This is a genomic window from Pseudomonas sp. CGJS7, assembly GCF_036961695.1.
The window spans coordinates 1-57,231 of the sequence record NZ_JBAMDI010000054.1 but is presented as its reverse complement, the minus strand read 5'-3'; the positions used below and the strand labels follow the sequence as shown (position 1 = coordinate 57,231).

Genomic DNA, 57,231 nt, shown 5'->3' with positions numbered 1-57,231 from the left:
CCACGCGGACGGCCGCCGTCTCAGCGGCGGCGCGTCCGGCCCCACAACAATAGCGGGCTTGGACTCAGACCAGCTTCGCTTCCAGGGTCATCGGCACCGCGCTGAGCGCTTTGGACACCGGGCAGTTGGCCTTGGCGTCTTCGGCGATGGCCTGGAACTTGGCCGCGTCGATGCCCGGCACGTCGGCGGTCAGCTTGAGCCGGATCTGCGACAGCGTCGGGCCGCCTTCCATCGACAGGTCGACCTCGGCGCGGGTGTCGAGCTTGGCCGGCGGATGCCCGGCTTCGGTCAACTTGGCCGACAAGGCCATGGTGAAACAGCCGGCGTGGGCGGCAGCGATCAGTTCTTCCGGGTTGGTGCCCTTCTCATCGCCGAAACGGCTGTTGAAACCGTAGCGGGTGTTGTCGAGCAGGCCGCTCTGCGGCGTGCTGAGCTGGCCGCGCCCGCTCTTGAGATCGCCTTCCCAGTGTGCGGTGGCGTGACGCGAGATTCCCATGATGCGCTCCGTGTGTGAGGGTGAGGGCGGTAGCGTAGCGGCTGAAACGTTAAAGCAGAGGAGTGAGCGCAGAGGAGTGAGGAGTGAGCAAAGGCCGCTATTGCCCTTGCTCACTCCTCACTCCTCCCCGCTCACTCCTCGCTCCTCCATGCCGCAACGCAACACCAGAACCGCGACCCAGTACACGCTCCGGCGCTCGCACTTGACCCCCACCGCCCGCTGCGGGAGTCTGTGGTCCCGGCGCCCCGCCGGCCCGCCATGACCGCCCGCCGAGCGCCACGCTCGGGCGCGCAGCGCGGACAGCCATGACGGCCTTCCCACCCTTACGCATAGGGAGAAGTCCGCTCATGTCCTACAGCACAGAATCGATCCGCAACGTGGCCTTGGCAGGCCACCCCGGCGCCGGCAAAACCACGCTCTTCGAAGCCCTGCTGCAGGCCGGCGGCGCAGTCCAGACGGCAGGCAGCATCGAACGCGGCACCACGGTGTCCGATTTCGATCCGATCGAGAAACAACGCGGGCATTCGCTGGATTGCGCGATCGCCAGCACCGACCATTCCGGCATCCACGTCAATCTGATCGACACCCCCGGCTATCCCGATTTCCGCGGCCCCACCCTGTCGGCGCTGGCGGCGGTGGAAACCGTGGCGATCGTGGTCGACGCCGACAGCGGCGTGGAATACGGCACCCGCCGGATGATGGAACACGCCAAGGCGCGCGGCCTGTGCCGGGCGATCGTGGTCAACAAGATCGATCACGAAGGCGCCGACGCGGCGCGCGTGCTCGACAGCATCCGCGAGACCTTCGGCCCCGAATGCCTGCCGCTGAACCTGCCCGCCGACCGCGGCGCGCGCGTCGCCGATTGCTTCGCGAGCGCGCAGGGCGACAGCGATCTGGGCGCGGTCGGCGACTGGCATCAGAAGATCATCGACCAGGTGGTGGAGATCAACGAGACGGTGATGGAGCATTACCTGGATCTCGGCGAAGGCGGCCTGTCGGGCGAGGAACTGCACGACGCATTCGAGCAATGCCTGCGCGAGGGCCATCTGGTGCCGGTGCTGTTCTGCTCGGCGCGCAGCGGCGTGGGCATCAAGGAATTGCTCGACGCGGCCGAGCGTTTGTTCCCGCACCCGGGCGAAGCCAACGCGCCGCCGTTCCACAAGGGCGTGGGCGAAGACGCGCAGCCGATCCTGGCGGTGCCCAATGCCGCCGCGCATGTGATCGCCGACGTGTTCAAGATCGTCAACGATCCTTTCGTCGGCAAACTCGGGGTGTTCCGGGTGTATCAGGGCACGGTCAAGAAAGACACCCAATTGTTCGTCGACGACGGCAAGAAGCCGTTCAAGGTCGGGCACTTGTTCAAGCTCAAGGGCAAGGACCATGTCGAGATCGATCAGGCGATTCCCGGCGACATCGCCGCGGTGGCCAAGGTCGAGGATCTGCATTTCGATGCGGTGCTGCACGACAGCCACGACGAGGACCATATCCATCTGGCGCCGCTGAATTTCCCGCGGCCGATGTTCGGTCTGGCGGTGGAAGCGGCGAGCAAGGGCCAGGAGCAGAAACTCTCCACCGCCCTGCACAAGCTGTCGGAAGAAGACCCGTGTTTCCAGGTCGAACACGAGACCGAAACCAACGAAACGGTGATCCGCGGCCTGTCGGATCTGCACCTGCGCATCAACATCGACCGGCTCAAGGACAAGTACGGGGTCGAGGTGAAATCGCGTCCGCCGCGCATCGCCTACCGCGAAACCGTGGCCAGCAAGGCCGAAGGCCATCACCGCCACAAGAAGCAGACCGGCGGCGCGGGCCAGTTCGGCGAAGTGTTTCTGCGGGTGGAACCGTTGCCGCGCGGCGGCGGGTTCGAGTTCGTCGATGAGGTCAAGGGCGGGACGATCCCGGGGCAATTCCTGCCGGCGGTGGAGAAAGGCGTGCGCCAGGTGCTGCACGACGGCGCGGTCGCCGGTTATCCGATCCAGGACGTGCGGGTGATCGTCTACGACGGCAAATACCACAGCGTGGACAGCAAGGAAGTCGCCTTCGTCGCCGCCGGCAAGAAGGCGTTCCTGGATGCGATCGGCAAGGCGCGGCCGCAGGTGCTCGAACCCATCGTCGAGTTGGAGGTCAACGCGCCGGAGCAGCACATGGGCGACATCAGCGGCGGGCTGGCCAGCAAGCGCGCGCGGATCAGCGGTACCGACAGCGTACGCGGCGGCGAGATCGTGGTGCGTGCGCAGGTGCCGCTGTCGGAGTTGGAGGGTTATGCGGCGGAGTTGAAATCGGTGACCGCCGGACGCGGCCGGTATTCGCTGGATTTCAGCCATTACGAACCGGTGCCCGGCAACGTTCAACAGAAACTGGTGGAGGCCTACAAGCCCAGGCATGAGGAAGACTGATACTGTGCAGCGGTTTCCACACAGAGCCGCGGCATGGCGTCTACCGATCCGAACGCGCGCGGGCGCTTGTCCGCCCGCGCCTTGCTGGCCTGGGCCGAGCGTTGTCAACATCGCGGCGACGACGAACAAGCGCTGCGCTGGTATCAACGCAGCAGTCGCGCCGATCCGGGTTGGGCACCGCCTTGGTTCGGCATCGGCCTGATCCACAAACATCGCGGCGAATGGCCGCAGGCGATGCAAGCCAATCGCGCCGCGCTCGACCGTCGCGGTGCGCACGAAGGCGCGGTGTGGAATCTGGGCATCGCCGCGACCGCGCTGCACGATTGGCGCAGCGCGCGCGAAGCGTGGCGGCGCTATGGCCTGGAAGTGGAAGCCGGCGAAGGCGCGCCGCAAATCGACTGCGGCATGGCCCCGATACGGCTGGACCCGCACGGGCGCGGCGAAGTGGTCTGGTGCGACCGGCTCGACCCGGCCCGCGCGCGTATCCGCAACGTGCCCTTGCCTGAGAGCGGCCATCGATACGCCGACATCGTCCTCAACGACGGCTCGCCCAACGGCACCCGCCGCGTCGGCGAACGCGAGTACGCGGTATTCGATCAACTTGAGCTATGGCAGGCCTCGCCTTATGCCACCTTCGAGGCCTGGATCGAAACGCCCGACCCCGCAAGCCTGGATGCGCTGGCCGAACGCGCGCACCTGGACGACGGTCAGGTCGAGGACTGGACCCACAGCGTGCGCCACCTGTGCCAGGCCTGCTCGCTCGGCGATCCCGACGCCGACCACGACCACCCGCCGCTGGAACCGGCCAACGACAACGCCGGCGCGCGCTGGGTCGGGCTGGCCGCGCTCGACCAGGCCGGCGCCCAAGCGATGCTGGACGATTGGCTTCACGCCCACCCCGCGGCGCGTCTGCTCGAATTCCGCCAGGTGCTCGCCGCGGGTGTCGCGCAGTGAACACCCACGAGGGCGATAATCGATCGGGACAGCCGCACCCGCTCGCTTGCCGCGCTCACAACCCGCGCGATCTCGCGTTTTTTGACGATGGACATCGCCCCAGGACGATCACGATGCCGACGCTCGACCGATTCAAACCCGTTGCCACGCCTGCCCGGCCCCGATGGCTGTTCGCCGCGGCGATGCTGCTGACCGCGATTGCGCCAGCGATCGGCGTGGCGGCCACCGATGCTGCGAAGAAAAGCGCCGCGCCGGCCGCTGCGGCCAAGAACGCCATCGAGAACCGCTGCGGTTGGTACGTCAACCCCTCGCCCGCCAACGCCTGGCTGATCGACCGCGACGGCGAATGGACGATCTCGGTGCAGGGCGGCCACCAGGCCAACGGCAACTGGCCGCCGCCGATCGCCGAGAAGCAATGGGTGCGTTACGGCCAGAGCAGCAGCTACGGCCATGGCTGCGCCTGCATGAAGGTGACCACCGATCGCGAATCGATGCAGATCCAGCGCATCGTCTCCTCCTCGGGCAAGCCCTTGAGCCAATGCCGGCGCGACCGCGCCTTGGTCGAACCTCCTCACTGACCCGCGAACCCAACCGACCCGATATGGCCGCTGCCCCCCCCGCCCAGCTCGAACACGACCCCGAACTGTCCGAGATCGTGTCCGATGCCCTGGACGTGGTCGCCAATCCCACCGACCTGATCGTGACGCTGCTGGCGCTGGCCGCGGCGCTCGCGGTCGGCGTGCTGCTGACCCGCAAACTCAAGCTCAAGCTCGGCCACCATCGGCCGAATCTGTCGATCCTGGTCGAGTACCTGTGCACGCCGGTGGCGATGCTGGTGACCCTGGGCGCGCTGAGCCTGTTCGGCGGGCCGCTGGCCAATCCGCTGATCGGATTGACCAGCACCTTGCTGGTCTTCTTCGTGATCATCCGCCTGCTCGGCGCGGTGGTGGAACTGCTGTTCCGGCCGACCATGCTGCTGCGGATCATGCTGCGCGTGGTCACGGTGGTGTCGTGGCTGGCGATCGTGTTCGCGGTGTTCAAGGACCGCAGCAAGCTGATCGCGCAGTTGTACTCGGCCAAGTTCGAGTTCGGCGGCATCGCCCTGTCCAGCGAAGGCGTGCTGCGCGGCCTGGTGATGGGCGTGGTGATCGCGATCATCGCGCTGTGGGGCGACAAGGCGGTGACCAATCTGCTGCGCCGCAGCCGCACCTTGCAGCCCAACTTCGTGCTGGCGCTGTCGCGGATTTTCAGCGTCGGGGTGTGGATCGTCGCCACCGCGACGATCTTCTCGATCAGCGGCATCAACCTCACCGCGCTGGCCGCGTTCAGCGGCGCGCTCGGTATCGGCCTGGGCCTGGGTCTGCAGAAACTGGCCGCCAGCTACATCAGCGGTTTGATCGTGCTGTTCGAACAATCGGTGCGGGTCGGCGACAACATCGTCACCAACTCCATCACCGGCCGGGTCACCCGGATGACCGTGCGCTACACCATGATCCGCACCCGCGACGGCGTGGAAGCGATCGTTCCCAACGACAGCCTGACCAGCAACGTGATCGTCAACCAATCCTGGTCGGACCGGAACCTGCGCCTGGTCTGCGGGATTCTGGTCAAGGGCGACGCCGACCTGGATCTGGCCCGGCGCCTGTTCGTCGAGGCCATGGCCGCGCACCAGCGGGTGTTGCAGCAACCGCCGCCGCATATGTACATCACCGGCGTCAACGACAAGGGCATTCAGCTCGACGGCCATTTCTGGATCAGCGATCCGGAGAACGGCCAGCACAACGTCATTTCCGATGTCTACGACAAGGCGCTGGCGGCGTTCCGCAAGAACGGGGTGCAGTTGGTGGCGCAGTAGCGAGCCGCCCGCGCCCCACCCGGCCGCGGGCGGGAGTACGATGCCCGGGTGAGCGAGACCACCCACCCGCGGTTTTTCTGGCAATTCCCGATGCAGTTGGTGCGCGAGGCGCGGCTGGGCGAATTCCTGCCCGACGACGGCCGCCTGCGGATCCTGTTCCTGTGGGGCAAGGACTGCCCGAACTGCGATATCGCCAAGGGCCAGATGCTGCTGGCGCAAGAGCGCTTCCAGTGGCCGGACGTGGACTGGCTGCACGACAACGTCTACGAAGATCCGGCCATGGCCACTCGCTTCGGCCTGCACGGTATACCCGCGTTTCTGGTGTTCCGCGGCGGCAAGAAACTCGGCCGGATCGGCCAATGGCCGGGCACCGACGCGTTCGTCGCGGCCATCGATAAGCTGCGCACAGATTCGCCCAAGCCCGACTAAGGCTCAGCGACGCCTCGCGTGCATTGGAACGCAATATTCCGCTCGAATCCGCTGCCGCGGCTTGGCGGCGCGGACGCAAACAGCGCAGACTGGCGGTCATTCCATCGATCGCTGCCGCCATGTTCGATTTCGCCACCCTCGCCACCTATCTCGCCGCCGCCGCATTGCTGGTGCTGATTCCCGGCCCGGGCACGGCCTGGATCCTGACCCAGAGCGCCACCGGCGGCACCCTGCGCGGGATCCAGGCCGCGTTCGGTCTGGAGACGGCGACCTTGATCCACGCCCTGGCCGCGGGCCTGGGCCTGTCGGCGTTGTTGGCGACTTCGGCGCTGGCGTTCGAATTGATCAAGTACGCGGGCGCGGCGTATCTGATCTGGCTCGGCATCAAGGCCTGGCGCAGCGCGCCAGCGCCCGAGGCCGCGGAGCAAACGGCCACCAGCGACGCGCCGCCTGCGCGCGTACACAGCAGCGCGCGCGAGGTCTATCTGCGCTCGGTCGTCACCGGCGTGCTTAACCCGAAGGTCGCGTTGTTCTTCCTGGCGTTCCTGCCGCAATTCGTCCATCCCGAACGCGGCATGGTCTGGCTGCAGTTCCTGGTGCTGGGCGCGTTGCTGGCGAGCATCGGCCTGACCCACAGCATGCTGCTGACCTTCGTGGCCGGGCGGATCGGCCGGCGCTTCAAGCAAGGCGGCGGCCGCTGGATGCAGCGCGTCACCGGCAGCGTGTTCATCGCCCTGGGCTTGCGTCTGGCGGTGCAGCAGCGCGGTTGAGCCGGCCGCCGCCGGCTAAACCCGGCCTTTACGCCGTCGCCGCGTCCGCGCCGCACCGCTTGAAGCCGCGCCGCGCGCCCACAGGTGGGTAATTCACGACCCCATTCCATGGAGCGCCGCGCATGAAGACCCAAGGCTTTCTCGACCAGTTGCTGAAAACCGCCCAGAGCACCCTCGGCGGCGGAGGCCTGGACGGCCTGCTCGGCGGCGGCAAACCGCCGGCGCGCTACGAGGAGCGCAAAGAGGAAAAGCGCGGGCTGCTAAACGCCGATTTCGGCAAGGGCGCGCTCACCGGCGGCGCCTTGGGGCTGTTGCTGGGCAACAAGAAGCTGCGCAAGCATGCTGGCAAGATCGCGCTGTACGGCGGCGTCGCCGCGGTCGGCGTGCTGGCGTACAAGGCTTATGGCGACTACAAGCGCCAGCAGGGCGAAGCCGGGGTCGAGCCGCAGACGGTAGACCGTCTGCCGCCGCCGCAGGCCGAGCAACACAGTCAGGCCATTCTCAAGGCGCTGGTCGCCGCAGCCAAGGCCGACGGCCACATCGATTCGCGCGAGCGCGAAGCGATCGAAGGCGAGTTCACCCGCATCGACGGCGATCCCGAGCTGCGCAACTGGCTGCACGTGGAGCTGGAAAAACCGCTGGACCCGGCCGAAGTCGCGCGCGCAGCCACCACTCCGGAAATCGGCGCGGAAATGTATCTGGCCAGCCTGCTGGCGGTCGACGAACAAAGCTACATGGAGCGCGCGTATCTGGACGAACTGGCGCGTCAGCTCAAGATCGACGACGCGCTCAAGAGCAAGCTGGAACAGCAACTGCGCGACGCACAGGCCTGAGCTCACGCATCGGCTTGAGTCTTGAGCGGTAGCGCGTCACGTTTCGCCGTGGCGCTGCCGCGTCCGCCGACCTGGCTGCACCGCCGGTCGGCGCGGGCATTCGCAAGTCCGGCCGCAGCCGCTAGCATCGCCCTGCGGCTGCGGTGGCGCAGCGCCTGACGGAAACGCGCCGATGCGCCTGCTGATTCCCGCCCTGCTCGCCCTGACCTTCGTCGGCTGCTCCTGCCAACGCCAGAGCCAGGACTCGACCGACCGCGATGCGGCCACCGCGCCCGCGCCGCAAGCCGCGGCGCCGGCCGCGCCCAGCGCCGCCGAGTTGCGCGCGCAGGCTCTGGAAAAACAAGCGCTGCAAGCCACCTCGGAAGCCGTCGATACGCTGCATGCGTATCTGCAGAAGGTCGGCTCGGGCAAGACCGAAGAAGCCGGCAAGCATTGGGCTTATCAACGGCAGCCGCGCGGCAGCGAAGAATCCGATCTGCGTTCGCTGAAGAATCTGCGCAGTTTCCGGATCGAGAACGGGCCGCCCAAACCGCTGGATCAGGAAGCGGTGCCCGAGACCCTGGAGATTCCGGTGGATCTGCGCGCGACGCTGGAGAACGGCGAAGGCCGGCGCTACACGGGGTGGTACCGGATGCGGCGTAACTCAGTGGATCGGCATTGGGAGCTGACCGGGACTTCGATTTCGGTGAAGTTGAAGTAGCGGTTGTCGGTGTAGCGGCGCTGCTTGAGGCGATCAGAGCAAGATCAAGATGGGTTCCGGCTTTCGCCGGAATGACGGTGGAGGGGAGATAGCGCGCGGTCGCTGCGCCGATCGATCCCCGCCGGCGCAGTCAGCCGGCGTGCATCTGCCTGAGCGCCGGCCGTCCCGACTTCCGGCATGTCGCCGCGCGCGCGAGGGCGCCTATACACTGGGCCGCACGCGCGTCCGACCGCTGTCGCGCGACCTCGTTCTCATGGACCGTCCCATGCGCCTGTTGTCCCCGTTGCGCCCGCGTTCGCTGGGCTTGCTCGCCGTATCGCTGTTGTCGCTGTGCCTGGCCGCCTGCGGCGGCGGTGACCGCGCCGCGGGCACCGACGTGCAAGGCGATTCCGACTCGACCCTGCCCGCGCCCGACGGCGCCGGCGGCGGCGTCACCGGCATGCCGGACAAGCCCGGCCCGGGCCAGATCGGCGCGCCGGTGGAGCCGGCGGCGGGCGAGCCGTTGCTCGACGAGAACGGCAATCCCCTGCCCGGGACCGGCGAAGCCGTGGCGCCGGTCGATCCGAACGCCGTCGTGCCCGATCCCGCCACCGGCGCCGGCGATCCGGCGACCGCACTCCCCGCCGAGCCCACGCCCGAGGACGCGGTCGCCGTGGTCCGCGATTACTACGCCGCGATCAACGGCCGCCAATACGACCGCGCCTACGCGCTGTGGTCCGACGGCGGCCGCGCCAGCGGCCAGAACCCGCAGCAGTTCGCCGACGGATTCGCCCAGACCGAAGGCGTATCGCTGGAACTCGCCCCGCCCGGCCGCGTCGACGCCGGCGCCGGCCAGCGCCATATCGAAATACCGGTGTCGATCGTCGCCAACCAACGCGACGGCAGTCAGCGCAAGTACGTCGGCGCCTACACCTTGCGCCGCACCGTGGTCGATGGCGCCAGCGCGGAACAGCGCGCCTGGCGCATCGCCAGCGCAGATATCCGCGAACTCAAGCAATGAAACGCGGCGGGTTCGGCGCACGCTGGACGGCGGTCGCGAGCCTGGCGTTCGCACTGACGCTGAGCGCTTGCGATCGTCCGCCAGCGAATGCGCACAACCCGTCGCCAACCGCCACGCCCGCTCCCGCCGCGGCCGCGCCGGCAGTACAGCAAGAGGCCGCCGCGGAAACTCCAACCCAACCGGTGCTCGCACCGGTCGCCGATTACGTGCTCCCCGGCCCGCTCGCGCCCGACACCGGCCCGGAACAACTGCGCCAACTGTTCGGCGCCGACAACGTCGAGATCGGCGAACACCTGCCCGGCGGCGAAGGCACCGAATTGCGCGGAGTGATTCTGTTTCCGCGCGACTCCACCCGGCGCGCCTACCTGTATTTCCAGGACTCGCAACACCTGCGCGGCCTGTCCGCGGCGGCCATCGTCGATCGCGACACGCGCTGGCATCTGGACACCGGCCTGCGCATGGGCTTGTCGCTGGCGGAACTGGCGCGATTGAACGGCAAACCCATCCAGTTCAGCGGCCTGGGCTGGGACTACGGCGGCACCATCGCCGACTGGAACGGCGGCAAACTCGCCGGCGCGGGCGGCGATGCGGTGATTCGCAGGGCGCGCCTGGATTACGTGGGACAGGCCGAACTGGCCCCCGACGCGCTTCCTTCCGGCGACGGCTTTGTTTCCAGCGACGACAAACGCTATCCCCAGCAGGACCGCTTGCTGACGGTGATCGAGTTCAGCGTGTCGTTCCCGGGCGAGGACGATCTTTGACCCGCACCGTCGCATGAGCGCCGACACGCCGCACATCGTCCTGGACAGCAACGTCTGCCTGGACCTGTTCGCTTTCGCCGACCCGACCGTGGCGCCGCTGCTGGCCGCGCTGCGCTCAGGCGCGCTGATCGCGATCACCGACGCGGCTTGCCGCGAAGAATGGCTGCGCATTCTCGACTACCCCAAACTCGCGCTGGACCCGACCACGCGCGCGCGTTGCATCGCCGAATACGACGCCTTGTTCCGGCCGCACCCGCGTACGCCCGAAGACACCGAAGGCGCCGGATTGCCGCGCTGCGCCGATGCCGACGACCAGAAGTTTCTCGAACTCGCCTTCGCCGCGCGGGCGCGCTGGCTGCTCAGCCGCGATCACGCCCTGATCGTGCTCGGCCGCCGCACCGCGCGCGCAGGTCTGTTCGAGATCATGACCCCGCGCACCTGGGTCGCCCTGCAAGCGCTGCATCCCGCCGCCGGCTGAGCGCCTGGGGCGGCGGCCCGCTCACCGGCCGCATGCCATACTCGGCCCATGCAAGGCGTGCCCGCCCAGTTCGACAACGCATTCGATGCCGCGCAGTTCCGGCAGCCCGCGCATCGCCCGGGCGTGGAGCTTTACCGCGCGCACATCGTCCGTCACGCGTTCGAACCGCACACCCACGAAGCCTATGGGCTGGGCGCGATCGAATCGGGTGTGGAGCGCTTCCGTTACCGCGGCAGCGACCACCTCGCGCCGCCGGATTCGCTGGTGCTGATGAACCCCGACGTGCTCCACACCGGCCGCGCCGAAACCGAAGGCGGTTGGCGCTATCGCATGGTCTACGTCGATCCCGACGCGGCCGAGCGCATCACCGGCGAATCGGGCTGGTGGTTCGACCAAGCCGTGCGCCACGACCCGGCCCGTGCGCGCCGCGTCACCGCGCGCCTGGACGCGTTGTGGCGGGCCAGCGATCCGCTCGACTTCGACGGCCAATTGCTGGCCCTGCTCAGCGAATTCCGCGATCACGCGCGCATCCCGCGCCGCGCGCGCGACGAACCGGCGATGCGTTTCGCGCCGGTGGTCGAGTACCTGCATGCGCACCTGGCCGAGCGGATCGCGCTGGAGCAACTGGCCGCGGTTGCCGACCTGAGCCCGTTCCACTTCCTGCGCCGCTTCCGCGCCCAGTACCACGTCACCCCGCAGCAGATGTTGATGGCGCTGCGCCTGCACCGGGCCAAGCGCCTGCTCGCCGCAGGCGTGCCGTGCGCGCAAGTCGCGGCGGATACTGGCCTGACCGACCAAGCGCATCTGACCCGCGCCTTCCAGCGCCGCTACGGCGTCACCCCGGCGCGCTACCAGGCGCAAGTGCGCGGCTGATTCCACCCGACATTCGCGCAAGTTTCGGCCGGCCCCTGTAGGAGCGGCGCGAGCCGCGACCGCGAAACCGAATGAACGGCGCAATCGTGCAAGTCCGCGGTCGCGGCTCGCACCGCTCCTACAGGGATGCTCCAAGCCAAACCGCAATCTGGTACAAGACGCGGCCCGTCGCTCCGGCCATCCTGCGCCCATGTTGCTCGGAACCCTCTACGCCCTGCTCGCCGGCCTGATCTGGGGCCTGGTCTTCGTCGGCCCGCTGCTGTTGCCCGAATACCCGGCGGCGTTGCAGTCGGTCGGGCGCTATCTGGCTTTCGGCCTGATCGCGCTGCCGCTGGCGTGGCTGGACCGCGACGCGCTGCGCCAGCTCGGCCGCGCCGACTGGATCGAAGCGATCAAGCTCTCGGCGATCGGCAACCTGCTGTATTACTTGTTCCTGGCCAGCGCGATCCAGCGCGCCGGTGGGCCGTTGCCGACCATGATCATCGGCACCTTGCCGGTGGTGATCGCGATCAGCGCCAACCTGCTCAACGCGCGCCGCGACGGCCGCCTGCCGTGGCTGCGATTGGCGCCGTCGCTGTTGCTGATCGCCGCCGGCATCGCCTGCGTCAACCAGGTCGAACTGCGCGCGCTGCGCGCCGACGCCGATGCCGACCTCAGCCGTTACGCGCTCGGCGCCCTGCTCGCCTTCGGCGCGGTCGCGTGCTGGACCTGGTATCCGCTGCGCAATGCCGACTGGCTGCGCGCGCATCCCGGCCGCAGTCCGCGCACCTGGGCCACCGCGCAAGGCGTGGCGACGCTGCCGCTGGCGCTGGCCGGCTACATCGTGCTGTGGTCGTTCATGAGCTTGCGCGGCAGCGAATTTCCGATGCCGTTCGGCCCGCGCCCGGGCTTCTTCATCGGCTTGATGGTCGCGATCGGCTTGTTCGCGTCCTGGGTCGGCACCTTGTGCTGGAACGAAGCCAGCCAGCGTTTGCCGACCGCGCTGGCCGGGCAGTTGATCGTGTTCGAAACCTTGTTCGCCTTGAGCTACGCATTTATTTTGCGCGGGCAATTTCCGCAGCCGTTGACCTTGCTCGGCATCGCCTTGCTGATCGCCGGCGTGATCTGGGCGCTGCGGGTCAAGCCGGTGCCGCTGACCGATGCGCAACCGGACGGCGCGCACTGAGCCGATTCGCGCGGCGTATTTCAAACCCATACGGCTAAACCCGAACACGGCGGACAGCTAGCGCCGTGCGGCGTTATGCCGCACCCGGCGCCGCATGCCGCTCACTACCCTGTCGGGCTTCTCACGCACGGAAGCCGCCATGCGCACCGTCACATTTCGTTTCGCGTCGCTGGCGATCGCGCTGTTCTGCGCATCCGCGGCGCACGCGCAAACCGCCGCACAGACCAAGACCCTGAGCACCGTGCGGGTGCACGGCCAGGCCGACGCCGCGCTGACCGTCGACGGCATCGAACAGGCGCGCGCACGGCTGGACCAACGCGCCGGCGCCACCGGATTGGTCGATGGCGAGCGCTACCGCGACCGTCGCGTAAGCACGCTGACCGACGCGCTAGGGTTCGCCACCGGCGTGTTCGTGCAACCGCGCTTCGGCGCCGAGGAAGCGCGTCTGGCGATCCGCGGCTCGGGTCTGCAACGCACCTTCCACGGCCGCGGCCTGGAACTGCTGCAAGACGGCAGCCCGCTCAACCTCGCCGACGGCGGCTTCGACTTCCAGGCGGTGGAACCGCTGTCGGCGCGTTACATCCAGGTCTATCGCGGCGCCAATGCGCTGGAATTCGGCGCGGCCACGCTCGGCGGCGCGATCGACTTCGTCTCGCCGACCGGTTACGACGCCGCGCCGTTGGCCCTGCGCGTGGAAACCGGCGATTTCGGCTATCGCCGCGGTCAAGTCGCGGTGGCCGGCGTGTCCGGACGCACCGACGCTTATCTCAGCCTCAGCGGCCTGCGCCAGGACGGTTATCGCGAACACGCCGAACAGGAAAACTACCGGCTGTTCGCCAACGCCGGCTACCGCTTCAGCGACAGCCTCGACGGCCGGATCTACTTCACCCACGTCGACACCCGCTCGGCCTTGCCCGGCAATCTGACTCTGGACGAATCGCGCCGCGATCCGCGCTTGGCCGCACCGGGCAATCTCGCGTTGAACCAGCGCCGCGATTACCGTCTGGATCGGATCGCCGGCAAGCTCGCCTGGGCGCCGTCGGCTGCCGGTACGTTGACCTTGTCGGCCTATTACGCCGACAAATCGCTGGACCACCCGATCTTCCAGGTGCTGCGCCAGGACAGCCGCGACTACGGCCTGGACCTGCGCTGGCGCGGCGAATCGCAGTGGCTGGGATTGCGCAACGTGCTGATCGCGGGGGTCGCGTTCGCCCAAGGCGATATCGACGACGATCGTTACTTCAATGTCGCCGGCCGGCCCGGCGCGCGCAGCAACCGTTTCGACCAGCGCGCGCGCAACAGCAAGCTGTATGCGGAGAATCAAACCTGGCTCAGCCCGCAGTGGACGCTGTCGCTGGGCGCGCAGGCGCTGCGCTCGCAGCGCCGCTCGCGCGATCTGTTCATCGTCGGCGGCCGCGACGAAAGCTTCGATGCCGACTATTCCGGCATCAGCCCCAAACTCGGCCTGCGTTATCTGATCGACGAACACGCCCAGGTGTATGCCAACCTCAGCCGCAGCCTGGAGCCGCCGAGCTTCGGCGAACTCAGCGGCGGGCCGGGGGTGACGCCGGTCGACAAGCAGCGCGCCGACAGCGGCGAACTGGGCTTGCGCTTGAATCGCGATGGGTTGTCGCTGGATGTCGCGTTGTACCGCGCCCGGGTCAAGGGCGAGTTGCTGTCGTTGAGCGACGGCAACGGCAATCCGCTCGGGACGGTCAACGCCGGCCGGACGCTGCATCAGGGCATCGAGTTCGGGTTGGGCTGGAAGTTCGCGCGGGATTTCACGTTGTCGGCGAACTATCTCTACAACGATTTCCGCTTCGACGGGGATCGGGTTTACGGCAACAACGATCTGGCTGGCGTACCGCCGCAGCAGTTGCGTGCCGAGTTGCGCTGGCAGCCCGATGAGCGTCTCTACATCGCGCCGAGCGTGGAGTGGACGCCGCAGGCTTACTACATCGATCACGCCAACACCTTCAAGGCGCCCGGTTACACCATCGCCGGGTTACGCGTCGGCGGAAAGCTGGCTTCGCAATGGAGTTGGTTCGCCGACGCGCGCAACCTGGGCGATAAGCGCTGGGTCGCCAGTACCAATGTGATCGCCGATGCGCGTGGGGTGGATGGGCGCAATTTTCTGCCGGGCGATGGGCGGGCGGTGTATTTCGGGGTGGAGTGGCGGAGGCAGTAGTTCGCGACGGGGCGCGGCCCTCATCCGCCCTTCGGGCACCTTCTCCCGCAAGCGGGAGAAGGGCTGGCAATCAACCCTCTCCCAGAATTTGATAGCCCCTCTCCCGCTTGCGACGCCCGAAGGGTGTGCAAGGCTGAGAGGGGTTGGGGCGAGGGCACGCCCCGCCGAAACCCTCAAATCTCGAACCGATAAGACAACTTAACCAACAACTGCTCGCTATCGCGCAAATCGAACGCATCCCGAAACTGATGCGCCACATTCGCCTGCCCGACATCCTCCTGGAACATCTCGCCGCCGCGCACATACGCCACATACAGATACGACAACGGCGCCAGCTCATAGCGATAACGCACCTGGAACCCCAGATTGCGCACGCTGAAATCCGGAATCGCCTCGGCCACCGCCAGCGCGCGCCCATCGGCGCCGACCCGATAAGCCTGACGCGTGCGCGCATCCACGCCGATGGTTTCCAGGCGCACGCGCAGTTCCTGCTTATCGTCGATGAACCACTGCACACCCGCATTGAGGTTGAGCAGATCGGCGCGGAAGCTGGCGACGCGGTTGTCCCCGCGCCACAACAGCCAATCCGGGTTGTGGCTGTACTCCAGACCAGCGAACAACAGCATCCGGTCGCTGAACTGATAATTCGGCTCCAGGTACAAGCGCAGCTTGCCTTCGTCCATTCCGCCCAGGCCGTCGGCGCTGTAGCCGGCTTCGGTGTACAGCGACCAGCGGCTGTCGCCCTGGCGCGGACGCAGCCGCTCGTAGGTCAAAAACATCTTCGCCGGCATCCGCAGCACGCCGTGGCCGCGGGTGACCAGATCGTCGTGGCCGCTGCTCCACACCGCCGCTTCGACGAACTGGCGGCCGCCGTCGCGCATGTCGCTGCGCCGGTTCAGCGCGACCGCGTCGGCGATATGCACGCCGTCGTCGCTGTAACGGCGCGACAGCGCGAAATGCCAGTCCTGTCCGGCGTAGGCCGATCCGGCCGGCAGGTTGGTCACGCGCTTGCCCAGGTCGTAGCGGACGTAGTTGAAGTTGTTGCGTTCCAGATAACCGAAGTCGTTGAGCATCAGGTCGCGGCCCAGGTGCAGCCCGTACAACTGCTGGCGCCAACCCTGGCCCATGTCGTAATCGATGCGGAACTGACCGCCGCTGTCGCGGAAACTGCGCCCGCCCTGTTCGACGTCGGAAGCGACCACGGTGCTGCGGATCGACCATTGCGCGTTCGGCGCCCAGCGTTGGTCGAACTCATACACGTTGGCCGCGCGATCCAGGTAAGGACGCTCCACCCGGGTCGCCATCGCGCCCAGGCCGAAGCGGGCGAAGTCGCGGGTGACTCGCGCAGCGTAGAAGTCGCGGCCGGCATCGTCGCCTTCGCTGGCGGCGAACACGCCGTAGTTGACCCCGCCCGCGCTGCCGTTGAGCTTGACCGCCGCGGTGACATCGCCCGAGCCCTGGCCGTCGTCGGCCGGTCCGCCCACGCGGCGGGTGTAGATCAGGCGGCTGAAGCTGTTGTACGAACCGAACTGGACGTCGAAGAAGCCCTGGTTCTCGGTGAAGAACGGGCGCTTGTCGCTGTTGAAGGTCTCGGTGGCGCTGAAATTGACGGTCAGCTCGTCGCTCTCGACCTGGCCGAAATCCGGGTTCAAGGTCGCGCTGAGCTGGAACTTGCCGCTGGGTTTCCAGAACACGTCCACGCCGCCGTCGAAATCGCTGGCGTGCTTGACCGCGTCCTGCACCCCCATCGCATATGGGGTGATCGCCAGCAGCGATTGCTTGTACGCCGGCACTTCGATGCGATTGAACGCGGACAGAAAGCGCGCCTCGGTGTAATGCACCGCCGGCCACGAGGTACGTTCGCCGGTGGAGGCGATGACCCGGTCGAGCTCGATGCCGAGGGTGCGCATGCCCTCGCTCTGACGCATCGGCGCGATGTGCCAGGGGATCAGCATCTCGGCCGACCAGCCCGCGTCGTCTTCGCTGGTGGCGTGGCGCCAGTCGCCGTCCCAGTCGTTGTTGAACTGATTCTCGCTGGTCACGGTGGCATCGACGATGCTGTTGGCCAGGGTCACGGTGAAGTTGTAGCCGGCGCGGCCGTCGCCGTCGAAATCCACGTACAGATTGACCCGGTCGACGGTGCCGTCGCCGTCGCGCTGGGTGTGCTGGCGCAGACGCGGCACGCCGGCCGGCTGATGATTGCGGAAGGCGATCGCCAAGCCTTGCGGGGTCGCCATCAACCAGGCTTCGGTCGGCTGCGAAGCGGCCTGGCGCGAGAGCGGCTGGGTCAGGCGGAAGTCCTGGATGTGCTGGGCCTGGGCCCACTCCTGCGGATCGATGCGGCCGTCGATCTCGACAGCGCTGGCGCCGGTGGCGGTGAAGGCCGCGCACGCGGCCGATAGAGAGACGATCAGGTTCTTGCGCATGCCGCACCCCGGGTTGCCGATGGATCGCGACGGCCGCGCGTTCCCCGCGGCGCCGTCCCGAATCGCGGCGGACTGCACCGCGACGACGCGCAGACTAGCGATGTGACGGCTGTGCGCTAAATGGCGTAAGTCATGGCAACCCTTGGCGGTCGCCGCGCATCGCAGCTGATGGGACCGGGTGTCCAGGCGGGCGCATGGGTGCGGGGTGACAAAGGTCAGCCGCGGCGGTCTGGACCGGAGCGCCGCGAACTCGATACGGCGCGGTCGCGGCTCGCGCCGCTCTTACAGGTAGCAGACGCGGTAACGCAGCAGCGAATCGCTTCGCCAACCCCGCAATCCGACTGTAGGAGCTGCGCAAGCTGCGACCACGACACCACGCTTGCGGCGCAAGCGGCCATTTCCCGATGCAGCTCGCGCCACTTCTACATCACAGGCGCCATTCCGATGCAGCTCATGACGCAGTAGCATCGTGCGCCACGAACGCCGACTCCCCCTGCGGCAGTTGCAGCCAATCCGGATGGCTCAACGCCCGGGCGATATCGCTCTGCCCCGACAGCCAATGCTCGCGCATCGCCACCCGGCCGAACTGGTAGTCCTTGAAGTGGCCGATCTTGGCTTTGTCGCGATAGATCAGATGGATCACGCTGTAACGCCGGTCGCAGGCCAACTCGGCCGCGTGCTGCGCCCAGGGATTGGTCTTGCGCACCGACTCGGGGATTTCCTCCAACAGTTCGCGCAGCAAACGGCGGTAGTGCTGCAACACCCGCTGGGTGTCGGTGATCAGCCGGGTGCGGCTGGAGTATTGGATCTCCTTCTGCCGCTCGGCCACGTCGAGCAGGTTCTGCGGCAACTCGCCGCGCGCGTTCCACAAGTCGACCTGGAACACCAGGGTGTCGCGGCGCGGCGAGGCGGTCAGCACTTGCGACAGCGGCGTGTTCGAGACCAGGCCGCCGTCCCAATAGAACTCGCCGTCGATCTCCACCGCCGCGAACGCCGGCGGCAATGCGCCGGACGCCAGGATATGCCGCGCATCCAGGCGCATTTGGCTGTTGTCGAAATACTCCAGATTGCCGGTGCGCACATTGACCGCGCCGACGCTGACGCGGATGCCGCCGTCGTTGAGGCGGTCGAAGTCGACCATCTTCTCGAGCGTGGCGATCATCGGCGAGGTGTCGTAGAAACTGGCCGCGGCCGGGCCGGGCTGCTCGCCGAGCAGGACGGCCGGATCGATGCCGAGCCAGGAGCGCGGCTGATAGAAGCCGCGCTGGCCTTCGACGATCGCGCGCCAGGCTTCCCAGGTATCGAGCCAGGCGCGGGCATCGGCGTCGAGCCCGTCCAGCCGCGCTTCCTGGCCCAGGGTGGTCGAGGGCAGCACCGCCGGGCGCGAGATCGTGTCCCAGAACCCGCGCAACGCATCCATGCGTTTTTCCGGCGGATTGCCGGCGATGATCGCGGTGTTGAAGGCGCCGATGGAAATGCCGGCGATCCAGTTCGGCGCGATGCCGGCATCGTGCAGGCCCTGATAGACACCGGCCTGATACGCGCCGAGCGCGCCGCCGCCTTGCAGCACCAGGGCGATGTTCTGCGGCAAAACCGGTGCGGCCTCGCGGATGCGCGCGCCGGCAGTCTGAGCGGCGCGCGAAGCTGCCTGTTTGCTGGCGGCGCGTTTGCGCGGGGTCGTCTTCGCGGATGAGGCAGCGCGCGCGGCGGCGCGGGCCGCGGCGCTGCGCTTAGGCGGCTCTTTTACCGTCGGCGCCTTGCGCGGCGGTTCTTTTTTCGTCGGCGTGGCCGGCTTGGGATCGCGCTTGGCGGGCGTGGGCCGGCCGGGTTCGCGTTTCGGCGCGCGCGCTGGGGTGGCGCCTTTCGCGCTGGAAGAACGTTTGCTGGGCATCGTTGCCGCCTCTTGTGAAACCTCGTTGCTGGGTCCGCGAAACGCGGAGCCGCCGACTTCAGAGTCCAACCTCGGTAAGGCCCTGGGTTCCCGCCTTCGCGGGAACGACGATGAATGGATAACGAGGATGGGTGGGTTACATCGCCCTCCTCCCAGCCGTCATCCCCGCGAAGGCGGGGATCCAGAGACTTCAGCGCCCTCTCTCAGTCCGTCGCGGCCTGACTCGCAAAAACAACGAACGCAAGCGGCGCATCCGCCGTTACTGCATGTACCACCCATGGCTCACCACGAAACTCTGCCCGGTCAACGCCGCGCTCGGGAACTCGGCCAGGAAGCGCACCGTCTGCGCCACGTCCTCGACCGTGGTGAACACCCCATCGACGGTGTTGCCGAGCATGACCTTCTTGATCACCTCATCCTCGCTGATGCCCAGTTCCTTGGCCTGTTCGGGAATCTGCTTGTCCACCAGCGGCGTGCGCACGAAACCCGGGCACACCACATGGCTGCGCACATTGTGTTTGGCGCCTTCCTTGGCCAGCACCCGCGACAGCCCCAACAGGCCGTGCTTGGCGGTGACATAGGCCGACTTCAGCGGCGAGGCCTCGTGCGAGTGCACCGAGCCCATGTAGATCACGGTGCCGCCCTTGTCGCCCTTGTACATATGCGGCAGCGCCGCCTTGGTGGTCAGGAACGCGCCGTCCAGATGGATCGCGAGCATCTTCTTCCAGTCGGCGAACGCGTAGTTCTCGATCGGGTTGACGATCTGGATGCCGGCGTTGGAGACCAGGATGTCGATGCCGCCGAGTTGCGCCACCACGCTTTCGATGCCGGCGTTGACTGCGGCCTCGTCGGTGACGTCCATGGCCACGCCGATCGCGCGGCCGCCGTTGCCGACGATCTCGTCGGCCACCGCCTGGGCGCCGGCCTGGTTGAGATCGGCGATGGCGATCGCCGCGCCGGCGCGGGCGAGTTCGTGGGCGATTTCCTTGCCGATGCCGCTGGCGGCCCCGGTGACGACGGCGACTTTGCCTTGGATCGAGCTCATGCGGGACTCCTGGACGATGCGGAAGTGCGGAAAGAGAAAGCGAACCGGCGCTCATTGTCGCCGCGCGGTGTTATCGCGGCGTGGCGGCGGATGCATCGCAGTGTCCCGTCGCGGGATGCGGTCGGCTATCGGACCTTTGTCCGCGCCTAGCTCTTAGCCCCTCTCCCGCTTGCGGGAGAGGGGTTGGGGTGAGGGCGCGCGGCGGCGAATGCCCTCATCCGGCCCTTCGGGCCACCTTCTCCTGCAAAGCGGGAGAAGGGCTCAGCGTAGGCGGACGCTCTGGCGCCCAGCCTCAATCTTTCTTCTTGTCCTTCTTCTTTTTCTTGTCCTTCTTCTTGTCCTTGCCCTTCTTCTTTTTCTTCTTGTCCTTCTTGGGCTGGAGCATGGTCCCGGTGCAGTTTTCCGAACCGCAGCGGCATTCCCAGATCTTCTTCAGTTCCTTGGTGTGCTTCTCGGCCAAGGTGATGCCGTAGTTGTACGACAGCTCCTCGCCCGGGGCGATATCGCGGATCGCCTCGATGAACACCTTGTCCAGACGGCGGTCCTTGCCGTCGTCCTCTTCCAGCAGCGCCTCGCAATTGGGCGAGCAGCTGTGGTTGATCCAACGCGCGGTATTGCCTTCGAAATTGGCATCGATCACGTACTCGTCATTGAGCGTGAACAGGAAGGTATGGCCGGAATCGGCATCGCCACTGTCGCCGGCGTCGGCTTCTTCGTGGGTGCGGCGGCGGCCTTTGTATTCGATGACGCGTTCGCCCTTGGCGATCGGGGCGACGGCGAATACGCCGTTGCCGTGGATGGCTGAACGACGGGCGGCGATCTTGCGCGGCATGTTGATTCCCGAAATGACGAACGGTCATTCTGACCTGAGCGGGGGTTCGGCCGCTATCGTCGGGGTTAGCGTTTCGCACGGGCCGCCAACCGCATTACCCGATCGCATACCTGCCCGCCTCCCCTCCCCACCCCCGCCCCGGCCACCCCGCCCGGCTCGCTGAATTGGGCAAAACCCGGGCGCTGGCTTCGACCGCGATAAAACCGTACAATTTCGGTACGAATTACACCGCCCGCCTGCCTGGCCCCCACGCCCATGCTCCGCGTCACCAAACTCACCGACTACGCCACGGTCGTGCTGACCGTCCTGGCGGCCCAGCACGACCGCGTCCTCAGCGCGGCCGAACTGGCCGAACGGGCGGGTCTGGAAGCGCCGACGGTCAGCAAGGTGCTCAAGCCGCTGGCCCAGGCCGGTCTGGTCGAGGGTTTCCGCGGCGCCAACGGCGGTTACCGCCTGGCCCGGGCGCCGCGCGACATCGGCCTGATCGAGATCGTCGAGGCGATGGAAGGCCCGCTGGGCATGACCGAATGCAGCGTCCACGAAGGCAACTGCGGCCTGGAGCAACAGTGCGGCGTGCGCGCCAACTGGCGCCGGATCAACGATGTCGTAGTGGAAGCCCTCAGCAACGTGACCCTCGCCCAGATGTTGGCCCCCGCCCCGGTGTTCGTCTCCGACCTCCCTCATGAAACCGCCGCCACCGCCAAGCGCATCGACCTGCGCCTGGCCGGCGCATAGACAGTAGGCAGCCGCCATGGCCACCGACATCAAACAGACTCCCGCGCCGGCGGGCGACATCGGCAATCGACCGATGCAAAACGAGATGATCCATGAGCAGTTGGGTCGTCGTTACGAAGCCGGTTTCATCACCGACATCGAATCCGACAGCCTGCCGCCGGGTCTGGACGAGGACGTCATCCGCGCGCTGTCGGCCAAGAAGAACGAGCCGCAGTGGATGACCGACTGGCGCCTGCAGGCCTACCGCCACTGGCTGACCATGCCGATGCCGCACTGGGCCAAGCTCAACATCGCGGCGATCGATTTCCAGGCGCTGAGCTACTACAGCGCGCCCAAGGCCAAGTACAACTCGCTCGACGAAGTGCCGCAGGAACTGCTGGACACCTACGACAAGCTCGGCGTGCCGCTGCACGAGCGCGCGCGCCTGGCCGGCGTGGCGGTGGACGCGGTGTTCGACTCGGTCTCCGTCGGCACCACCTTCCGCAAGGAACTGGCCGAGAAGGGCATCGTTTTCTGCTCGATGTCCGAGGCCATCCGCGAACACCCCGAACTGGTGCAGAAGTACCTCGGCAGCGTGGTGCCGGTCGGCGACAACTACTTCGCTGCGCTGAACTCGGCGGTGTTCTCCGACGGCAGCTTCGTGTTCATCCCCAAGGGCGTGCGCTGCCCGATGGAGCTGAGCACCTACTTCCGCATCAACGCCGGCCACACCGGCCAGTTCGAGCGCACCCTGATCGTGTGCGAGGACAAGGCCTACGTCTCGTACCTGGAAGGCTGCACCGCGCCGATGCGCGATGAGAACCAGCTGCACGCCGCGGTGGTCGAGCTGGTGGCGCTGGAAGACGCCGAGATCAAGTACAGCACCGTGCAGAACTGGTATCCCGGCGACGAGAACGGCGTCGGCGGCATCTACAACTTCGTGACCAAGCGCGGCGAATGCCGCGGCGCGCGCAGCAAGATCAGCTGGACCCAGGTTGAAACCGGTTCGGCGATCACCTGGAAGTACCCGTCGTGCGTGCTGCTGGGCGACGATTCGGTCGGCGAGTTCTATTCGGTCGCGCTGACCCATCACCGCCAGCAGGCCGACACCGGCACCAAGATGATCCACATCGGCAAGCGCACCAAGTCCAAGATCATCAGCAAGGGCATCAGCGCCGGCCGCGGCCAGAACACCTACCGCGGCCTGGTCAAGGTCGAAAAGAACGCCGCCGGCGCGCGCAACCACACCCAGTGCGACAGCCTGCTGATCGGCAAGAAGTGCGGCGCGCACACCTTCCCGTACATCGAGGTCAAGCACCCCGACGCAACCGTCGAGCACGAAGCCACCACCTCCAAGATCAGCGATGACCAGCTGTTCTATTGCCGTTCGCGCGGCATCGGCGAGGAAGACGCGGTGTCGATGATCGTCGACGGCTTCTGCAAATCGGTGTTCCGCGAGTTGCCGATGGAGTTCGCGGTGGAAGCCAAGAAGCTGTTGGAAGTGAGCCTGGAAGGCAGCGTCGGCTAACGCACTCTCTTCTCCCGCCTGGCGGCGCCCGAAGGGTGTGCAAGGCTGAGAAGGTGGCCCGAAGGGCCGGATGAGGGCACGCGCGCCCTCACCCCAACCCCTCTCCCGCGAGCGGGAGAGGGGCTAAAGATAAAAGCTGCTGCGCAAGCGCGCGACAGCTAACCCATCTGGATACATAACGATGCTCAAGATCGAAAACCTCCACGTCTCCGTAGCCGGCAAAGAGATCCTCAAGGGCCTGACCCTGGAGCTGATCCCCGGCCAAGTGCACGCCATCATGGGCCCCAACGGCGCCGGCAAGTCCACGCTCGGCAACGTGCTGGCAGGTCGCGAAGGCTATGAGGTCACCCAAGGCACGATCGAATTCGACGGCCGCGACCTGCTGGCCCTGGAACCCGAGGAGCGCGCCGCCGCCGGCGTGTTCCTGGCCTTCCAGTACCCGGTCGAGATTCCCGGCGTCAACAACACCTACTTCCTGCGCGCCGCGCTCAACGCCCAGCGCAAGGCGCGCGGCGAGGCCGAGCTGGACTCGATGCAGTTCCTCAAGCTGGTGCGCGAAAAGCTCGCCGTGCTGCATCTGAAGGACGAACTGCTGCATCGCGGCGTCAACGAAGGCTTCAGCGGCGGCGAAAAGAAGCGCAACGAGATCTTCCAGCTGGCGCTGCTGGAGCCCAAGCTGGCGATCCTGGACGAAACCGATTCGGGCCTGGACATCGACGCGCTCAAGGCCGTCGCCCACGGCGTCAACACGCTGCGCTCCAGCGAACGCGCGTTCCTGGTGATCACCCACTATCAGCGCCTGCTCGACTACATCAAACCCGACGTGGTGCACGTGCTGGCCGACGGCCGCATCGTCGAAACCGGCGGGCCGGAGCTGGCGCTGGAACTGGAAGCGCACGGCTACGAATGGCTCAAGGACCGCGTCGCTCCGGAGAACGCGGCGTGATCTTCGCTAACCCCGGCCTGGAGCGCGCCCGATGAGCGCCCTGCTCGACGCCTTCGCCGCGTCCTTCGATACGCTGGCCGCGCGCGAGTCCGCCGGACTCGGCGCCACCCGCCGCGCCGCGCTCGACGCCGCGCTGCGCGACGGCCTGCCCGGCCCGCGCACCGAAGCCTGGAAATACACTGCGCTGCGCGCGCTGGAACGGCGCGCCTTCGCCGCCGCCACGCACGCGCCGGCCGGGTTCGACGCCGCCGCGATCGCCGGCATTCCGGCGCCGCGGATCGTGTTCCACAACGGCCGCTTCGACGCCGCGCATTCGGATTTGTCCGGTCTGCCGGCCGGCGTGTCGCTGCTGCCGCTGTCGCAAGTGCTGGCCGCCGACGACGCCCGCGAAGCCAACTTCCTCGCCCGCCGCTTCGAACGCGCCGACGAAGTCTTCGCCCGCCTCAACGCCGCGCTGGCCGACGAAGGCGCGGTGTTGCGGGTCGACGCCGGCGTGCAGGCCGAGGGCACGGTGCATCTGGTGTTCCTGGGCAGCCCCGCTGCCGGCGACCTGGCCTGGCACCTGCGCCATCTGATCGAACTGCGCGAAGGCGCCAGCCTCAACGTGGTCGAGCATCAGATCGCCACCGACACCCACAACCACCTGTCCAACAGCCTGACCCACGTGCATCTGGCGCCGAACGCGACGCTGTCGCACGCGCGGGTCCAGGACGACGCGCTCGGCGCGAGCGTGTTCGCGCGTACCGACGCGGTGCTGGCGCGCGGCGCGCGCTACCGCCGGATCGACCTGGAACTGGGCGCGGCGCTGGCCCGTCACGAACTCAACGCCGCGCTGCACGGCGAAGGCTCGCACGTCCACGCCAACGGCGTGCTGCTGGCCACCGGCCGCCGCCATCTCGACACCCGCCTGGGGATCGATCACGTCGGCCGCGACACCGAATGCGAATTGACCTGGCGCGGCCTCGGCGCCGGCCGTTCGCGCGCGGCGTTCCATGGCGGCATCCTGATCCGCGAAGGCGCCGACGGCAGCAACGCCGCGTTGTCCAACAAGAACCTGCTGCTCAGCGAAGGCGCGGAGATCGACACCCAACCGGTGCTGGAAATCCACGCCGACGAAGTCCAGGCCGCGCACGGCGCCACCGTCGGCCAGCTCGACGCCAATGCGCTGTTCTACCTGCGCTCGCGCGGCGTGCCGGCCGAAGCGGCGCGGGCGCTGCTGACCACCGCGTTCTGCCGCGAAACCCTGGCGGTGATCGAGGACGAAACCGCGCGCGCCATGCTCGAAGTACGCCTGAACCTCGCCCTGGCGCGGTTGCAACCCGCTTGAAGCCAGGAGTGAGCGTAGAGGAGTGAGGAGTGAGAAAAAGCTCTTCGCCTCCGCTCACTCCTCACTCCTCACTCCTCTCCACTCACTTCTCGCTTCCCGGGACCACGATGACCATCGCTGCCCCCTCTCCCGCCGCCATCGACTGGGCCGCCGTGCGCGCCGACTTCCCGGTGCTGACCCGCCAGGTCCACGGCAAGCCGCTGATCTATTTCGACTCGGCCAACACCGGGCAGAAGCCCAACGCGGTGATCGAGGCGGTCGACGATTTCTATCGCAACCACAACGCCAACGTCAGCCGCGCCGTGCACACGCTGGGCAGCGAGGCCACCGAGACGTACGAGGGCGCGCGGGCCAAGCTGGCGCGTTTTCTCAATGTGCGCGTGGATGAGTTGGTGTTGTGCAGCGGCACCACCTTCGCCATCAACCTGGTCGCGTACTCCTGGGCGTTGCCGCGGCTGAAGGCCGGCGACGCGATCGTGCTCACGCGCATGGAGCATCACGCCAACATCGTGCCGTGGCAGTTGGTCGCCCAGCGCACCGGCGCGACGATCAAGGTCGCCGAGATCGACGAACTCGGCCGCCTGAACCTGGATCACCTGTATTCGCTGCTCACCCCCGAAGTGAAGCTGCTCGCGCTGACCCACGTCTCCAACGTGCTCGGTACGGTCAACCCGGTGCGCGAAATCTGCCGCGAAGCGCGCAAGCGCGGCATCGCCACCCTGATCGACGGCTCGCAGGCCGCGCCGCACCGGCCGCTGGACATCGCCGCCATCGGCTGCGATTTCTACGCGATCACCGGCCACAAGATGAGCGGCCCGACCGGCACCGGCGCGCTGTGGGCGCGGCGCGAGCACCTCGACGCGATGCCGCCGTTCGTCGGCGGCGGCGAGATGATCAAGGAAGTGCGGTTCGAAGGCACCGTGTTCGCCGACGGCCCGCGCCGGTTCGAAGCCGGCACCCCCAACATCGCCGGTTTCGCCGGGCTCGGCGCGGCGGTGGATTATTTGTCGAACCTGGGCATGGCCCAGATCGACGCGCGCGAACAAGCGCTGCTGACCCGTTTCAACCAGGCCTTGAGCGAAGTTCCGGGGCTGCGCATCTTCGGCCAGTCCGAGGACAAGGCCGCGGTGGTCAGTTTCCTGATCGACGGCGCCCACGCCCACGATCTGGCCACCCTGCTCGACCTGGAAGGCGTGGCGATCCGCTCCGGCCACCACTGCGCCCACCCGCTGATGCAGCATTTCGGCGTGCCGGCGACTTGCCGCGCCTCGCTGGCTTACTACAACACCTTCGAAGAAATCGACGCCTTCGTCGCCGCGCTGCACAAGGTGCGCAAGCTGCTGGCCTGAACCGGGCCGCTTGCGCACCCGCGCCGCAACCGAACTCGCCCCGGCCGTATCCACGGTCGCCCCCTCCCACTCAACGGCCACGCCATGTCATCCGTCATCGCCGCCACGCCCCTGGTTTTCCGCCACGCCACCCTCGCCGACACCGACGCGCTGATCGCGCTGGTCGAATCGGCCTACCGCGGCGACGCCAGCCGCGCCGGCTGGACCACCGAAGCCGATTTGCTCGACGGCCGCCGCACCGGCGCCGACGACATCCACGACTGCGTGAACCGCGAACGCAGCGTGATCCTGATCGCCGAAACCGCCGCTGCCGACGGCGCCCCGCAGATGCTCGCCTGCGCCCACATCGCCGAAGAAGAAGGCGCCGGCTACTTCGGCATGTTCTCGGTCCAGCCCAATCTGCAGGGCGGCGGCATCGGCAAGCGGGTGATCGACGAAGCCGAGCGCATCGTCCGCGACGAATGGCACCTGCCGGCCATGCGCATGACCGTGATCGACGTCCGCAACGAGCTGATCGCGTTCTACGAGCGCCGCGGCTATGTCCGCACCGGCAAGCTCAAGCCCTTCCCCTACGGCGATGAGCGTTTCGGCCTGCCCAAGCGCGACGATCTGCGCTTCGAAGTGCTGGAAAAAGCCCTCTGAGCGCCTCCGCGGCCGCGTCTCGTCTCGGGCCGGCCGCGGCCTTAAACTAAGCCCTCGCACCGCCAGCTTCAGGAAAGCACGCCATGGGCGATTGGGTTTTCGTCTGCGCCACCTCGCAACTGCTCCCCGGCGAATCCACCGTCGCCTGGGACGGCGACACCGCGATCTTCGTCTGCAACTACGACGGCGATTACTACGCCCTGGAAGACCGCTGCTCGCACGAGGACTTCGAACTGTCCTCCGGCGCGTTCGACGGCGAACAAGCCAGCATCGAGTGCGTGCTGCACGGCGCGCGCTTCGACGTCCGCGACGGCCGCCCGCTGTGCGCGCCCGCGTACGAGCCGGTGCCGAAATTCCCGGTCAAGGTCGAAGACGGCGGGGTCTGGACCCGCGACGACCGCGAGTAAAACCGCCGGCAAAACCACGCGGCCTCTCCCGCGTCGTTCCCGTGCAAACTCGCCCCCTCCGTCATTCCGGCGAAAGCCGGAACCCATTTTGATTTCGCTCTCGATCCACGCGGGCAACCGCAGCATCGCGGCGCCCGAAACCACCCAAACGACATACGTCGATCCAAGGCTTCAACCCAGCCTTGAGGCCTAACCGCGCCCGCGCTCAAACCGCGATCCAATGCCCATTCGGCCGCCGCTTTAACCACATTTTTGTTACGAAAACGGTTACAGCACGCCGTTCATGTTCATTTTTCGTTGCAAATGAGAATTCATCTCATTAAGATCGCGGCCTGACGCGGCTTGCTGCCGCCCGCTGTTTCGCCCCCCCCCTTTTTTCCTGCCCCCAGAGATTCCCATGTCGACCACGAAGCTCGTCGTGTCGCCGCTTGCCGGCGCGCTCGCTCTTGCCATCAGCCTGCCCACCTTCGCCGCTCCGGCGCCCGCTCCCCAGGCCAAGGACGTGGAAGGCGTCGAAGTCCACGGCCAGCGCATCCAGAAGGCCAGCAGCGGCAAGTACACCGCGAACCTGCGCGACACCCCGCAGACGATCAGCGTGATCGACCGCAACACCATCGACGGCCAGAACCTGCTGTCGCTGACCGACATCCTCAGCACCCTGCCCGGCATCACCTTCGGCGCCGGCGAAGGCGGCGGCGGTTTCGGCGACAAGATCAACCTGCGCGGCTTCGACGCCAGCAGCGACATCACCGTCGACGGCGTGCGCGACAGCGGTCTGTACAGCCGCACCGATCCGTTCAACCTGGAAGCGGTGGAAGTGGTCAACGGCGCCAACTCGGTCTACTCCGGCGCGGGCTCGGTCGGCGGCACCGTCAACCTGGTCAGCAAGTACGCCGGCCTCAACGAGTTCCACAAGGCGAGCATCGCCGGCGGCACCGACGGCTACGCGCGCATGACCACCGACAGCAACTTCGTGATCGGCGAAAGCACCGGCCTGCGCTTGAACGCGATGGCGCACCAGAACGACGTTCCGGGCCGCGACGTCGAAAGCAACCAGCGCTGGGGCGTGGCCGCCTCGCTCGGCTTCGGCCTGGGCAGCGACACCACCTGGACCTTGAACTACCTGCACCAGGAAGACGACAACACCCCGCAATACGGCCTGCCGTTCTTCAACGGCGACGTGCTGCCCGGCGTCGACCGCGGCAACTACTACGGCTACAGCAACATCGACAAGCAAGAGGTCCAGGTCGACTCGGTGACCTCGATCATCGATCACGCCTTCAACGAGCGCTTCAAGGTGCGCAACCTGACCCGTTGGCAGCAGGCCGATCAGTTCTCGCTGGTCGACGCGGTCCAGGGCACCTGGTGCCTGGACAGCGGCTTGACCCCGACCGGCGCCGCCTGCGGCACCGGCGCCACCCGCCGCGGCTACTACAACCCCAGCGGCCCGCGCGGTTACGGCCGCGACACCCGCAACACCACCCTCTACAACCAGACCGACCTGACCACCAACTTCAGCACCGGTCCGGTCGAGCACACCCTGGTCGCCGGTTTCTCGATCCTGCACGAAACCTTCGACCTCGACGTCACCAGCGATTTCCGCAATCCCAACGGCACCAACCCGTACATCAACGGCCTGCCGCAGATGAACATCGCGCGTCCGGACCACATCTACACCGGCCCGATCAACCGCACCCTGACCGGCCGCACCGAAGGCGAGCTCGACAACCGCGCGCTGTACGTGTTCGACACCCTGAAGTTCAACGAGCAGTGGCAGTTGAGCCTGGGCGCGCGCTACGAGCGCAACGAAGGCAAGACCAACAACGCCGTGGTGACCCAGGCCCCGACCACCGTCGGCGGCGCGTTGCCGCCGCAGCCGATCGGCACCGTCACCGGTTACGGCGTGCCGTTCAAGAACAGCGACGACCTGTTCTCCTACCGCGCCGGCCTGGTGTTCAAGCCGGTCGAGAACGGCAGCATCTACATCGCCTACGGCAACTCCAAGACCCCGTCGAAGGCTTCGGTCAACGGCTCGTGCACCGCGCAGACCTGCTCGGTCGATCCGGAAACCGCGGTCAACTACGAAATCGGCACCAAGTGGGACTTCCTCGACGGCCGCCTCGCCCTGACCGGCTCGGTGTTCCGCAACGATCGCAAGAACTACAAGGTCGCCGACCTGGACAACCCGAACAATCTGTCCGGCCTGCAGCAGCTCGACGGCCAGGCGCGCGTGGACGGCGTGATGCTGGGCCTGTCGGGCCTGATCACCGACCAGTGGGCGGTCTACGCCAACTACGCCTTCCTCGACAGCGAAGTGCTGCAGGGCGTGTCCGACCGTCAGGCCGGCCTGGGCCTGGACTACACCAAGGGCGACCGCCTGACCCAGGTGCCGGAGCACTCCTTCAGCCTGTGGACCACCTACGACCTCAGCCCGAAGTGGCAGATCGGCTACGGCGCGACCTACCAGGGCAAGATCTGGCTGACCCAGCACAGCGCCACCAACGTCAACGGCCCGCTGACCACTTACGGCAGCTACTGGACCCACCGCGCGATGGTCGCCTACAAGTTCAACCGTTCCGCCCAGCTCCAGCTCAACGTCAACAACCTCACCGACGAAGAGTATTTCACCCGCATCCGCAACAACGGTTGGGCGACGCCGGGCGACGGCCGCCAAGTGGTGCTGAGCGCGAACTTCTCGTTCTGATCGCTTCGTTGAGCGGTGGCGACCCGGCGCGGCCAGTGGCACGCCACGCCGGCTTCACGTTCTAATCGGACTTCCACCGTCCGCGCGCGCCGCCCGGGTCTCTCCCCCGGGCGGCCGCATCGAGGAAAACCATGCTGCTGCACGTTCCCAAGGTTCTCACCGCCGAACAGGTCGCCCATTGCCGGGCGCGCCTGGATCAGGCCGGGTGGGCCGATGGACGCATCACCGCCGGCCACCAGTCGGCCAAGGCCAAGGACAACGCGCAATTGCCGGAAACCGATCCGGTCGCGCGCGAGCTGGGCCCGTTGATTCTCGACGCCTTGTCGAAGAACCCCACCTTCTTTTCCGCCGCGTTGCCGCAACGGGTGTATCCGCCGTTGTTCAACCGCTACGCCGGCGGCCAATCGTTCGGCTTCCACGTCGACAACGCGATCCGCTACGACCGCAGCCGCGGCGGCATGGACGCGGTCCGCACCGATCTGTCGGCGACCTTGTTCCTCAGCGCGCCGGAGGAATACGACGGCGGCGAACTGGTGATCGAAGACACCTACGGCAGCCACGCGGTGAAACTCGCCGCCGGCGATCTGGTGCTGTATCCGGGCACCAGCCTGCACAAGGTCACCCCGGTCACCCGCGGCGAGCGCATCGCTTCGTTCTTCTGGATTCAGAGCCTGCTGGCCGAAGACGCGCAGCGCCGGTTGATGTTCGAACTCGACGTGTCGATCCGCCGCCTCAGCGCCGACGTGCCCGAGCATCCGGCGCTGGTGCAGTTGACCGGCGTCTATCACAACCTGTTGCGGCGCTGGAGCCAGACGTGAGCGCGGCCGACGCCGCCAACGCCAAACCCGCCGCCGCGAAAGCCGCGGCGCGCGCCGCCGATCCCAATGCCCGCGCCTACTGGCTGAAAACGCTGCACCGCTGGCATTGGATCAGCGCCGCGCTGAGCCTGGTCGCGCTGCTGCTGTTCTCGGTCACCGGCATCACCTTGAACCACGCCGCCCAGATCGAATCCGAGCCGCGCGTGGTCAACCTCAAGGAAACCCTGCCGGCGAGCTTGCTGCGCGGCCTCAAGCGCGAGCAGCCCGCCGACGCGCCGCTGCCCGGCAATGTCAACGACTGGCTCGCAGATGCGTTGGACGTGCGCACCGCCGGGCGCAAGGGCGAGTGGTCCGACGGCGAGGTCTACGTCTCGCTGCCGCGTCCCGGCGGCGATGCGTGGATCAGCATCGACCGCGAAACCGGCGCGATCGAATACGAACGCACCGACCGCGGCTGGATCGCCTGGCTCAACGATCTGCACAAGGGCCGCAACACCGGCGCGGCGTGGCGCTGGTTCATCGATGTGTTCGCCGTCGCCTGCCTGCTGTTCGCCTTCACCGGCCTGTGGCTGCTGCAGTTGCATGCGCGCCAACGCGGCAAGACCTGGCCGCTGGTCGCGGCGGGTCTGGCGATACCGCTGCTGATCGTCATTGTTTTCATGCATTGAACATTCGTCTTTAAAGCACTGCAGGAGCGATCCATGAAGCTGTCTTCGTTCAAGATTCTGATTCCCGCGCTGGCGTTGCCGCTGCCGGCGTTCGCGGCCGATCTGGAACTCAACATCGAGATCCCGCGGATCAACGCGGCCGAGTACCACCGCCCCTACGTGGCCGCGTGGATCGAGAAAGCCGACAACACCGTCGCCAGCAACCTCAGCGTCTGGTACGACGTGGACATGAAGAACGGCGAAGGCACCAAGTGGCTCAAGGACATGCGCCAGTGGTGGCGGCGCAGCGGCCGCACCCTGAGCATGCCGGTCGACGGCGTCAGCGGCGCGACCCGTCCGGTCGGCTCGCACGCGCTGAATTTCAAGGGCAACAGCAAGCAACTGGCCGGGCTGGCGCCGGGCAGCTACACCCTGGTGGTGGAAGCCGCGCGCGAAGTCGGCGGCCGCGAAATGCTGACGATCCCGTTCGAGTGGCCGGCCAAGGCGCAGCGCCTGTCGGCGCAGGGCAAGACCGAGTTGGGCAAGGTCGGGTTGGTGGTGAAGCCCTGATACAGCGGGGATGGGGGTTGGGGAACCGAGAACTGTAGAAACGGTTCCGCTTGGTTCCTGCACTCGACCCACCCGCGCCTTTGCTTTGACTGATCCCTCTTCCTTATTTCTGATTTCCGGAGCCAACGCCATGAACCTGAAACTGCTCGCTGTCACCGCCGCCGCCACGCTCGCGCTCGCCGGCCCCGCGCAGGCGCACAAAGCCTGGTTGCAGCCGTCGCAGACCGTGTTTTCCGAGAAGGGCTCGTGGATGACGGTCGATGCCGCCGTCTCCAACGACCTGTTCTATTTCAACCACGTGCCGCTGGCGCTGGAGCGCTTGCAGGTCACCGCGCCCGACGGCAGCAGCGTGCAGGCGCAGAACGGCGCCACCGGCAAGCTGCGCAGCGTGTTCGATCTGCAACTGCAGCAGGAAGGCACCTACAAGATCGCGATGAACAACGAAGGCATGTTCGCCAGCTACAAGCTCGGCGGCGAAGCCAAGCGTTGGCGCGGCAAGGCCAGCGAGTTCAAGAGCGGTATTCCGGCCGGCGCGACCGAAGTCAGCGCTTCGGAAAGCCTGGGCCGGGTGGAAACTTTCGCCACCGTCGGCAAGCCGACCACGACCGTGTTCAAGACCAGCGGCAAGGGTATCGAGCTGGTGCCGGTGACCCACCCCAACGATTTGTTCGCCGGCGAAGCGGCGAGCTTCCAGTTGTTGATCGACGGCAAGCCGGCGTCGGGGCTGAAGATCGAAATCGTCCCGGGCGCGACCCGTTACCGCAATCAGCAGGACGAAATCAACCTCACCACCGGCGCCGACGGCAAGTTCGAAGTGAAGTGGCCGCAGGCCGGCATGTACTGGCTGGAAACCACCAGCGAAGACAACAAGACCACCCTGCCCGACGCCAAGCAGCGCCGCTTGAGCTACGTGGCCGTGTTCGAAGTGCTGCCGCAGTAAGCCGGTCGCGATGACTCAGGCCAAGCCGCAAACGATGTGGTCGTGGTCGGGCGCGCTCAGCGCGCCGGCCGCGGCGCCTCCGCGCGGCCTCGCCGTCGCGGCGCCGGCGTTGCACACGCTGCGCGGCGCGACGATGGGCACGGCCTGGTCGGTCAAACTGGTCGCGTCTTCCGCGGCGTTGTCCGAGTTGGAGCGCGGCATTCAGGCCTGCCTGGATCGCGTCGTCGCGCAGATGAGCACCTGGGAAGCGGCGTCCGACATCAGCCGCTACAACCGCGCCGAAGCCGGCAGCCTGCACACGCTGCCGGCCGAGTTCGCGCAGGTGTTGGCCTCGGCGCTCGCGCTCGCGGCCGATACCGACGGCGCCTACGATCCGAGCGTCGGGACGCTGACCGATCTGTGGGGCTTCGGCCCCGCGGGCGCTCACGCGCAAGCGCCCGAAGCCGCCTCGCTGGCGCAGGCGCGCACGTGCGTGGACTGGCGCCGCTTGCGCTTCGAGCCGGCGCAACGCCGCTTGCTGCAGCCCGGCGGCGCTTACCTCGACTTGTCTTCCATCGCCAAGGGCTACGGCGTCGACTGCGTCGCCGATTGGCTGCTCGCGCAAGGCATCGCCGATTGTCTGGTCGAAGTCGGCGGCGAGTTGCGCGCGCACGGCCGCAAGCCCGACGGCACGGCTTGGCGGGTGGCGGTGGAACAACCCGGCGGCGGCGAAGACGAAGCCGCGGCGGTGATCGCGCTCGATGGTTTGTCGATCGCGACCTCGGGCGATTACCGCCGTTACTTCGACGCCGACCGGCGCTACTCGCACACCCTCGACCCGCGCAGCGGCGCGCCGATCGACAACGCGGTCGCCTCGGTGACCGTGCTGCATCCGCAGTGCATGCACGCCGACGCGCTCGCCACCGCGCTGACTGTGCTCGGCGCGCACGCCGGCATGGCTTACGCTAACCGTCGCGACATCGCCGCGTTGTTCGTGCTGCGCGAAGGCGAGGCCCTGGTCGCGCGCGCGACGCCGGGCTTCGTCGCCCGGCAACGTCGCGTCTGAATTCTTACGCATGAGTTCGATGACCGCTTCCAAACCGCGTTGGCTCGATCTGTCGACGATCGGCCACGCACTGATTCTGCTCGCCCTGGCCGCGCTCGCGATCGGCCTGAGCCAATGGCAGGCCGAACCGCTGCGCTGGACCTCGCCCGGGCGCGGACGGCTGTGGGCGGCCGCGGCGCTGGCGGCCGCTTATGTGGGCTTCGTAATCAACGTGGCGGTGTCGCGCGCGCGCACCGCGCGCAAGCAAGCCTTGCCGGAAATCGCCGACGAACAACGCGGCGATTGGTTGGTCGCCTTCGCCAGCCAGACTGGTTTCGCCGAGCAGATCGCGCGCCGCAGTTGCGACGCGCTGCGTGACGCGGGACTGCGCGCCGATCTGGCCGTGCTCGGCACCCTCGACACGGCGAAACTCTCTCGTTATTCGCGCGTGCTGTTCGTGGTCAGCACCACCGGCGAAGGCGACGCGCCCGACAGCGCGGCCGGTTTCGTGCGCAAGATCATGGGCGAAGCGGCGAGCTTGCCGGGTCTGGGTTACGGCGTGCTGGCGTTGGGCGATCGCGAGTACCAGGAGTACTGCGCGTTCGGTCATCGCCTGGATCATTGGCTGCGCCATGCCGGCGCGCAGCCCTTGTTCGATCTGGTCGAAGTCGACAACGGCGAAGCCGGCGCGTTGCGGCATTGGCAGCACCATCTGGGCCTGCTGGCCGGACGCACCGACCTGCCCGATTGGAGCGCGCCGTCCTACGCGCCCTGGCGCTTGCGCGATCGGCGGCTGTCCAACCCCGGCAGCGCCGGCGCCGCCGCGTTCCATATCGACCTGGTCCCAGCCGACGACGCGCCGCTGCGCTGGGACGCCGGCGACATCGCCGAAATCGGACCGCGCAACGGCGGCGACGACGTCGCCCGCTGGCTGAGCGCGAGCGCCAGCGACGGCGCCGCGCCCGTGCGCGCGGACGATGCGAGTACGACGCTGGGCGAACTGTTGGCGCGTTCGCGCCTGCCCGACCCGGCGCCGATGCGCGGCATCAGCGCGCAAGCCATTGCCGACGCGCTGGCGCCGCTGCCGCATCGCGAATACTCGATCGCTTCGATCGCCGAAGAAGGCGTGTTGCGTCTGTTGGTCCGGCAGATGCGTCGCGACGACGGCAGCCTGGGCATCGGCAGCGGCTGGTTGACCGAGCATGCGGCGCAGGGCGCGACGATCGACCTGCGTATTCGCAGCAACGCGTCCTTCCACGCGCCCGACGATGCCCGGCCGGTGATCTTGATCGGCAACGGCACCGGCCTTGCGGGATTGCGCGCGCTGCTCAAGACCCGCATCGCCGCGGGGCATCGTCGCAATTGGCTGTTGTTCGGCGAACGCAGTGCGGCTTGCGATCTGCACTATCGCGAGGAGCTCGACGCCTGGCTGGCTCAAGCTTGGCTTGAACGCGCCGACTATGCGTTCTCGCGCGATGGCGAGCGGCGCGTGTATGTGCAGGATCGGTTGGTCGAACGCATCGAGCAGATTCGCGAATGGGTGGATGCCGGCGCGGCGGTCTATGTCTGCGGCAGCCTGGAAGGGATGGCGCCGGCGGTGGACTCGGTGCTGCGGGATGCGCTCGGTGTCGAGGCATTGGAAGCGATGGCGGCCGATGGGCGTTATCGGCGGGATGTGTACTGATTCGAGGTTCGAGGTTCGAGGTTCGAGGTTCGAGGTTCGAGGTTCGAGGTTCGAGGTTCGAGGTTCGGGGTTCGGGGTTCGGGATTCGGGATTCGGGATTCGGGATTCGGGATTCCGCATGCTGCATCCCGCACGCGAAATTCGACAACCGCGCCCCCACCTATCGTCATTCCCGCGAACGCGGGCTCCGCTCTACTTCGGCGGAGCCGAACATCCAGTGCCTTTCGTGCGAGAACGTTTGAAGTCGCTGGATTCCCGCGTTCGCGGGAATGACGACCTGGAAAGATGACGCTGAAGTTTCTGGATTCCCGCCTTCGCGGGAATGACGTTCTGAAGAAGTCGCGCCGAAGACTTAACGCTCGCGCTTTCGCTCCTGGCTTGAGCGTATGCCGCAAGAAACCGCACACCTACCTAGCCGTCATTCCCGCGAAGGCGGGAATCCAGTGCCTTTCGTGCGAGAACGTTTGAAGTCGCTGGATTCCCGCTTTCGCGGGAATGACGGGCTGGTGAGATGTCGCTGAAGGCTCTGAATTCCCGCATTCGCGGGAATGACGTCCTGGTGGTCTAAGGGGCCGCAGACCGCTCAAACCCGAGCCACGCGCACCAGCAGCACTTCACCGCCACCTTCCAGCACATTGCGCAAACGCTCATCGCCCGCAACCAAAATCGCGGTATCGCCGGCTTGCAACGGCGCCAGCCCCGAATCGTCGGCGAAACGCGCTTGCCCGGCCAGCAGATGCACGGCCCAGCTCTGATGCGGCTCGGCGAAGATCACCATCGGGCCGACCAGCGGACGATGAAAGAGTTCGGCGCGGACGCGGTCGCGACGCCACATCAGGTTGAAATCGTGGGTCGGGCCGTCGAGCAGTTCGCCGCGCACTTCGCGTTCGCCGGCGAAGCGCAGTTTGTCGTGCGGCGGCAACAGCTCGCGCACCTCGCCGTCGTCGAAACGCAGGCGCAGGCCGTTGCCGCTGAGCAACACCAACTCGCGGTCGATGCCGGGAAACGCCGAGAACGGCGCGTCGCTTTCGATTTCGGCGATCGACAGGCGCCAATCCCAGTCATCGCCCTGCGCCGCCCGGTCCAGGCCGTCGGCGCCGCGGCTCATGCGGACGATTTCGCGGGTCCAGCCGAACTGATTGCGCCAGCGTTCGCGGCGGTACTCGTTGGCGGGGATGCACCAGGACAGACGGTCGGACATGGGACTAGGACGCTGGAACGAGGAGCGCTGAGTCTAGTGGCTGCGCGCCATCGGCCCAAGCCGAACGCCGCGCAGGACGCCCGCGTCGCCGAAATCCGATCCGGTCCCGGCCGCAAGACGTGTCAACCGGCCGACGCCCGAGGCGTTACCAGAACCGATACGCGGAAAAGGATGTGCCCCGCCGCGGATCCTTCCGCGGCGGGGCGACGTACTTCCGTGTCCAGGGACCTCCCCCCGAATCCTCCGGGCCTCCTTGCCCGATTAACTACCGACTCCGCATCCGTACGGTGCCGGCAGGTTGTTTCAGCGCTTGCTGGCGGCGCGCGGTGCCGCTATGGCACCTGCGGTGTTGGTCGGCCGGCCCTGGGCCGCGCCTCCCACCACGATTCGGTCACGGTTCTTTTCGACCGTTTTCAGTCCGATCCCCTTGACCAGGGCCAGCTGTTCGACGCTGCGGAAGGCCCCATTGGCCTTGCGGTAAGCGACGATGGCTTCAGCCTTGGACGCTCCGACGTTAAGCAGCACGCGATCCAGCGTGGCAGCGTCGGCGCTGTTGATATTGACCTGCTCGGAGGCGTAGGCGCTGCCGGCGAGAAGCAACGACAGAACCAGCGACTTGGCGATGAGGGCAAACGATTTCATGATTTAGCTCCTGAGATTGGATTCCTTTCCGATCCGGCGGACGTACATCCCTGAGTCCTTGTGTCCGCCGGTGGAGACAGTCTCCATGTCTCGACCGGGATAGGTTATCGCCAAGCAGGCCTGTGCGAAGTCGGGCGTAGCCGCAGCGCAGGGTAGGAAAAGTCCTACACGGCCCGGCAGGCGTAAACTGGCCGCTTTCCCAGCTTCGAAGGCCCCGAACCATGGACGCCAGCAAGGTCGACCGCTACGTAAGTCAGAAATGGGACGACGAAATCGTCCCGCAATTGGTCGAATACATCCGTATTCCCAACAAATCGCCGATGTTCGACGCCGATTGGGTCCAGCACGGCTACATGGACGATGCGGTCAAGCTGATGGAGTCCTGGGCCAAGGCCCAGTCGATCCCCGGCATGCAGGTCGAAGTGGTCCGCCTGGAAGGCCGTACCCCGCTGATTTTCCTGGATATTCCCGCTGCCCACGGCGGCAGCGACGACGATTGCGTGCTGCTGTACGGGCATCTGGACAAGCAGCCGGAGATGACCGGCTGGGACGACGACCTGGGCCCGTGGAAGCCGGTGCTGAAGGGCGACAAGCTCTACGGCCGCGGCGGCGCCGACGACGGTTACGCGATCTTCGGCTCGCTGGCGGCGATCCTGGCGCTGCAGGAGCAGCAGATCCCGCACTCGCGCTGCGTGATCCTGATCGAGGCCTGCGAGGAATCGGGCAGCTACGACTTGCCGGCCTACGTCGACCATCTGGCCGACCGGATCGGCCAGCCCTCGCTGGTGGTGTGCCTGGACTCGGGTTGCGGCAACTACGACCAGCTGTGGTGCACCACCTCGCTGCGCGGCCTGGCCGGCGGCAATTTCACCGTCAAGGTGCTCAGCGAAGGCGTGCATTCGGGCGATGCGTCCGGCGTGGTGCCGTCGAGCTTCCGCCTGCTGCGCCAGTTGCTCTCGCGCCTGGAAGACGAAACCAGCGGCAAGATCCTGATCGAAGGCCTGTACGTGGACGTGCCCGAAGAACGCCTGGAGCAGGCGCGTCAGGCCGCCAAGGTGCTCGGCAACGCGGTCTACGACAAGTTCCCGTTCCTGCCCGGGATGAAGCCGATGGCCAGCGAACTGTCGGAGCTGGTGCTCAACCGCACCTGGCGTCCGGCGCTGTCGGTGACCGGCGTGGACGGCATGCCGCCGCTGGCGTCGGCCGGCAACGTGTTGCGTCCGTACACCTCGGTGAAGTTGTCGCTGCGTCTGCCGCCGACCCTGGACGGCAAGCGCGCCGGCGAATTGCTCAAGGAAGTGTTGCTGCGCGATCCACCCAACGGCGCGCAAGTCACGCTGGAACTGGAGAAGTCCTCCAGCGGCTGGAACGCGCCGGCGATGTCGTCGTGGTTGAACAAGGCCATCGACGCGTCCAGCCGCGAGTTCTTCGGCCAGCCGGCGATGTACATGGGCGAAGGCGGCTCGATTCCGTTCATGGGCATGCTCGGGGAAAAATTCCCGGGCGCGCAGTTCATGATCACCGGCGTGCTGGGTCCGCATTCCAATGCGCACGGTCCGAACGAGTTCCTGCACATCCCGATGGGCAAGCGGGTGACCGCGTGCGTGGCGCGGGTGGTGGCCGAGCATCATCTGGCCAGCCAGCGCGGTGAAACCACCGGCGTGGCGGTGGCCGCCGACAGCGGCGATCGTCACGGCGATCACGGCTGCTGCTGATCGCCAATGCGCGCGCAAAGGTGCTGAAGATTCGAAGTCGAGGCCGACAGCCGCGCCATCGCCGATTTCGAATCCGCGCCGCGATCGAAAAGCGGACCCTATCGACGGGTCCGCTTTTTTTTGAACGGTAGCCAGCGAACCCGATGCCCGCGGATCGAAGCATCGACGGTTCTAGAACCGGTAAGTCGCGGTCAAGCGCAAACTGCCGAACTCGAAGTCTTTGTCGGTGCGGCGAAAATCGGTGCCGTCGGCATTGACCAGCAGGAACGGATTGTTGGCCGGCGCCGCGCCGCGCGAGGCGCGCACGCGGAAATCGTCGTCGTCGATGCGGCTGAACAAATATTCCAGGCCGACCGAAAAACGATCCAGCACTTTGCGCTCCAATCCCACCCCGGCCTGCCAGCCGTCGGCGCGATCGTCGCCGCGCAATGCGAACGCGTTGGCCGCGTTGCTGGTGGCGAAGCTGTGGTCGATCTTCGCCCGTACCGCGCCGGCGGTGAGGTACAGCAAGTACTCGCCTTCGCCGCCGAAGGCCCAGCCGGCGCGGCCGCGCAAGGCCAGGGTGTCGTCCAGGTCGCGGGTCATGGTGTAGAACGCCGGCGTGGTGCTGAACGCCGAGACGCTGTCGCGGGTATCGCCTTGGGTGTATTCGACCAACAGGCCGAACACCCACGGCCCCGTTTGCCAGTCGTAACCGGCGCGGACGCCGTAATCGGCGCCGCCCTTGTCGCCGCGACAGCCCTGCGCCGGGGTACGGTCGCCCGCGGCGCCGCCGCAGAAACCCGGCGAGAACGCATCGGCGCCGGCCGCGGTGCGAACGGTATCGCCGAAACCGCCATCGAGATTGTTGTCGAAGGCGATGCGCCCGCCGTTGCCGCTGGGTTCGGACGAACCCAAATTGCCGCCGAGATAAAAACCGCTCCAATCCTGCGCGGAGCTTTGCGCGTAAGCCTGCGACGCTGTCGCCGCCCATACCGCGATGATCATCGATGCCAAACGTTCGGGTTTCATAGTCGCTCTCCGGGTCGTGCGCGGCCGCGCGCGCAGGGCGCGGAGCGGCTCGCGGGTGAGTGTGCGCAACAACGCCACGGCCGCGCGAAACGGGCGTGTCGTCGGCTGTACGCAGGCGCTCGCGATGCGGATGCAGGCTGGGGCCGTGGTTCGGCAGGAAAGCGGAACGGGTTGGCGAATCCGAGCGCGTTGTCTGAACGCAATACCTCGCCGCGGCGATCGCCGATGACGCCGCCGCTGGCTTAACCGCGGGACAACTCACCACCCCACCCTCACGCCGCTGCGACGACGCCGGTCACATGATCCTGCCGCACCCCACCATCCTCTTGAGGAGACAGGCCATGTTCGGCGGCATCATTTCCACGATCATCATCGGCGCGGTCATCGGCATCCTCGCGCGCTTCTTCAAACCCGGCGCCGACCCGATGGGCTGGATCCTGACCATTCTGCTCGGCATCGCCGGCGCTTACATCGGCGGGCTGGTTTACGGCGGCGGCGGTTTCATCGGCATCATCGTGTCGGTGATCTGCGCGATCGTGCTGTTGTTCCTGTACGAGATGATTCGCAGCAAAAGCGCGAAGAGCTGAGTTCAAATTCCAGCCGCGTGCACACGAACGCCCCGATTTTCGGGGCGTTCGTATTTCGGCGCGATGCGATGAACGGCGAGGTGATTCGACTGTGTAGTGGGGAAGACAGGATTACCCAGATCCGGCGCGGTTGTATTGACGTGGTCGCGGCTTGCGCCGCTCCTACAGTCGCTGCGGCCAGCCACATGGGCTACCTGCACATGGGCTACCTGTAGGAGCGGCGCAAGCCGCGACCGCGCTGCAACCAGTGGCAACGCAAGCGCGAAGCCGCGGTTCAACGCGCGAGCACCCCGCGTCAGTCGCGCAAGTAGTCGACCACGCGCTGGGCCAGGGTCTGCGGGTCGTCGTCCAGCGTCGCCAAATGCAGCTCCGGATTCTCCGGCGCCTCGTACGGCGAATCGATGCCGGTGAAGTTGGGAATCTTGCCGGCGCGCGCTTTCGCGTACAGGCCTTTGACGTCGCGCCGTTCGGCTTCCTGCAGCGGCGTGTCGACGAACACTTCGACGAACTCGCCGTCTTCGAACAATTCGCGCGCCAACCCGCGCTCGGCGCGGAACGGCGAGATGAAACTCACCAGCACGATCAGCCCGGCGTCGGTCATCAGCTTGGCGACCTCGGCGACGCGGCGGATGTTCTCGACCCGGTCGGCGTCGGTGAAGCCCAAGTCCTTGTTCAAACCATGGCGGACGTTGTCGCCGTCGAGGATGAAGGTGTGGTGGCCCAGGCCGTGCAGTTGCTTGTCGACCAGATTGGCGATGGTCGACTTGCCCGAACCCGACAGGCCGGTGAACCACACGCAGCGCGGCTTCTGCCGCTTGCCGCGCGCGCGCGCGGCCTTGTCGACGTCGACCGGCTGCCAATGGATGTTCTCGGCGCGGCGCAGGGCGAAGTCCAGGGTGCCGGCGGCGACGGTGGCGTTGGTCTGGCGGTCGATCAGCACGAAGCTGCCGAGTTCGCGGTTGTCGCGGTAGGCCTCGAACGCGATCGCCTGATCCAGGCCGAGGTTGCAGTAAGCGACTTCGTTGAGTTCGAGCTGGCGCGCAGCCAGTTGCGCCTGGGTGTTGACGTCGATCTTGTGCTTGATCTCGGTGATGCTGGCGCTGACCGTGCGGGTGCCGATCTTCAGCCAATACGAGCGGCTGGGCAGCAGCGGCTTGGCGTCCATCCACAGCAGATGCGCTGCGAACTGATCGGCCACCTGCGCCGGCCGCTGGGCGCTGGCGATCACATCGCCCCGGCTGATGTCGAGTTCGTCTTCCAGCGTCAGGGTGATCGCCTGCCCGGCCACCGCGCGGTCCAGATCGCCGTCGGCGGTGACGATGCGCTGCACGCGTGAACGCCGGCCCGAGGGCAGTGCGACGATTTCATCGCCGGGTGCGACCGAACCGGCGGCGATGGTGCCGGCGAAACCGCGGAAATCCTGATGCGGGCGATTGACCCATTGCACCGGCAAACGCAAACCCAGATCGGCCGCGTCGCGCGCGGTGTCGACCGTTTCCAGATGTTCCAGCACGCTGGCGCCGCGGTACCACGGCGTCGCCGCCGAGGCGCCGGTGAGGTTGTCGCCGTTGAGCGCCGACAGCGGCACCGCGTGCACGTGTTCGATGCCGAGCTTGTCGGCGAGTTCGCGGTATTCAGCGACGATGTGCTCGAACACGGCCTGATCGAAATCGACCAGATCCATCTTGTTGACCGCCAACACCACATGGCGGATGCCCAGCAGCGAAACGATGTAGCTGTGGCGACGTGTCTGGGTCAGCAGGCCCTTGCGCGCGTCGACCAGCACCACCGCCAGATCGGCGGTGGACGCGCCGGTGGCCATGTTGCGGGTGTACTGCTCGTGGCCGGGGCAGTCGGCGACGATGAATTTGCGCTTCTCGGTGCCGAAGTAGCGGTAGGCCACGTCGATGGTGATGCCCTGCTCGCGTTCGGCGGCGAGGCCGTCGACCAGCAGCGCGTAATCGATCTCGCCGTTGCGGGTGCCGTGGCGGCGGCTGTCGGCGTCGAGCGCGGCCAGTTGGTCTTCGAACAGACGCTGGGTGTCGTGCAGCAGGCGCCCGATCAGGGTGCTCTTGCCGTCGTCGACGCTGCCGCAAGTGATGAAGCGCAGCAGGCTCTTACGCTCGTGCTGGCGCAGGTAGTCGGCGACCGCGTCGCTGGCGGAGCTGGGGATTCGCGATTCGGGATTGGCGAAAGCCACCACGCTCCCGGTCTTGTTCGCCGAACCTTCCGCTGCTTCGCGCTCCGCCGTTTCCGGTCCCGAACTGCGTGCTCCCAATACCGGTGCCATCAGAAATAACCCTCTTGTTTCTTGCGCTCCATCGACGCGGACGGATCGTGATCGATCATCCGGCCCTGGCGTTCGGAGGTAGTGGCGACCAGCATCTCGGCGATGATCTTCTCCAGCGTGTCGGCCTCCGACTCGATCGCCCCGGTCAGCGGATAGCAGCCCAGGGTGCGGAAGCGCACCTTGCGCTGCTGCGGCACTTCGCCCTCGCGCAGCGGCAGGCGCTCATCGTCGACCAGGATCAGGGCGCCGTCGCGTTCCACCACCGGGCGCGGCGCGGCGAAATACAGCGACGGCACCGGGATGCGTTCGCGGTAGATGTAGAGCCACACGTCCAGCTCGGTCCAGTTGGAGATCGGAAACACACGCACGCTTTCGCCGCTGTGGATGCGGGTGTTGTAGAGGCTCCACAGCTCCGGGCGCTGATTCTTCGGGTCCCAGCGGTGCTGGGCGTTGCGGAACGAGAAGATCCGTTCCTTGGCGCGGGATTTTTCTTCGTCGCGGCGGGCGCCGCCGATGGCGGCGTCGAATTTGTTCCAGTCCAGGGCCTGCTTGAGCCCCTGGGTCTTCATCACATCGGTGTGCACGGCCGCGCCGTGGCTGACCGGGCCGATGCCCTGGGCCAGGCCGTCGGGGTTGATGTGCACGCGCAGATCCACCCCGGTCTCGCTGGCGCGGCGGTCGCGGAAGGCGATCATCTCGCGGAACTTCCAGCCGGTGTCCACGTGCAGCAGCGGGATCGGCGGGCGCGCCGGGTAGAAGGCCTTGAGCAACAGGTGCAGCAGCACCGAGCTGTCCTTGCCGATCGAATACAGCATCACCGGATTGCGGAACTCGGCCGCGACCTCGCGCAGGATGTGGATGCTCTCGGCTTCCAGCCGGTCCAGGTGGCTCAGCGCTTGCGGCGCCAGCCAGGGCGCCGGGTCGGCGGCGGTGGAGTCGAACAGGACGCTCGGATCGGGTGACGCACTCATCTCAGTAAGGGCTCGTGACAAAGCCGCGTTCCAGGAGCGGCCGGACGACGCGGCGGCGTCCGACCTGTAACGGCATGCTGTTCGCGGTCCGCGAACGCCGGCGCGCAGCTGCGCGCACGCCCATCGAACCACATCGAACCCCTGCGGGATACCGCCCGGACCGGTGTCCGGCCGGCGCGGCGGCCTGCCGAAACCGGGGCCTGAACTGGACCGGTAACCGGGCTCCGGCCGCGGCCTCGACGGGGTCCATTAGAAATCCCCCCGGATTCGGGGAGAAATGAGCGGGAGTGATGTCCGCATAACCGCGCATCCTTTCCGCCAGCCCCCGCGCGGCTCGTAGCCTGCATCCTCCGAAGCCACAGGCCGACCGCCGTGCCCGCCGCCGCCACGACCGCCGCCCCCTCGTTGTCCCCTCCCGCTCTGCTGGCCACTCCGTTGCCCGCCGACCGGCTCGATTCGCTCGCCCGCCTCACCGACGGCCTGGACAGCAACAGCCTGTGGTGGCTGTCCGGTTATGCCGCCGGATTGGCCCGCTCCGGCGGCGGCGCACTCGCCCCGGCCATCGCCGCAGCCTTGCCCGAAGCCAAGAGCAGCGAGCGCCTGAGCATCGTCTACGGCAGCCAGACCGGCAACGCCAAGCGCTTGGCCGAGCAGCTCGCCGGCCAGGCCGAGGCCGCCGGCCTGGGCGTGCGCCTGATCCGCGCCGACGCCTACCCGACCCGCGAGCTCAAGAACGAACGCTTGTTGTATGTGGTCATCAGCACCCAGGGCGACGGCGATCCGCCCGACGACGCCCGCGGTCTGGTCGAATTCATCGCCGGCAAGCGCGCGCCCGAACTCAAGGGGCTGAACTACGCCGTGCTGGGTCTGGGCGATTCGAGCTATCCGCAGTTCTGCGCCATCGGCGCGCGCCTGGATACGCGTCTGGCCGAACTCGGCGCGACCCGATTGTTCGCCCGCGGCGATGCCGACCTGGATATCGAAACCGTCTCCACCCCGTGGCTGCAGCAAGCGCTGAGCCACGCCCGCGAAACGCTCAAGCCGGCTGCCGCGCATCTGGCCACGGTCACTCCGCTGCGTCCGCTGCCGGCCGCGCCGGCGTTCCATCGCGATGCGCCGTTCGCGGCCGAACTGATCGCCAACCGGCGCCTGATCGCGCGCGGCAGCAGCGCCCGCGGCGCGGTCGCCGCCGACAAGGACATCCGCCACATCGAGCTGTCGCTGGAAGGTTCCGGCCTGCACTACCAGCCCGGCGACGCGCTCGGCCTGTGGCCGCGCAATCCGCCCGAGCTGGTCCAGTCGGTGCTTCAAACGCTGGAACTCGACGGCGATGCCGCGGTGAGCCACGGCAACCAGACCCTGCCGCTGCGGCAATGGCTGAGCGAGAAGCGCGAACTGACCAAACTGGCGCGGCCGTTCATCGCCAGCCACGCCGCGCACGCGCGCAGCGACGAACTCAACCGCCTGCTCGCGCCCGACAACGCCGCCCAGCTCGGCGAATTGCTGGCGCGCACCCAGGTGATCGACCTGCTGCAACGCTACGACGGCCAATGGTCGGCCGAAGAATTGGTCGCCGCGCTGCGTCCGCTGACGCCGCGCCTGTATTCGATCGCCTCCAGCCAGAAGGCCGTCGGCGACGAAGTCCACCTGACCGTCGCCCACCTGGAATACGCCAGCGACCACGGCCCGCGCTGGGGCGCGGCCTCGCATCTGCTGGCGGTGGCCGAGGAAGGCGAGCGCCTGCCGGTGTTCATCGAACACAACGACCGCTTCCGTCTGCCCGCCGACGGCAGCCGCGACATCGTCATGATCGGCCCGGGCACCGGCGTGGCGCCGTTCCGCGGTTTCGTCCAGGAACGCGCCGCCGACGGTGCGGCCGGACGCAACTGGCTGCTGTTCGGCAACCCGCATTTCCGCACCGATTTCCTTTATCAGACCGAATGGCAGGCGGCGTTGAAGTCGGGCCAGCTGCACCGGCTGGATCTGGCGTTCTCGCGCGATCAGGCGCAGAAGGTCTACGTGCAGCACCGCCTGCGCGAACACGGCCGCGATCTGTACGACTGGCTGCAAGGCGGCGCGCACCTGTACGTGTGCGGCGACGCCACCCGCATGGCCCGCGACGTGCACGCCGCGTTGCTCGCGGTCATCGCCGAACACGGCGGCAAGAGCGCCGAGGCCGCCGAGGATTATCTGAACGAGTTGCAGCAACAGGGCCGCTACGCCCGGGACGTTTACTGATGTACGCGCAACGCCACGCTTTGATCGAACGACACGCTTTCGCCGAGCGGCAATCCCACGCGCGGTATTTGACGGAAACGGGCCGCGCGTCGCAGGCCGCGACGCCGCGCTTGATGTCTACTGATCGCCTCGCAACACCGATTGCCCCGGCAGTCCGGATGGAACGCGGGAACGATACCGCCGCGATCGAGCGCGCCGAGCAGAGCGCGCCGACGCGACAGGGCCGCGTTCCGTTCGGGCTGCATTCGCAAGCGCGCGCCGGAGCATCGGCATGAGCGCGCACTCGGTCGAAAACATCAAGGAATCCAGCGCGCGGCTGCGCGGCACCTTGCTGGAAAGCCTGGCCAATCCGATCACCGGCGCGCTCAACGACGACGATCAGACCCTGATCAAGTACCACGGCAGCTACCAGCAGGACGATCGCGACGTGCGCGAGGAGCGCCGTCAAGCCAGCCTGGAGCCGGCCTACAGCTTCATGATCCGCACCCGCACTCCGGGCGGCGTGGTCAGCCCGGAGCAGTGGCTCAAGCTCGACGCCATCGCCACCACTTACGCCGAACGCGGCCTGCGGGTGACCACCCGCCAGGCGTTCCAGTTCCACGGCGTGATCAAGACCGAACTCAAGTCGACCATGCAGGCGATCAACGCCACGCTGATCGACACCCTGGCCGCGTGCGGCGACGTCAACCGCAACGTCGCGGTGGCGGCCAACCCGCAGTTGTCGGCTTCGCATGCGGCGGTGTTCGCCCAGGCCGCGGCGTTGTCGGAACACCTGCTGCCCAACACCCGCGCCTATTACGAAATCTGGCTGGACGAAGAACGCGTCGCCGGCAGCGGCAGCGAGGAAGAGCCCATCTACGGCAAGGCCTATCTGCCGCGCAAGTTCAAGATCGGCTTCGCGGTTCCGCCGTACAACGACGTGGATGTGTTCGCCCAGGATCTGGGCTACATCGCCATCATCGAAGACGGCGAGCTGGCCGGTTACAACGTCACCGTCGGCGGCGGCATGGGCGCGACCCATGGCGATGCGGAGACCTACCCGCGGGTGGCCGACGTGATCGGCTTCGTCACTCCCGATCAAGTGATCGCGGTCGGCGAAGCGGTGGTCACCGCGCAGCGCGACTTCGGCAATCGCCAGGTGCGCAAGCGCGCGCGGCTGAAGTACACCATCGACGACCACGGACTGGCCTGGTTCAAGTCGGAAGTCGAACGCCGCGCCGGGTTCCCTCTCCTCCCGGCGCGGCCGTTCGCCTTCCGCCACAACGGCGACCGTTTCGGCTGGGTCGAAGGCGACGACGGGCGCGGGCATCTGACCCTGCGCATTCCGGCCGGGCGCATCGTCGACGGCGCCCTCGACGGGCGCGGCGAGGAATTGACCCATCTGAGCGGCCTGCGCGAGATCGCGCAGCTGCTGCAGGCGCATCCGGGCAGCGAATTCCGGATGACGCCGAATCAGAACCTGGTGATCGCCGGCGTGCCCGCGGAGTTGCGCGGACGCATCGACGGCTTGATCGCCCAGCACGGCCTGGACGGTTACGCCCAGGCCAGCACGGTGCGCCGCAACGCCCTGGCCTGCGTGGCGTTGCCGACCTGCGGGCTGGCGATGGCCGAGGCCGAACGCTACCTGCCCGACTTCGTCGGCGAAGTCGAACGGCTGCTGGCGCGCCATGCGATCCCCGATGCGCCGATCAACCTGCGCATCAGCGGCTGCCCGAACGGTTGCTCGCGGCCGTACCTGGGCGAGATCGCCTTGGTCGGCAAGGCGCCGGGCCGCTACAACCTGATGCTCGGCGCCGATCACCGCGGCCAGCGCTTGAACACGCTGTACCGCGAGAACATCGCCGAGGCCGAGATCCTGGCCGCGCTGGACCCGCTGTTCGCCGCCTACGCCGGCGAGCGCGACGGCGAAGAAGGCTTCGGCGATTTCCTGGTGCGCCGCGAGATCGTCAACGTTCCCTATCCCACGCCCACCGGCATTCCCGTTTCGCTGATCGATGCAGCCCCGGCTGCGAAGGCTTACGCATGAGCGCCCCGACCGACCCCGTGACCGCCGCCGAATCCCCGCGCGCGCTGGCCGAACTCAACGCCTGGCTGGGCACCCAGTCGGCCGAACAGCGCGTCGCCTGGGCGCTGGAAAACACTGCCGGCGAGCACGCGTTGTCGTCGAGCTTCGGTGCGCAATCGGCGGTGTCGCTGCATATGGTCACCGCGCAGGCGCCGCGGATTCCGGTGATCGTGGTCGATACCGGTTATCTGTTTCCGGAGACCTACCGCTTCATCGACGAACTCGGCGAGCGGCTCAAGCTCAATCTGAAGGTGTATCGCCCGCAGATCGGGGTGGCGTGGATGGAAGCCAAGTTCGGCCGTTTGTGGGAACAGGGCGTGGAAGGGATCGAGCGCTACAACCGCATGCGCAAGGTCGAGCCGATGCAGCGCGCGTTGAACGAACTGGGCGTGCGCACCTGGATCGCCGGGTTGCGCCGCAGTCAGTCGGGCAGCCGCGCCAATCTGGATTTTCTGCAGATCAAGGATGGGCGCTGGAAGCTGCATCCGCTGGCGGACTGGAGCGATCGCGACATTTGGCAGTACCTGCAGACGCACGATCTGCCGTATCACCCGCTGTGGCACGACGGTTACGTTTCCATCGGCGATGTTCACACCACGCGCCGGCTGGAGCCGGGGATGCGCGAGGAGGACACGCGCTTTTTCGGGCTTAAGCGCGAGTGCGGGCTGCATTTCGATAGTGAGCCGGCGCAGGAAAATCAGGCCGCCTGATACCGCATCCCGCCCGGAGCCCCTGCAGGAGCGGCGCGAGCCGCGACCGCGGGAGCGCGGCTACGACGAAACTTGCGCCGCAATCGGATGGTTCGCGGTCGCAGCTTGCGCAGCTCCTACAGGGGGATCGCGCGGCTTCAGCGTCGGCCGCAAAAGAGAATCCCTCCGCCCTCGGCGATCGAGGAATCGGCCGCCTGGTATCGCATCCCGCCCGGAGCCCCTGTAGGAGCGGCGCGAGCCGCGACCGCGGGAACGCAACTACGACGAAACTTGCGCCGCAATTGGATGGTTCGCGGTCGCAGCTTGCGCAGCTCCTACAGGGAGATCGCGCGGCTTGAGCGTCGGCCGCAAAGAGAATCCCCCCGTCCTCGGCGATCGAGGAAGCGGAGGGATTTTCGTTCCCGCGACAGCCTGAGCGTAATCAGGAACTGATCGGCTGGGTCAACTCGATCCAGGTCGGCGCCTTCGGCCATTGCGGCTCCAGATTCCCCTCCAGCACCCGCCGCAAATCGCGCCGATCGATCTGCGGCGCCAAGCCGTGCAGCAACTCCAGCGCGTAATCGCGCAACACCCGCGCACGCGGGATCACCGCCCAGGTGATGCACTCGGGAAACGCGTCGGGCGCGATCAACGCGCGCAGGTCTTCATCGCGCGAGGTCACCGCCATTTCGGCCAGCACGCCCACGCCCAGGCCGGCGCGCACATAGGTCTTGATCAGATCGGCGTCGCGCGCGGTCATCGCCAATTGCGGCTCGTGTCCGCCCGCGGCGAACGCGCGGCGCAACGACGACTCCGGACGGGTCGAGGATTCGTAGCTGATCAGCGGATGCGCCGCCAGATCGGCCAGCGTCGGCGCGCGGTCGAGCTTGGCCAGCGGATGCGCGCGCGGCACCAGCACCACCCGGCGCCAGCGGAACAGCGGCACCGCCAGCCCGCCTTCCGGCGGCGCGCCGGCGGTGCTGATCACCGCCAGGTCGGCGTTGCCGTGCGACAGATGCGAGAGCACTTCGCCGTCGGCCGCCGCTTGCAGGTGCACGCTGACTTGCGGGAAGTCGCGCTTGACCTGGGCGATCACCGGCGGCAACACGTAACGCGCCTGGGTGTGCGTGGTCGACAACACCAAACGCCCGGCGTGCTGGCCGCGTTCGTTGGCGGCGTAGGCGCGGATGTTGCCGGCTTCTTCCAGGATGCGGCGCGCGTGTTCGAGCACGCGCTCGCCGGCCGGCGCGATCGCTTCCAGGCTGCGGCCCTTGCGCACGAACAGCAGGAAGCCCAGCTCATCCTCCAACTGCTTGAGCTGCTTGGACAGGCCAGGCTGGGTGGCATGCACGCGCTCGGCGGCCAGGGTGATGTTGAGGCCGGAGTCGGCGATGGCGACCAGATAACGCAGTTGAGTCAGAGTCATGGCGAAGCGATCCGGAATAAGAGTCGATGCGGGACGGAAGCGGCGGCGAATCGGTGCGAACGACAACAGACCACCGCCGCGGGTTTGCGGCCGTTGCCGTTGTCGCATCGCATTCCGGAGATTCGCTGGCGCATCGCGTCCACTTATTTATCGCTCTATTCGGATAAAGGGATTTATAGGCTAGCCGGCGTATGGTGGCCTTGTCCAGTATCCGTGGCGCAACGCTACGGCTCATTACGTGACGGCATGTGCAAAGGCGGCCGCGTCATTTCCGGTCGCCGGGCGGCGGCCTTAGGGTCGCTCCATCGTCCCCGGATCGCCCTCGCCCGCCATGACCAGCCCCCTGTTCCCGCTGTTTGCCGACCTGCGCGGACGCACCGTGCTGGTGGTCGGCGGTGGGCCGGTGGCGCTGCGCAAGGCCGCGGCGCTGCTCGAGGCCGGCGCCCGGGTGCGCGTAGGCGCGCCGCGGCTGCTGCCGGCCCTGGCCGCTTGGGCCGAGGAAGCACGCATCGAACATCTGCACGGCGAGTTCGAGCCGAGCTGGCTGGACGACGCGTGGCTGGCGATCGCCGCCACCGACGACGGCGAGGTCAATCGCGCCGTCGCCGCGGCCGGCGAGGCGCGGCGGATCTGGGTCAACGTGGTCGACGACGTGCAGGCCTCCAGCTTTCACGTCCCGGCGCGGGTAGAACGCGGGCCGGTGCAGATCGCGATCTCCAGCGGCGGCGGCGCGCCGATGCTGGCGCGTCATCTGCGCGAGACCCTGGAAACCCAGCTCGACGAATCGCTCGGCGATCTGGCCCAGTTGCTCAGCCGCGAACGCGCGCGCATTCGCCAGCACTATCCGGAGCTGGGCGCGCGCCGCCGCTTCTTCGAGCGGGTGCTGTCCGGGCCGATCCCGGCGCTGCTGCGCGAAGGCCGCTTCGACGATGCGCAGCGCGCGTTCGGCGTGGCCTTGATCGACGACAAGCCCAACGCCCCGCAAGCCGGTTCGGTCGCCCTGGTCGGCGCCGGCCCGGGCGACGCCGGCTTGATGACGCTGCGCGGTCTGCGCGTGCTCAACGAGGCCGACGTGATCCTGCACGACCGTCTGGTCAGCGCCGAGGTGTTGGCGCTCGCCCGCCGCGACGCCGAATTGATCGAAGTCGGCAAGCAAGCCGGCAATCACCACACCACCCAGGAACGTATCCACCAATTGCTGCTGGAACACGCCCGCGCCGGCAAGCGCGTGGTCCGGCTGAAGGGCGGCGACTCGTTCGTGTTCGGCCGCGGCGGCGAAGAATTGGAAGTGCTGGCCGACGCCGGCATCGCCTTCGAAGTGGTGCCGGGCATCACCGCCGCGCTGGCTTGCGCCGCCTATGCCGGCGTGCCGCTGACTCATCGCGATCACGCGCAATCGCTGCGCCTGGTCACCGCGCACTTGAAGGATTCGGCCGACACCCTCGACTGGCAGGCACTTGCGCAGGAAAAACAAACCCTGGCGGTGTACATGGGCGTGTCCGGCCTGGACGTGCTGCGCGACAAGTTGATCGAACACGGCCGTGCCGCCTCCACGCCGTTCGCCCTGATCGAAAACGGTTCGCGCCGGCAGCAGCGGGTGGTGACCGGCACCCTCGCCGACCTGGCCGAGCGCGCGCGCGGACACCAGGTGCAATCGCCCGCGCTGTTGATCGTCGGCGAAGTCGCCGCGCTGGCGCAGCGGCTGCATTGGTTCGGCGATGCGCCGTTGACCGACGCGCCCGATCCCCAAACCTCCGGTGCCGCCGCGTTCGCCGCGGCCGCCTGATCCTCTTACCCACGCCACGGGAGCACTTCCATGCCTTTGTACGACAGCATCCTCGACACCATCGGCAATACGCCGATCGTCAAACTCCATCGCATCGCGCCCAAGCACGTGAGCCTGTACGCCAAGGTCGAATCGTTCAATCCCGGCGGCTCGGTCAAGGACCGTCTGGCCTTGGCGATCGTGCTCGACGCCGAACGCAGCGGCGCGCTCAAGCCCGGCCAGACCATCGTGGAGGCGACCTCGGGCAACACCGGCATCGCCCTGGCGCTGGTCGCGGCGGCGCGCGGTTATCCGTTCGTCGCGGTGATGACCGAAACCTTCTCGATCGAACGCCGCAAGCTGATGCGCGCCTACGGCGCGAAAGTGATCCTGACCCCGGCCGCCGAACGCGGCACCGGCATGGTCCGCAAGGCCGCCGAACTGGCGGAGAAGCACGGTTGGTTCCTGGCCCGGCAGTTCGACAACCCGGCCAATCCGGCCTATCACCGCAACACCACCGCCCCGGAGATCCTGCGCGATTTCGCCGGCAAGCGGCTGGACTATTTCGTCAGCGGCTGGGGCACCGGCGGCACCCTCACCGGCGTCGGTCAAGTGCTCAAGCTGGCGCGTCCCGAGGTGAAGATCGTCACCTCCGAGCCGGCCGGCGCGTCCTTGCTCAGCGGCAACGCGTGGCAGCCGCACAAGATTCAAGGTTGGACGCCGGACTTCGTGCCCAGCGTGCTGGATCGCAGCATCGCCGACGAAATCCGTCCGATCGACGATGTCCTCGCGCGCGACACCGCGCGCCGGCTCGCCGCCGAGGAAGGCTTGTTCGTCGGCATCTCCGCCGGCGCCACCGTCGCCGCCGCGCTGCAGGTCGCCGAATCGGCGCCGGAAGGTTCGGTGCTGCTGGCGACGCTGCCCGACACCGGCGAGCGGTATCTGTCGACGTTCTTGTTCGAAGGCGTGGCCGACGGCTCCGACGACGAATGGCTGGCCTCGCTGGAACAGGAGGAAACCGTCGCGGCCTGAGCCGCGGGGCGCTTCACAGGTTTTGCGTTAGTACCCGGGCACCCGTAGGGCGGGGTCCGCGGCGCGAGGAATCCGGGAGAGGCGGTGGCGACCGCTTTCGGGGGAATCGTGGCGTGGGCTTCGCCCTACTTTTGTTGAGGAGTGAGTGCAGAGGAGCGAGTGCAGAGGAGTGAGGAGTGAGCGAAAGCAGGGGCAGAGGCCCTGGGCAGCCTCTGCTCACTCCTCGCTCCTCTCCGCTCACTCCTCGCTCCTCTCTGCTCACTCCTCGCTCCTCTCCGCTCACTTCTGCGTTTACCCTGTGCGCCTGCGACCAGCCCGGCCGCATGGAGCCCGCATGACCCAGCCGCACCCCACCGACCGCGATGCCGCCCGCCTGCAATGGGCCCGCGCCGCGACCGGCAACGACAGCCTCACCCTGGTCCGCGCATCCTTCGACGCCGGTTTCCGCAGCTACTGGCGCGGCCAAACCGCGGCCGGCAGCGTCATCGTCATGGACTCGCCTCCCGATCTGGAAGACGCGCGGCCGTGGCTGCGCATCCGCGAAATGCTGCTGGTCGGCGACGTGCGCGTGCCGCAGGTGCAGGCGCAGGACCTTGAACGCGGCTTCCTGCTGCTGGAGGACCTCGGCCAACAAACCTTCCTGCAAGCCTTCGAAGCCGGCCACGCCGACGCCGATGCGCTGTTCGATGCGGCCTTCGATCAGCTGCTGAAAATCCAGGCGCTGCCCTGCCCGGACGATCTGCAGCCCTACGACGAAGCCTTCCTGAGCCGCGAGATGCGCCTGTTCGATGAATGGTTCCTCGGCCGCCACCTGGGCCTGACCCTGGACTGCGGCGATCTGGAACGGCTCGACCTGGCCTATCGCCGCATCCTCGACACCATCCTCGCGCAGCCGCAAGCGTTCGTGCATCGCGACTACATGCCGCGCAATCTGATGCCGGTGGACGGCGGCGTGGCGGTGATCGATTTCCAGGGCGCGCTGCGCGGACCGATCGCCTACGACCCGATCAGCCTGTTCCGCGACGCCTTCATCAGCTGGCCCGAAGACCGCGTCGATGCATGGCTGGCGCGCTACCACGCGCGCGCCGTCGCCGCCGGCATCCCGCTGCCGGAGTTCGCGCGCTTCCGCCGCGACGCCGATTTCGCCGGCCTGCAGCGCCATATCAAGATTCTCGGCCTGTTCGCGCGGCTCAATCATCGCGACGGCAAACCCAAGTACCTGGCCGATGCGCCGCGCTTCCTGGGCTATCTGGACATCGTGCTGGCGCGTTACCCGGAACTGGCGCCGCTCAGCGAGATCGTCGAACGCTACGTGCGCCCCGCCCTGGCGCCGGCGAATACGGGCGCGCCGGCATGAAGGCGCTGATTTTCGCCGCCGGCCTGGGCGAACGCATGCGGCCGCTGACGCTGCACACGCCCAAACCGCTGTTGCCGGCCGGAGGCAAGCGCTTGATCGAATGGCACCTGGAAAAACTCGCCGCGATCGGGGTGAGCGAAGTGGTGATCAACACCTCGTGGCTGGCCGAACAGTTTCCCGCCACGCTCGGCGACGGCGCGCGTTGGGGCCTGCGTTTGCGCTACTCGTTCGAAGGCGACACGCCGCTGGAAACCGGCGGCGGCATGCTGCACGCGCTGCAACTGCTGAACGAGGGCGCCGATCCGAACGCGCCGTTCATCGTCGCCAACGGCGACATCTGGACCGATTTCGATTTCGCCGCGCTGCCGCGCGAGTTCGACGGCGACGCGCATCTGCTGCTGGTGGACAACCCGGCCGAACGGCCGCTCGGCGACTTCCAGCTCGATGGCGACCGCCTGCGCAATCACGGCGACACCCGGCTGACCTACGCCGGCATCGGCGTGTACCGCCCGGCGTTGTTCGACAACTGGCGCGCGATCCTCGCCGACGCGCCCGGCACCGAGCGCACGCCGCCGCGTTTCAGCGTGGTGCCGCTGCTGCGCGAGCGCGCCGAACGCGGCCGGCTCTGCGGCTCGCATCATCGCGGCCGTTGGACCGACGTCGGTACGCCGGAACGTCTGCAACGTTTGGAAACCGCGCTGGCGACGACGCCGATCGCCTGAGCCCGCCTCCCATCACTCAGCGGCCGACACACCGCGCCGCTCCGCCACCGGAACCCGCATGACCTCCGTAAGCCTGACCAAAACCAGCAAATTCCTCAGCCTGGTGCTGCGCCACTCGCCCGAGTCGATCGGCCTGCGGCTCGACCCCAACGGTTGGGCCGATATCGAAGAACTGATCGACCGCGCCAACGCCGAGGGCAAGCCGGTCACCCGCGCCCTGATCGACGAAGTGGTGCGCGACAACGACAAGCAACGCTTCGCCATCAGCGCCGACGGTTTGCGCATCCGCGCCAACCAGGGCCACTCGGTCGACGTCGATCTGGCGCTGGTGCCGCTGCCGCCGCCGGCCACGCTCTATCACGGCACCGCCACCCGCTTCGCCAAATCGATCCGCAAGCTGGGCCTGCTCAAGCAGAACCGTCAGCACGTGCACCTGTCGGCCGATGAAGGCACCGCGGTCAAAGTCGGCATCCGCCACGGCAAACCGCTGCTGCTGCGCATCCGCGCCGGCGACATGCACGCCGCCGGCATCGTGTTCTTCCGCTCGGAAAACGGCGTGTGGCTGACCGACGCGGTCGCGGCGGAGTTCATCGACTGGCCCGAGCGCGACTGATGCGCTTGAGCGCGATCCAGGGCGACATCACCCGATTGGCGGTCGATGCGATCGTCAACGCGGCCAATTCCTCGTTGCTCGGCGGCGGCGGCGTGGACGGCGCGATCCATCGCGCCGCGGGGCCGGAATTGGTGTCCGAATGCCGCTTGCTCGGCGGCTGCAAGACCGGCGAGGCCAAGCTCACCCGCGGCTACCGGCTGCCGGCGGGCCATGTGATCCACACGGTCGGGCCGGTGTGGCGCGGCGGCGAGCATGGCGAGGCCGAGGCCTTGACCGCGTGTTATCGCAACTCGCTGGCGATCGCCGCGCGGCATGAATTCCGGGCGATCGCGTTTCCCTGCATCAGCACCGGCATCTTCGGCTATCCGCTGGAAGCCGCGGCGCGCATCGCGGTGGCGACGGCGCGGGCGCATGAGCACGCAGCGCCGGGCGAGATCGTGTTCTGCTGTTTCAGTGCCGAAGACCTGGCGGTCTATCGGCGATTGCTGGACGAACAGGGCTGAGCGCCCGTCTCG

51 protein-coding genes are annotated in these 57,231 nt (G+C 67.4%); 40 read left to right on the top strand and 11 right to left on the bottom strand.

Annotated elements, in window-relative coordinates; all coding sequences use genetic code 11:
* Positions 1-64 precede the first annotated feature (64 nt).
* The gene (locus V7787_RS27940) at positions 65-496 is read right to left on the bottom strand and encodes an OsmC family protein (RefSeq protein WP_336090612.1); all 432 of its coding nucleotides are present in this window, start codon (positions 494-496) and stop codon (positions 65-67) included.
* 347 nt (positions 497-843) lie between these two features.
* Here V7787_RS27940 and fusA point away from each other — a divergent pair, with 347 nt between their 5' ends.
* From fusA to V7787_RS27870, 14 genes are all read left to right on the top strand, one after another.
* Positions 844-2,892 (top strand): elongation factor G, encoded by a 2,049-nt coding sequence (fusA, locus tag V7787_RS27935; protein ID WP_336090611.1) that lies wholly within the window; start codon positions 844-846, stop codon positions 2,890-2,892.
* 33 nt (positions 2,893-2,925) lie between these two features.
* Positions 2,926-3,846 carry a tetratricopeptide repeat protein gene (locus tag V7787_RS27930; RefSeq protein WP_336090610.1) on the top strand — a complete coding sequence of 307 codons (921 nt, stop codon included), beginning with the start codon at positions 2,926-2,928 and terminating at the stop codon, positions 3,844-3,846.
* Between the two features lie 113 nt (positions 3,847-3,959).
* Complete coding sequence (locus V7787_RS27925; protein ID WP_336090609.1) at positions 3,960-4,424, top strand: DUF4087 domain-containing protein; 465 nt, start codon at positions 3,960-3,962, stop codon at positions 4,422-4,424.
* A 23-nt stretch (positions 4,425-4,447) separates the two neighbouring features.
* Positions 4,448-5,701: a mechanosensitive ion channel family protein gene (locus V7787_RS27920; RefSeq protein WP_336090608.1), complete on the top strand. Its 1,254-nt coding sequence runs from the start codon at positions 4,448-4,450 to the stop codon at positions 5,699-5,701.
* 48 nt (positions 5,702-5,749) lie between these two features.
* On the top strand, positions 5,750-6,130 hold the full coding sequence (locus V7787_RS27915) for a thioredoxin family protein (protein ID WP_336090606.1): 381 nt from the start codon (positions 5,750-5,752) through the stop codon (positions 6,128-6,130).
* A gap of 119 nt (positions 6,131-6,249) precedes the next feature.
* Positions 6,250-6,900 carry a LysE family translocator gene (locus V7787_RS27910; RefSeq protein WP_336090605.1) on the top strand — a complete coding sequence of 217 codons (651 nt, stop codon included), beginning with the start codon at positions 6,250-6,252 and terminating at the stop codon, positions 6,898-6,900.
* Between the two features lie 122 nt (positions 6,901-7,022).
* The gene (locus tag V7787_RS27905) at positions 7,023-7,733 is read left to right on the top strand and encodes a tellurite resistance TerB family protein (RefSeq protein ID WP_336090603.1); all 711 of its coding nucleotides are present in this window, start codon (positions 7,023-7,025) and stop codon (positions 7,731-7,733) included.
* Between the two features lie 172 nt (positions 7,734-7,905).
* Positions 7,906-8,433 carry a hypothetical protein gene (locus tag V7787_RS27900; protein WP_336090601.1) on the top strand — a complete coding sequence of 176 codons (528 nt, stop codon included), beginning with the start codon at positions 7,906-7,908 and terminating at the stop codon, positions 8,431-8,433.
* A gap of 265 nt (positions 8,434-8,698) precedes the next feature.
* Entirely contained in the window at positions 8,699-9,433 is a 735-nt protein-coding gene (locus V7787_RS27895; RefSeq protein WP_336090600.1) for a hypothetical protein, read from the top strand.
* Positions 9,430-10,194 carry a hypothetical protein gene (locus tag V7787_RS27890; protein ID WP_336090598.1) on the top strand — a complete coding sequence of 255 codons (765 nt, stop codon included), beginning with the start codon at positions 9,430-9,432 and terminating at the stop codon, positions 10,192-10,194. The genes V7787_RS27895 and V7787_RS27890 overlap by 4 nt, the downstream gene beginning before the upstream one ends.
* A gap of 13 nt (positions 10,195-10,207) precedes the next feature.
* Positions 10,208-10,672, top strand: a complete 465-nt coding sequence (locus V7787_RS27885; RefSeq protein ID WP_336090597.1) for a PIN domain-containing protein — start codon at positions 10,208-10,210, stop codon at positions 10,670-10,672.
* Between the two features lie 48 nt (positions 10,673-10,720).
* Positions 10,721-11,545 (top strand): AraC family transcriptional regulator, encoded by an 825-nt coding sequence (locus V7787_RS27880; protein WP_336090596.1) that lies wholly within the window; start codon positions 10,721-10,723, stop codon positions 11,543-11,545.
* 190 nt (positions 11,546-11,735) lie between these two features.
* Entirely contained in the window at positions 11,736-12,710 is a 975-nt protein-coding gene (locus tag V7787_RS27875) for a DMT family transporter (protein ID WP_336090594.1), read from the top strand.
* A 139-nt stretch (positions 12,711-12,849) separates the two neighbouring features.
* Entirely contained in the window at positions 12,850-14,898 is a 2,049-nt protein-coding gene (locus V7787_RS27870) for a TonB-dependent receptor family protein (protein ID WP_336090592.1), read from the top strand.
* 173 nt (positions 14,899-15,071) lie between these two features.
* Here V7787_RS27870 and V7787_RS27865 read toward each other — a convergent pair whose 3' ends face one another.
* The 4 genes from V7787_RS27865 to V7787_RS27850 all read right to left on the bottom strand — a co-directional run bounded on the left by V7787_RS27865 (position 15,072) and on the right by V7787_RS27850 (position 21,092).
* Positions 15,072-17,324 carry a DUF5916 domain-containing protein gene (locus V7787_RS27865; RefSeq protein WP_336090590.1) on the bottom strand — a complete coding sequence of 751 codons (2,253 nt, stop codon included), beginning with the start codon at positions 17,322-17,324 and terminating at the stop codon, positions 15,072-15,074.
* A gap of 451 nt (positions 17,325-17,775) precedes the next feature.
* Positions 17,776-19,215: a DUF3734 domain-containing protein gene (locus V7787_RS27860; protein ID WP_336090589.1), complete on the bottom strand. Its 1,440-nt coding sequence runs from the start codon at positions 19,213-19,215 to the stop codon at positions 17,776-17,778.
* 259 nt (positions 19,216-19,474) lie between these two features.
* Positions 19,475-20,260, bottom strand: a complete 786-nt coding sequence (locus V7787_RS27855) for a 3-hydroxybutyrate dehydrogenase (protein ID WP_336090588.1) — start codon at positions 20,258-20,260, stop codon at positions 19,475-19,477.
* A 292-nt stretch (positions 20,261-20,552) separates the two neighbouring features.
* Positions 20,553-21,092: an SET domain-containing protein gene (locus V7787_RS27850; protein ID WP_336090586.1), complete on the bottom strand. Its 540-nt coding sequence runs from the start codon at positions 21,090-21,092 to the stop codon at positions 20,553-20,555.
* 255 nt (positions 21,093-21,347) lie between these two features.
* On the opposite strand from V7787_RS27850, the gene V7787_RS27845 reads away from it, so the two are divergent.
* The 14 genes from V7787_RS27845 to V7787_RS27780 all read left to right on the top strand — a co-directional run bounded on the left by V7787_RS27845 (position 21,348) and on the right by V7787_RS27780 (position 36,392).
* A complete protein-coding gene (locus V7787_RS27845) occupies positions 21,348-21,827 on the top strand; it encodes an SUF system Fe-S cluster assembly regulator (RefSeq protein WP_336090585.1) in 480 nt (159 codons plus the stop codon).
* A gap of 73 nt (positions 21,828-21,900) precedes the next feature.
* Positions 21,901-23,334, top strand: a complete 1,434-nt coding sequence (gene sufB, locus V7787_RS27840; protein ID WP_336090634.1) for a Fe-S cluster assembly protein SufB — start codon at positions 21,901-21,903, stop codon at positions 23,332-23,334.
* Between the two features lie 181 nt (positions 23,335-23,515).
* A complete protein-coding gene (sufC, locus tag V7787_RS27835) occupies positions 23,516-24,280 on the top strand; it encodes a Fe-S cluster assembly ATPase SufC (RefSeq protein WP_336090584.1) in 765 nt (254 codons plus the stop codon).
* Between the two features lie 31 nt (positions 24,281-24,311).
* On the top strand, positions 24,312-25,607 hold the full coding sequence (sufD, locus tag V7787_RS27830) for a Fe-S cluster assembly protein SufD (protein ID WP_336090583.1): 1,296 nt from the start codon (positions 24,312-24,314) through the stop codon (positions 25,605-25,607).
* Positions 25,608-25,714: 107 nt separating this feature from the next.
* A complete protein-coding gene (locus V7787_RS27825; RefSeq protein WP_336090582.1) occupies positions 25,715-26,956 on the top strand; it encodes a cysteine desulfurase in 1,242 nt (413 codons plus the stop codon).
* 84 nt (positions 26,957-27,040) lie between these two features.
* Positions 27,041-27,598 (top strand): GNAT family N-acetyltransferase, encoded by a 558-nt coding sequence (locus V7787_RS27820; RefSeq protein ID WP_336090580.1) that lies wholly within the window; start codon positions 27,041-27,043, stop codon positions 27,596-27,598.
* An 83-nt stretch (positions 27,599-27,681) separates the two neighbouring features.
* The gene (locus V7787_RS27815) at positions 27,682-28,005 is read left to right on the top strand and encodes a Rieske (2Fe-2S) protein (protein WP_336090578.1); all 324 of its coding nucleotides are present in this window, start codon (positions 27,682-27,684) and stop codon (positions 28,003-28,005) included.
* A gap of 397 nt (positions 28,006-28,402) precedes the next feature.
* Positions 28,403-30,709, top strand: coding sequence for a TonB-dependent receptor (locus tag V7787_RS27810; protein ID WP_336090576.1), 2,307 nt, complete (start codon positions 28,403-28,405; stop codon positions 30,707-30,709).
* Positions 30,710-30,840: 131 nt separating this feature from the next.
* On the top strand, positions 30,841-31,527 hold the full coding sequence (locus V7787_RS27805) for a Fe2+-dependent dioxygenase (protein WP_336090575.1): 687 nt from the start codon (positions 30,841-30,843) through the stop codon (positions 31,525-31,527).
* Positions 31,528-31,610: 83 nt separating this feature from the next.
* On the top strand, positions 31,611-32,195 hold the full coding sequence (locus tag V7787_RS27800; protein WP_336090632.1) for a PepSY-associated TM helix domain-containing protein: 585 nt from the start codon (positions 31,611-31,613) through the stop codon (positions 32,193-32,195).
* Positions 32,196-32,228: 33 nt separating this feature from the next.
* A complete protein-coding gene (locus V7787_RS27795; protein ID WP_336090573.1) occupies positions 32,229-32,744 on the top strand; it encodes a DUF2271 domain-containing protein in 516 nt (171 codons plus the stop codon).
* Between the two features lie 130 nt (positions 32,745-32,874).
* On the top strand, positions 32,875-33,684 hold the full coding sequence (locus tag V7787_RS27790) for a DUF4198 domain-containing protein (protein ID WP_336090572.1): 810 nt from the start codon (positions 32,875-32,877) through the stop codon (positions 33,682-33,684).
* Between the two features lie 10 nt (positions 33,685-33,694).
* The gene (locus V7787_RS27785) at positions 33,695-34,729 is read left to right on the top strand and encodes an FAD:protein FMN transferase (RefSeq protein ID WP_336090570.1); all 1,035 of its coding nucleotides are present in this window, start codon (positions 33,695-33,697) and stop codon (positions 34,727-34,729) included.
* 19 nt (positions 34,730-34,748) lie between these two features.
* A complete protein-coding gene (locus V7787_RS27780) occupies positions 34,749-36,392 on the top strand; it encodes a sulfite reductase subunit alpha (protein ID WP_336090568.1) in 1,644 nt (547 codons plus the stop codon).
* A 583-nt stretch (positions 36,393-36,975) separates the two neighbouring features.
* On the opposite strand, the gene V7787_RS27775 is transcribed toward V7787_RS27780, so the two are convergent.
* Together V7787_RS27775 and V7787_RS27770 are read right to left on the bottom strand one after the other, a co-directional pair.
* Entirely contained in the window at positions 36,976-37,593 is a 618-nt protein-coding gene (locus V7787_RS27775) for a HutD/Ves family protein (RefSeq protein ID WP_336090567.1), read from the bottom strand.
* A gap of 303 nt (positions 37,594-37,896) precedes the next feature.
* Positions 37,897-38,235, bottom strand: coding sequence for a ComEA family DNA-binding protein (locus tag V7787_RS27770; protein WP_336090566.1), 339 nt, complete (start codon positions 38,233-38,235; stop codon positions 37,897-37,899).
* 221 nt (positions 38,236-38,456) lie between these two features.
* On the opposite strand from V7787_RS27770, the gene V7787_RS27765 reads away from it, so the two are divergent.
* Entirely contained in the window at positions 38,457-39,950 is a 1,494-nt protein-coding gene (locus V7787_RS27765) for a M20 family metallopeptidase (RefSeq protein ID WP_336090564.1), read from the top strand.
* 171 nt (positions 39,951-40,121) lie between these two features.
* Here V7787_RS27765 and V7787_RS27760 read toward each other — a convergent pair whose 3' ends face one another.
* Entirely contained in the window at positions 40,122-40,961 is an 840-nt protein-coding gene (locus V7787_RS27760; RefSeq protein WP_336090563.1) for an outer membrane protein, read from the bottom strand.
* A 341-nt stretch (positions 40,962-41,302) separates the two neighbouring features.
* On the opposite strand from V7787_RS27760, the gene V7787_RS27755 reads away from it, so the two are divergent.
* Positions 41,303-41,548 carry a GlsB/YeaQ/YmgE family stress response membrane protein gene (locus V7787_RS27755; RefSeq protein ID WP_336090630.1) on the top strand — a complete coding sequence of 82 codons (246 nt, stop codon included), beginning with the start codon at positions 41,303-41,305 and terminating at the stop codon, positions 41,546-41,548.
* Positions 41,549-41,843: 295 nt separating this feature from the next.
* Here V7787_RS27755 and cysN read toward each other — a convergent pair whose 3' ends face one another.
* Positions 41,844-43,838 (bottom strand): sulfate adenylyltransferase subunit CysN, encoded by a 1,995-nt coding sequence (cysN, locus tag V7787_RS27750; protein ID WP_336090562.1) that lies wholly within the window; start codon positions 43,836-43,838, stop codon positions 41,844-41,846.
* The gene (gene cysD, locus V7787_RS27745) at positions 43,838-44,809 is read right to left on the bottom strand and encodes a sulfate adenylyltransferase subunit CysD (RefSeq protein ID WP_336090560.1); all 972 of its coding nucleotides are present in this window, start codon (positions 44,807-44,809) and stop codon (positions 43,838-43,840) included. Before cysD ends, cysN begins: the two co-directional genes overlap by 1 nt.
* A gap of 405 nt (positions 44,810-45,214) precedes the next feature.
* Between cysD and V7787_RS27740 the strand changes: the two genes are divergently transcribed.
* From V7787_RS27740 to V7787_RS27725, 4 genes are read left to right on the top strand one after another with little or no spacing between them, the layout of a single operon-like run.
* Complete coding sequence (locus V7787_RS27740; RefSeq protein WP_336090559.1) at positions 45,215-47,047, top strand: assimilatory sulfite reductase (NADPH) flavoprotein subunit; 1,833 nt, start codon at positions 45,215-45,217, stop codon at positions 47,045-47,047.
* Entirely contained in the window at positions 47,047-47,322 is a 276-nt protein-coding gene (locus V7787_RS27735; RefSeq protein ID WP_336090558.1) for a hypothetical protein, read from the top strand. The genes V7787_RS27740 and V7787_RS27735 overlap by 1 nt, the downstream gene beginning before the upstream one ends.
* Positions 47,319-49,073 (top strand): assimilatory sulfite reductase (NADPH) hemoprotein subunit, encoded by a 1,755-nt coding sequence (cysI, locus tag V7787_RS27730; RefSeq protein ID WP_336090557.1) that lies wholly within the window; start codon positions 47,319-47,321, stop codon positions 49,071-49,073. The genes V7787_RS27735 and cysI overlap by 4 nt, the downstream gene beginning before the upstream one ends.
* Positions 49,070-49,822 (top strand): phosphoadenylyl-sulfate reductase, encoded by a 753-nt coding sequence (locus V7787_RS27725; RefSeq protein ID WP_336090556.1) that lies wholly within the window; start codon positions 49,070-49,072, stop codon positions 49,820-49,822. Before cysI ends, V7787_RS27725 begins: the two co-directional genes overlap by 4 nt.
* A 421-nt stretch (positions 49,823-50,243) precedes the next feature.
* Here V7787_RS27725 and V7787_RS27720 read toward each other — a convergent pair whose 3' ends face one another.
* Positions 50,244-51,227 carry a LysR family transcriptional regulator gene (locus V7787_RS27720; protein WP_336090555.1) on the bottom strand — a complete coding sequence of 328 codons (984 nt, stop codon included), beginning with the start codon at positions 51,225-51,227 and terminating at the stop codon, positions 50,244-50,246.
* A 331-nt stretch (positions 51,228-51,558) separates the two neighbouring features.
* Between V7787_RS27720 and cysG the strand changes: the two genes are divergently transcribed.
* The 6 genes from cysG to V7787_RS27690 all read left to right on the top strand — a co-directional run bounded on the left by cysG (position 51,559) and on the right by V7787_RS27690 (position 57,219).
* Positions 51,559-53,013: a siroheme synthase CysG gene (cysG, locus tag V7787_RS27715; RefSeq protein WP_336090553.1), complete on the top strand. Its 1,455-nt coding sequence runs from the start codon at positions 51,559-51,561 to the stop codon at positions 53,011-53,013.
* Between the two features lie 30 nt (positions 53,014-53,043).
* The gene (gene cysK, locus V7787_RS27710) at positions 53,044-54,024 is read left to right on the top strand and encodes a cysteine synthase A (RefSeq protein ID WP_336090551.1); all 981 of its coding nucleotides are present in this window, start codon (positions 53,044-53,046) and stop codon (positions 54,022-54,024) included.
* 334 nt (positions 54,025-54,358) lie between these two features.
* Entirely contained in the window at positions 54,359-55,381 is a 1,023-nt protein-coding gene (locus V7787_RS27705) for an aminoglycoside phosphotransferase family protein (RefSeq protein ID WP_336090550.1), read from the top strand.
* Positions 55,378-56,103, top strand: a complete 726-nt coding sequence (murU, locus tag V7787_RS27700) for an N-acetylmuramate alpha-1-phosphate uridylyltransferase MurU (protein ID WP_336090549.1) — start codon at positions 55,378-55,380, stop codon at positions 56,101-56,103. The genes V7787_RS27705 and murU overlap by 4 nt, the downstream gene beginning before the upstream one ends.
* Before the next feature lie 58 nt (positions 56,104-56,161).
* Entirely contained in the window at positions 56,162-56,716 is a 555-nt protein-coding gene (locus V7787_RS27695) for an RNA 2'-phosphotransferase (RefSeq protein ID WP_336090547.1), read from the top strand.
* Positions 56,713-57,219 carry an O-acetyl-ADP-ribose deacetylase gene (locus V7787_RS27690; protein WP_442965334.1) on the top strand — a complete coding sequence of 169 codons (507 nt, stop codon included), beginning with the start codon at positions 56,713-56,715 and terminating at the stop codon, positions 57,217-57,219. The genes V7787_RS27695 and V7787_RS27690 overlap by 4 nt, the downstream gene beginning before the upstream one ends.
* The last annotated feature ends 12 nt before the right edge of the window (positions 57,220-57,231 follow it).

Excerpts from the sequence above, each read along its gene's own strand:
- V7787_RS27810 (WP_336090576.1), top strand. The coding sequence starts at position 28,403 with ATGTCGACCACGAAGCTCGTCGTGTCGCCGCTTGCCGGCGCGCTCGCT.
- cysN (WP_336090562.1), bottom strand. The coding sequence starts at position 43,838 with ATGGCACCGGTATTGGGAGCACGCAGTTCGGGACCGGAAACGGCGGAG.
- V7787_RS27725 (WP_336090556.1), top strand. The coding sequence starts at position 49,070 with ATGAGCGCCCCGACCGACCCCGTGACCGCCGCCGAATCCCCGCGCGCG.
- V7787_RS27760 (WP_336090563.1), bottom strand. The coding sequence starts at position 40,961 with ATGAAACCCGAACGTTTGGCATCGATGATCATCGCGGTATGGGCGGCG.
- V7787_RS27870 (WP_336090592.1), top strand. The coding sequence starts at position 12,850 with ATGCGCACCGTCACATTTCGTTTCGCGTCGCTGGCGATCGCGCTGTTC.
- V7787_RS27925 (WP_336090609.1), top strand. The coding sequence starts at position 3,960 with ATGCCGACGCTCGACCGATTCAAACCCGTTGCCACGCCTGCCCGGCCC.
- cysK (WP_336090551.1), top strand. The coding sequence starts at position 53,044 with ATGCCTTTGTACGACAGCATCCTCGACACCATCGGCAATACGCCGATC.
- V7787_RS27695 (WP_336090547.1), top strand. The coding sequence starts at position 56,162 with ATGACCTCCGTAAGCCTGACCAAAACCAGCAAATTCCTCAGCCTGGTG.
- V7787_RS27770 (WP_336090566.1), bottom strand. The coding sequence starts at position 38,235 with ATGAAATCGTTTGCCCTCATCGCCAAGTCGCTGGTTCTGTCGTTGCTT.
- V7787_RS27895 (WP_336090600.1), top strand. The coding sequence starts at position 8,699 with ATGCGCCTGTTGTCCCCGTTGCGCCCGCGTTCGCTGGGCTTGCTCGCC.
- V7787_RS27785 (WP_336090570.1), top strand. The coding sequence starts at position 33,695 with ATGACTCAGGCCAAGCCGCAAACGATGTGGTCGTGGTCGGGCGCGCTC.
- sufD (WP_336090583.1), top strand. The coding sequence starts at position 24,312 with ATGAGCGCCCTGCTCGACGCCTTCGCCGCGTCCTTCGATACGCTGGCC.
- V7787_RS27930 (WP_336090610.1), top strand. The coding sequence starts at position 2,926 with ATGGCGTCTACCGATCCGAACGCGCGCGGGCGCTTGTCCGCCCGCGCC.
- V7787_RS27940 (WP_336090612.1), bottom strand. The coding sequence starts at position 496 with ATGGGAATCTCGCGTCACGCCACCGCACACTGGGAAGGCGATCTCAAG.
- V7787_RS27780 (WP_336090568.1), top strand. The coding sequence starts at position 34,749 with ATGACCGCTTCCAAACCGCGTTGGCTCGATCTGTCGACGATCGGCCAC.
- V7787_RS27765 (WP_336090564.1), top strand. The coding sequence starts at position 38,457 with ATGGACGCCAGCAAGGTCGACCGCTACGTAAGTCAGAAATGGGACGAC.
- V7787_RS27855 (WP_336090588.1), bottom strand. The coding sequence starts at position 20,260 with ATGAGCTCGATCCAAGGCAAAGTCGCCGTCGTCACCGGGGCCGCCAGC.
- V7787_RS27795 (WP_336090573.1), top strand. The coding sequence starts at position 32,229 with ATGAAGCTGTCTTCGTTCAAGATTCTGATTCCCGCGCTGGCGTTGCCG.
- V7787_RS27825 (WP_336090582.1), top strand. The coding sequence starts at position 25,715 with ATGACCATCGCTGCCCCCTCTCCCGCCGCCATCGACTGGGCCGCCGTG.
- sufC (WP_336090584.1), top strand. The coding sequence starts at position 23,516 with ATGCTCAAGATCGAAAACCTCCACGTCTCCGTAGCCGGCAAAGAGATC.
- V7787_RS27880 (WP_336090596.1), top strand. The coding sequence starts at position 10,721 with ATGCAAGGCGTGCCCGCCCAGTTCGACAACGCATTCGATGCCGCGCAG.
- V7787_RS27735 (WP_336090558.1), top strand. The coding sequence starts at position 47,047 with ATGTACGCGCAACGCCACGCTTTGATCGAACGACACGCTTTCGCCGAG.
- V7787_RS27860 (WP_336090589.1), bottom strand. The coding sequence starts at position 19,215 with ATGCCCAGCAAACGTTCTTCCAGCGCGAAAGGCGCCACCCCAGCGCGC.
- cysD (WP_336090560.1), bottom strand. The coding sequence starts at position 44,809 with ATGAGTGCGTCACCCGATCCGAGCGTCCTGTTCGACTCCACCGCCGCC.
- V7787_RS27720 (WP_336090555.1), bottom strand. The coding sequence starts at position 51,227 with ATGACTCTGACTCAACTGCGTTATCTGGTCGCCATCGCCGACTCCGGC.
- V7787_RS27705 (WP_336090550.1), top strand. The coding sequence starts at position 54,359 with ATGACCCAGCCGCACCCCACCGACCGCGATGCCGCCCGCCTGCAATGG.
- V7787_RS27910 (WP_336090605.1), top strand. The coding sequence starts at position 6,250 with ATGTTCGATTTCGCCACCCTCGCCACCTATCTCGCCGCCGCCGCATTG.
- V7787_RS27885 (WP_336090597.1), top strand. The coding sequence starts at position 10,208 with ATGAGCGCCGACACGCCGCACATCGTCCTGGACAGCAACGTCTGCCTG.
- V7787_RS27865 (WP_336090590.1), bottom strand. The coding sequence starts at position 17,324 with ATGCGCAAGAACCTGATCGTCTCTCTATCGGCCGCGTGCGCGGCCTTC.
- V7787_RS27755 (WP_336090630.1), top strand. The coding sequence starts at position 41,303 with ATGTTCGGCGGCATCATTTCCACGATCATCATCGGCGCGGTCATCGGC.
- cysG (WP_336090553.1), top strand. The coding sequence starts at position 51,559 with ATGACCAGCCCCCTGTTCCCGCTGTTTGCCGACCTGCGCGGACGCACC.
- fusA (WP_336090611.1), top strand. The coding sequence starts at position 844 with ATGTCCTACAGCACAGAATCGATCCGCAACGTGGCCTTGGCAGGCCAC.
- V7787_RS27845 (WP_336090585.1), top strand. The coding sequence starts at position 21,348 with ATGCTCCGCGTCACCAAACTCACCGACTACGCCACGGTCGTGCTGACC.
- murU (WP_336090549.1), top strand. The coding sequence starts at position 55,378 with ATGAAGGCGCTGATTTTCGCCGCCGGCCTGGGCGAACGCATGCGGCCG.
- V7787_RS27850 (WP_336090586.1), bottom strand. The coding sequence starts at position 21,092 with ATGCCGCGCAAGATCGCCGCCCGTCGTTCAGCCATCCACGGCAACGGC.
- V7787_RS27890 (WP_336090598.1), top strand. The coding sequence starts at position 9,430 with ATGAAACGCGGCGGGTTCGGCGCACGCTGGACGGCGGTCGCGAGCCTG.
- V7787_RS27900 (WP_336090601.1), top strand. The coding sequence starts at position 7,906 with ATGCGCCTGCTGATTCCCGCCCTGCTCGCCCTGACCTTCGTCGGCTGC.
- V7787_RS27905 (WP_336090603.1), top strand. The coding sequence starts at position 7,023 with ATGAAGACCCAAGGCTTTCTCGACCAGTTGCTGAAAACCGCCCAGAGC.
- cysI (WP_336090557.1), top strand. The coding sequence starts at position 47,319 with ATGAGCGCGCACTCGGTCGAAAACATCAAGGAATCCAGCGCGCGGCTG.
- V7787_RS27875 (WP_336090594.1), top strand. The coding sequence starts at position 11,736 with ATGTTGCTCGGAACCCTCTACGCCCTGCTCGCCGGCCTGATCTGGGGC.
- V7787_RS27820 (WP_336090580.1), top strand. The coding sequence starts at position 27,041 with ATGTCATCCGTCATCGCCGCCACGCCCCTGGTTTTCCGCCACGCCACC.
- V7787_RS27815 (WP_336090578.1), top strand. The coding sequence starts at position 27,682 with ATGGGCGATTGGGTTTTCGTCTGCGCCACCTCGCAACTGCTCCCCGGC.
- sufB (WP_336090634.1), top strand. The coding sequence starts at position 21,901 with ATGCAAAACGAGATGATCCATGAGCAGTTGGGTCGTCGTTACGAAGCC.
- V7787_RS27790 (WP_336090572.1), top strand. The coding sequence starts at position 32,875 with ATGAACCTGAAACTGCTCGCTGTCACCGCCGCCGCCACGCTCGCGCTC.
- V7787_RS27920 (WP_336090608.1), top strand. The coding sequence starts at position 4,448 with ATGGCCGCTGCCCCCCCCGCCCAGCTCGAACACGACCCCGAACTGTCC.
- V7787_RS27805 (WP_336090575.1), top strand. The coding sequence starts at position 30,841 with ATGCTGCTGCACGTTCCCAAGGTTCTCACCGCCGAACAGGTCGCCCAT.
- V7787_RS27775 (WP_336090567.1), bottom strand. The coding sequence starts at position 37,593 with ATGTCCGACCGTCTGTCCTGGTGCATCCCCGCCAACGAGTACCGCCGC.